The sequence below is a fragment of the Pantoea pleuroti genome (genome assembly GCF_014156615.1).
GTDB lineage: Bacteria > Pseudomonadota > Gammaproteobacteria > Enterobacterales > Enterobacteriaceae > Pantoea > Pantoea agglomerans.
Genome location: NZ_SBFD01000006.1, coordinates 113,078 through 170,226, shown reverse-complemented (window position 1 = coordinate 170,226; position 57,149 = coordinate 113,078). Strand labels below are relative to the sequence as shown.

Below are 57,149 nucleotides of genomic sequence, written 5' to 3'. Positions count from 1 at the left end.
GGCGTGACGATACGAACCAGAAAGTTATGCGCCGGGGAAACTTTATTTCCCATCGTGATTTCGTTGATATATTTGTTATAGGCGGTGACGTTCGGCGTAAAAGAAACGTCTTTGCCTGCGATGGTCATTTCAATTTTTTTATCACTCATGATTTTTTCTCTCTTAAATTAATTTCGTCAATAAGCTGGTTATGGCGCGCCGCGCAGGTTGAATAAATATCAATCCACTGAATTAATAATTCCGCTGCGGCTCTGCCGTTAGTTCCGGTTAATCGGGGAAGATTAACGGGACATTTAGTTTTTAGATTTTCCTGATAGGGTACGTTCTGCGTTTTCACTGGCGGCGTTGTACAGCCTGAAATAATCACCAGACAGGCAATCATTACTGAAAACAGGTTTCTCCAGTTCAGCGCGGATGCCTGCCGGTATCGCACCTTTTAATTCCTCCAGTTTGTTCTCAAGCTGCCTGGCGGATTCGCTTGCCACGCCCTGCAGCTGATCGCGCGTCCTGTCAGCGGCAATCCCGGCGGCACGCTCTGCGACCAGTTCCACGCTGTCGCGCTTCCACTCCGCCCCGGTCCATCCCGCCAGAAACGCCAGCCCCAGACCGGCCAGCACAAACAGCACGTCTCTGGCCATCAGCGCACACCGTTATGCTCAAGGCTGAAGTGGTTGCCGTCCGGATTCGACTTAAAACGCCCGCCCCAGCTGCCGCCCAGCGATTCCCAGTATTCACCCAGCGCCCGGTAATCTTCGGTGCGGGTTTTATACTCGCCGTTAACAAACAGGTTAAAATCCACCGCCAGCCGCTGCGTGTGCAGGCTGTTGGCGATGCCGCTGCCCTTCTTCGCATTCAGCGCGGCCTGCTCCGGCGTGCGGTAGGCTTCCCCGAACGTCAGGCGCATCCCGCGATCATTCGCCCAGGTGATCAGCTGTGCAATCAGCCCGGTAAATAACTGCTGCTTTTCCGATAGCGTCACTTTCACTTCTCCTTATCGTCACCACCCAGACGGCGGCGTAACCACATTTCGCAGAACTGATAACCCAGAATCCCCAGTCCCGCCCCGACCCCGTTTACCGCCAGCGGCGACATATCCGGGAACTGCACCAGCGCTGCGCCTGCCGCGACTGAAATGGCCGACCCCAGAATGACGCGCCCGGCAATCAGGCGCGGCGTGATTTTTTCATTACTGGCCAGCACTTTGCCCAGCGCGATAACCCCGCCGAGCAGCAGCAGCTGCATCAGTGTTTTTTCATGGTCCTGCATCGTATCCCCGTTAGCTGATCAGGCTTTCCGTTGCCGCCGCTTCCAGATACGGCACGCCGTTAATGTTCACGAACTTCGGACTGGTCACGAAGTATTTCACCTTGTGCGTGCTGATAGCGCCGCCCTTCGGATCGATATCCAGCACGTTACTCAGCACCAGTTTGCAGCCGAAGGCTTCCACCTTCGTTTCTTCGCTGCCGACCTTCGCATAAAACAGAAAGTCCAGCGTATCGATGCCGCGCCATGACCCGGCGGCACGCGCCTTCGCGGTCAGCTGCTGAAAGGTTTTGCTGCTCAGCTCAATCTCACCCTCTGCAGCGACTTCCCCGGCTACGTGTCCGTCAGGTACGCCGCGCGTGGACGCCGCCGCCGTGCTGTCCGTGATATCGAGTGAGATTTTTTCGACGTGAAGTAATTCCCCGTCGATGTTTACATCGAATGACTGACCGCTGATGCGCTGGCTCATGCTGCCCCCTCAGTGATGTCCAGGCTGGTATCCAGTAGCAGCCCCACGGTAATTTCCTTTGGTGATTCAACCGGACGCATCACGATATAAATCTCCACCTGTTTAGCGCTTTTCCAGCTGATTGAAACGTCACCGTCGCGCGGCGATTTCACCTCACCGGGGAAACGGATGCCGTTAATCTGGACTGACTGCGACATTTCACGTAGCGGCTTCGCAAAACTCTGCTGCGCGGCGGCAATGCTGCCCGGCGTGCTGTTCAGCGTGCGATCAGCAATTCGGGCGATGGCCAGCAGGCGCACGCGGCGCGCAATTTTGTCAGCAATACGCAGGTACTCGATAACCTGATAATCCCCGCCTTCCACATCCAGCGTGCGCCCGTCAGACCAGTAAAGCCCGTCATAGTCCGGATACCACATCGGCACGCTGAAACGCAGCGTTTCCAGCGCCTGCAGCGTGGCCAGCTCCAGCACTTTATCTGTGCCGTCCACCGGCAGACTGTCACTACCCAGACTTACCAGCGCCCCGGTTTTCACGCGCGCCGGGCTGTCAGCAATGGTCACGGCGCGATTACAGAGGCGGCCGGCCAGCACGCCCGGCTCATTTCCCCACAGGCGCGGAACCAGCTGCACCGCTGACGCAGAAATTCCGCTCTGCAGCTTGCTCATGCGCGTCAGATAATCCGCCCAGGCTTCGCCAGTCTCCGGACCGCCAACTGACAGAATGAACCACACCCAGCGCCCGAACTTCGCCAGCAGCGTGCTGCGAAGCGTGGCGGCAGCGTTAATCTCTTTCTTATCCGGAACATCCGCGCACAACACCACCCCTTCCATGGATGCCACCTGCTGCGCGCTCAGTACGGCATCTGCCCAGGCCGACAGCTCTGCATCTTCGGCCAGGACGTGAACGAATGCGGACCAGTTCTGACCGGCATTTTCCAGCGCGGCCATGACCTGACTTTTCAGCACCGAATCCGCCGCACCCAGCTGCGCATCAAAATCGGTCTGCGTATTAACCGCCAGCGTCTTCCCGGCGTTCGTTGCGCCGCGTCCGATAAAGAGCACGACGCGCTCAATATCCTTTGTTTCACCCTGCAGCTGATTAAGCTGATTGACCGTTACATTTGGCCAGCTCATACCCTTCCCCTGATATCCTGCGCATTAACGTCCCAGCCGTAGCCAATGGCCTGCAGCTGGCGCGCCAGCGCCTTATTGAAATCGTCGCTGCCCATCCCGAGAAACGGACGGGACGGCACATCGACAGTCCATACCGTTTTTGCCGCCCGCCCTGTCAGCTTGCGGATCAGCAGACCGGCCTGCGCATATCTCATCGTTTCGGTAATTTCCTTAAACGGCGGCTTACGCCACCGCTTCCCGCGCTTCACTTTGTAGCCCAGCTTTCGCAGCCGTTTAGCCTGCGCCAGTGTGGCCATTTTTCCCGCCGGTGCGGGGCGACCCGTTCCGCGTGCCCTGACGCTGGTTTTCATGCCTTCCTGCTGCGCATAACCCACGGTCCCGGCTGGTACTGCTTTGTCCCCGTTGCGATATCCACCGCCCTGCAGGTAAAGCCGCACGGCTTCAATTTCGGGCATTTCGCGGATGTGCAGCAGATTCGGCAGATTGCGCAGCATCTTCCCCCGGCGGCGCGTTTTTCTTGCCTGCCACGGCGTGCCGTCCGGAGACTGCTGATTTCGCACGTTGCGCTTTGCCGCCGGGATCACGCCATACTTCGCCATGCGCCAGATAAGCCGCTGGCGCTTTTTATCAGGCAGCTCCAGCTTTGCAATCTCGCGGCGCATGTCACGCAGCTGCGCGGCGTTAATCTCCGCCCCGAAAATCACTCCTCCACCTCCGTGTAAATCATCGCGCTCAGCGCCGTCCAGATTTCCGGATCGGCCAGCCGGTAACGCCCGCCCTGATAAGGAACCGGCCCGTCTTCATCCGGCACGATAATCAGCCGTTCCGCCATCGGCACCGTAACGGTCACAATTGCGGTTTCCTCGTCAATCAGCTCAATGTCCCAGTCCGGATCGGCATTCGTGATGCCGACCTGGCTGAATAAATCCCGGTCCTCTGTATCAGTCGCTTGCCACACTTCCAGCAGCGCCATAAGCAGACGCGGATCGCACTCACGGTACGGGAAGCGCTCCCAGATAAGCTCTGCGTCATAGCGGATCACCGAAAGCTGCACCTGCCCCAGCCCCATATCACGCGCGGCGGGGATGGTTTTCAGTCCCGTCATTTCGCTGGTAAATGACCGCATGGCACGCGGCGGCATTTCTGACTTAATGAAGCTGGTCAGTGATTCAAGCTGACTCTCTCTGCTCATACCTGCCTCACCGTGGCGCGTTTAAGCCCTTTAATCAGGCGGATAGTCACTGACGCCTCCGCCAGCAATCCCTTGCGCGTTTCATCGCTCTCCTGTCCCGGATGCGACTCGCGGCGGCCAACTGACGCAAACTCGCCCATAAGGTCCGCTTTTGCCCTGGCATACACCGCTTTTTTGTACTGCGCCGCCAGCTGACTGATGCCGTTCATGCTGACCCCCGGCACGTCAGCAGCGGTCTGATATCCTGCCGCCCGGTGCTTTTCCTGCACACCGGCAAGCCCACTGTTTACCTCTGCTGCCGCCGTAAGCAGCGCATTCGCCACGGTTTCCGCGTCCACGTCAGCCGGAATGCTGCGGCTGCGCTGGAAGTCTGACAGGTTCATATCCGGCCAGAATCCGTCATTGGTCAGCGGGCTGTCCTGGTATTCAATCGGCTTGCCACTGAACATAAAATCCCCCGTAAAAAGGTGGGCTGACCGGAATCCACGGCGCATTACACTGCGTGTTCTGCCCTCATCCGCGCCCACCCGGCTTGCGGTAGTCGTTATTCAGCCGTAAGCGCCCGGATACGCGCCGCAATGGTCTTGCGCATCGTGCCTACGCCTGCCTTGTGATACTTCGCCTCGGCGGCCGCCAGCAGCCGGTCAGCCTCAGACAGCGTTTCGACGCTATCTGACGCCGCCGCCCGCGCCTGTCCTGATTCATCACGCAGCAGCAGCAGCCCCGCGAATTTGAACCATTTGGCGGTGATTTCCTCGTGCAGCCGCCAGCGCTGCGTGACGTTCTCAAACGTCCGCGAGAAATAAGGCTCTAAGTCTTCACCCGCCTGGCTTGCCTGCTCTGCCCAGTTCATCATCTGATCGGCCACAAAGACCGGGAATCGTGATTTGATGTTCTCCGGCGTGGCCTGCTCCTGTGCAATGGCAATGTCTGCCCAGTCCAGCGCCTGATCGAACTCGCCTACGTCAAACAGCCAGACAACGCAGTACGCGAACACCGGATTGGCATACACGCGGCCCAGTTCGAGATAGCTTTCTACCGTGGGCATCCACTTCGGCAGCAGCACATCACGCTTCATCTCCACGCGCTCTGCCGTTGTACCGAGACTGCGTAATACCGCCACGTCTTCCATGATTTCCTGCATCTGCAGGTGAAGGCTGGCCGTGGTGTTCACTTCCTCAAGCCGCGCCTGCTGCTGCTGCATGGTCACGCGCTGGCTGTGTCGCTGTGCGGGTGAAAGACTCATGGTTAGCCCTCTGCCGGTTCGGTCACCTTGCCGATGGTCACCGCATTTTCGTCAATAGCCGCATACAGCTCCGGCTCCTCAACGGCGTAACCCTCATTGCGCAGGTACTTGTTTTCGTACTGTTTGCGGTCTTCCACAAACTCCGCCTTACGCTGACGCGTGCCGCGCTGCGTGTAGATGTGCAGGTTTGACAGTGGCGTGACCACCATGCGCTTGCCTGGCATAAACGGCGGAATAATCGCGGTGCGCCCGGCAATGGTGCTGCCCAGCATCTGCGCGGCGATTTTCTCCGTGGGCTTGTCCGCCTTCTGATAGAGGCGGTATTGCTCCGCCGCGACCAGATCGGCCCCGACCAGCACCACCAGACGCGGATCGTTACGGAACTGCGCCGGAATTTTGGCGTTAATCAGGTCAGAGGCCATCGCATCCAGCGAGTGATAATCACCGGCATCGTCCAGGGTGACCGCATCGGTCATAATCTGGTAACCGTCTTTGAAGCCTTTCATGCGCTGATGCCAGCCAATATTGACGTCTTCGCCGTTCGGGTTTTTCTCCGGATCGGTTGTCGTCGCCACCTCTTTGCCGTTAAAGCCAATGCGCAGCATGTCCAGCGCAAACGCCTGATTCGAAAACGTCTGTACCAGCTGGAAAAACTCACCTTCATCACCGGCGTTTGCCCACAGTGAAAGCAGATCCCATTTCAGCGCCGCGCAGGAATCGGTTTCGACCAGCTTGTAATCGTTGCCTTCCACACCGACTTTGCGACGGAAACGCCCGTCAGCCACACGCCCTGTGTGAAGTGCCGACGCACCTACCGAAACAACCTGGCCGCTCAGCTGGTCCACGTCTGCCACGGTGATCATGTTCAGGAACTCCACGGACTCCAGCAGCGCAGCGCGGAGGCTGGTTTCCTGCGGATCGGTGAGGCTGAATGCGCGGGCCGGATTCGTCACGCTGTAATGCTCCGCCAGTCCGGCAGAGAAAGCGTCAATGAATGCCAGTGCGCGTTTGTTTAACTTCATAAATAACCCTCTCGCAAATAATGCGACTTATAGAAACTTCCCTGACGAAGGCGAAATTAGATGAATTTAAATTTGCGGCTTTCCTGCTTATCGCCGGGCTTACGCTTCGGCAGCTGTGTAATCTTGTTATCCAGCTTTCCAAAGTTTTTAATGACTGCCCCGATATTTTCACGCAGCGTTGCAAATTCCTGCGTATCCACCACTTCGGCAATGGTATCCACATCTTCCTGCGTGGAAGCCAGCTGCGTTTCGATTGCAGACACACGGCCTTCCAGATTATTCAGGGCTTCAGCCAGCGCCTGTAATTTGTCGCTGTCTTCAGGCGCGTCAGTATTCACGTCATCTTCAGCGAATTTTTTAGGCTGAATGCCAAACAGCTTTTGCCAGTTTTTCATTTTTGTTTCCTGTTCCACTTTTCCATTCCGGCCAAACTTATAGCGATAGCAGCCGGGTTTGATTTTTTTGCGCTGGCTAAAGCGCATACGTGAAGTGCCCACGCTGGCAGGCGAGTCCGTTGCCGCCAGCCCTTCGAGATAGCTGCGCCCTGTGCCGCGAAAGTTTCCGTCTTCGGTAAGCTCTACCGAAAAATAAAGAAGCTGATCGCGTTTATTGGCTTCAATCAGGCTCATGTTCGGACTGATTTTTGCGTAAAGCCTCACCAGCCCGTCATCACCCTCCTGCCACATCACCTGTTTTACGCAGCCCCCATTTCCGTAATCGCGTTCATGCTCCGGCCAAATAAGTGCGGCGTATAATTCAGGGTCATATGTTTCAGCAGCATCAATTAACCATTCCCGTTTTAATTCGCGGCGGTCAACCGTATCTCCCTCGGTGGCAATACACAGCCAGTCAGTACATAACTGTGACATATATTTTCCTGCCCTCCGTAACAGCAGAGCCATTATTAATGAATTAACCGCCTGCCGCATCCTGACAAATTCCACTGTGTTCGGATAAAGGCAATTAGACGAACCATAAAGAATCAAACCGGGATTTTTATTTACTCTGCATCGGCATAATAGCGCTCAGGCAAATAAAGGAATGAAATTATCGGATGGCTAAATACAGTGAAGAATTACGCGGCGTTGCGCGCGCCCTGTATTTAAGGCGGTATACGCCGAAGGAAATTGCCAGTGAATTAAATCTGCCGAATGCGCGGATCATTTATTACTGGGCAGAAAAGGAAGGCTGGGCAGATATGCTGAGCCACGAAAGCACTGAAGATGCGATTGAGCGCCGCATCCAGCTGCTGACCGGACGCGACGGCAAAACAGAGCTGGAACTTAAAGAACTGGATCAGCTGATTGCCCATGCGGTAAAGCTGCGCGCGCAGCATAACAAACACAAAGAGAAGCTGGCCGCCGCGCGCCCGGCATCCACTGGCGGCAGCGATGAGGAAAGCGACCAGCCGCGCGGTAAGCGAAAATACAACAAAAATGACGTATCCGGACTGACGGAAGACGACCTGAATCTATGGGCTGAAGAACACCTGTTTGGCTACCAGAAACACCTGCGCCTGAACATCAGCCAGCAGGTGCGAAACATTCTCAAAAGCCGCCAGATCGGTGCGACCTGGTATTTTGCTTTTGAGGCGTTTGAAAACGCTGTGCTGACCGGTGATCCGCAGATTTTCCTTTCCGCTTCGCGCGCGCAGGCGGAAGTTTTCCGCTCGTATATCGTCAACATCGCACAGGAATACTTCGGCATCACCCTCACCGGCAACCCTATCCGCCTGAGCAATGGCGCAGAGCTGCGCTTTCTGTCCACAAACAAGAATACGGCGCAGTCATACAGCGGCCACCTCTACTGTGACGAATATTTCTGGGTTCCAAACTTCGCGCGGCTGAATGAAGTGGCCTCTGCGATGGCCACACACGACAAATGGCGCACCACCTACTTTTCAACGCCGTCAGCCAAAACGCACCAGGCTTACCCGTTCTGGACCGGCGAAGAATGGAAGAAAGGCAGCAAAAAACGCGCCGCCGTGGTGTTCCCCACGTTTAGCGCCATGCGCGACGGCGGACGCCTCTGCCCGGATGGCCAGTGGCGCTATGTCATCACGATGGAAGACGCCATTGCCAACGGCTTTAACCTCGCCAGCATCGACAAGCTGCGCAACCGCTACAGCAAAGACACTTTCGATATGCTGTACATGTGCGTGTTCGTTGACAGTAAAGACGCCGTATTCAGCTTTTCCGACCTGGAAAAATGCGGCACTGATATCACGTTCTGGCAGGACCACGACCCGAAAGCGCGCCGCCCGTTTGGCGATCGTCCTGTCTGGGGCGGTTATGACCCTGCCCGCTCCGGCGACCTGTCAACCTTCGTGATTATGGCCCCGCCGGTGCTGGCCGGTGAGAAGTTCCGCGTGCTGGCTATCATCAACTGGCGCGGCATGAACTTCCGATATCAGGCCAGCGAGATCAAGAAACTCTTTGCCCGGTACAACTTCACCTATCTGGGCGTAGACGTGACCGGCATCGGCCAGGGCGTTTACGACAACATCCACCCGTTTGCCATGCGCGTGCTTAAACCTATCCGCTACGACCTGAGCACTAAAAACCGTCTGGTGCTTAAGGCGGCAGACGTCATTGAAAGCGGACGCATTGAATGGGATGCGGACCTGAAAGAGGTGGCCGCGTCGTTTATGTCCATCCGGCGCGCCGTCACGAAATCAGGCAGCGCGGTGACCTTCGTCGCTGATCGCACGGCAGAAACCGGCCACGCAGAGGCAGCCTGGGCAATTATGCACGGTCTGGACAATGAGCCGCTCAACTACGAGCACAAACCTAAATCCAAATGGAAGTTTCAGAAGGCAGCATGAAAAAACGATATAAGCAACGCGCCAGCGGCGCACAGCAGGCGGCAGGTAAGCGCAAAATGTCCGTGCTGCGCTTCGGCAAGCCTGAACCAGTCCTGACCACCGGCACCGATTATCGTGATGTGTGGTATGACAACGATTTTGATCACTACAGTCTGCCGATTGACCGCCTTGCACTGGCGCAGCTGGTAAATCTCAACGGCCAGCATGGTGGCATCCTGCACGCGCGTAAAAATATGGTGCTGTCGGATTACCTGGGCGGCGGTCTGACGTTTGACAGCCTTGAGGCTGGCGCGATGGATTTGCTGACGTTCGGGGATCTGGCGCTCGTTAAAATCCGCAACGGCTGGGGTGACGTGGTTGCCCTGGAACCGATGCCCGGCCTTTATATGCGCCGCCGCAGAGACGGTGAATTTGTGGTGCTGCAGCAGGGTGAACCGCTGGTTTACGCTGAAGAGGATGTGATTTTTATCCGGATGTATGACCCGCAGCAGCAGATTTACGGCCTGCCGGATTATATCGGCGGCATTCACTCAGCCCTGCTCAACAGCGAAGCAGTGATTTTCCGCCGCCGGTATTATCACAACGGCGCACACACCGGCGGCATTCTCTACACCACAGACCCAAACATGACGGATGAGGTTGAAGAAGAGATAGAGCAGCAGCTGGCCAACAGCAAAGGGATCGGAAATTTCAGCACTATTCTGGTGAACATCCCCGGCGGCGATAAGGAAGGCGTGCAGTTTATCCAGATGGGGGATATCGGCGCGAAAGATGAATTTGCCAACGTGAAGAACATCAGCGCGCAGGACGTGCTGAACGCGCACCGCTTTCCGGCTGGCCTTTCGGGGATTATTCCGCAGAACACTTCCGGCCTGGGTGACCCGGAAAAGGTGGAAGCCACCTATAAGAAAAACGAGGTTGCTCCACTCCAGCGCCGACTGATGATGGCGGTGAACGGTGATCCGGAAGTACCGGAACACCTTCACCTGAAATTTGACCAGCAATCAAAAAACAAGGATGCGGCATGAGGCGTAATCGGATAAAATCCAGGCAAACTTACGACGCCGGAGCCGCAAATATGCGCGTGTTAAAAATTGAGTGCCCAGAGTGCAAATCAAAGGCGGTCATCCGTAAAACAAATCGCAAACATCGCGATATTGCTGATATTTATTGCTCATGTGCAGACGTTGAATGTGGACATACTTTTGTTATGAATTTGACGTTTTCCCACACAATCAGCCCTAGCGCCAAAAAAGGCGATTTACTGATTCAGCAGGTAATCAGCGGCATGTCAGCAGAACAAAAACAGCTGACTTTAAAACTTCTGCAGGCATCCTAATAAGAACGCCCCTCACTAACTGGGGCGCTTCTCCTCGCTTCGCTTTTCAGGTCAGCTAAAAGGTCTTCCGTCAGTTCACCCAGCCATTCATCAAGTAATGCGCGGCGTTTATCTTCCACCAGTGAATGAGTCATCATTTTCACTATAAAATCAATCCGTTCCACCTTAACTATCTGACTTAACGACGCAGACATTTCAACCTCCCTTACATTAAATACTGTATAACCATACAGTATAATATTCATTACGAAATATGAATCCTTTTTTGGGATTTATCTACTATAAACATGCGCTAACACCTTGAATTAGCCTGAAGACCACCCCGGCCAGCACTCGTTTTTATTGGTATCAGCAACGTCTATAAGTCGCTCCGCCTGATACTTCAAAAGACCATGCCCCCTGAAAGAGATCGCGGCCCCGCTTAAAAGCCGGTCAATTTCTTCATCACTGCCTTCAAACCCCCTGGCTTTCAGCTCCACTTCTAACCTGCGGCGCTTCGGCCCCGTACAGTTATTGACAGAACTCCAAGGGGCGGCGTTGCCGCCAGAAAAGCCAGCCTCCGCTGACGCTTCGGCCAGTTTGGCGACCTTTTCCCACTTAACCAGACGTGTTGGCACTTCCGAACCAGCAGCACGCGGACAATAAACCCCCTGAACCCGCTGAACATCTTCACCGTACTCATTACCGCATTCGGTGATTTCATAAGCCAGACGCACAACCAGATCGCACCGGGCAACGAGCGGACCGCCCTGCGCCTGCGTGTATGCAGCCCAGTCAACAGCCACGCTTGCAGATGCCAGAACCGCATCCATTTCCGGCTGCTCAATCTGCTGGTCACCGAGCCTGCGCAGTTCACGCCACACCGTCACCGGCGCACCGCCAATCTGCTGAAACTGACGGATACGCCAGCGTGATGCCCAGGCTGAAACGGCTTTTGCCATTTCACGCGCGTTACCGCCCGTTTCGCCGTCGCTTTCTTCATCAAGCGCATACCCGTCGATGTTTTTAGAGATGTATTTTGCGATGTAGCCCGTTGCGCTCCCTTTGGTGGGATCAATTGGCTCAACGTGAAAACGTGCTTTTAACGCCTTCTCTGTGTTCAGTTCCTCACTGTCAGCAATCCGCGCGTGGTAACACATAATGTCACGTACTTCTTCAACGTGTTCCGGACGCATGAAAAGCAGCATGTGCCAGTGTGGTGTTCCATCGTGATGCGGTTCCACAACGCGGAAGCCGAAAACGTGTATACCAGCACGGGACAGCGCTGCACGGATTTTTGCCCAGACAGAGCAGAGATATTTTTGAGTGTCGCGTGGGTTTGCCCCGTTCCACTGTGAAACGAATCCACCTTTGCTGTGTACGGCGTGAAAACGTGACGGCGCAGTGATCGTGTAAAAATCACCGGCATAGCCTTCATGATTGGCGATATCCTCAAACCCGCGCATACGTGCCATTAACTCACAGCGTCGAATAGCCGGATTAGCATTGCTGCGGTTGACCATATCGGCCAGCGCAATGCGATCACCCTCCTCATTAATCAGATCAAACTTTTTGAAAAATTCACGGTTACGCTTTTTCTGTTCCGCCCATTCTCCGAGTGTTCCGCGTGAAACGTAAGGACTGGCGGCCTTCTGGACCTGCCCCACAGCAATAGCCATATGCTCACGGTGCAGATCACGACGACGCTGCAGACGAACCCGCCACCATTCAGGTGACATCATGCGCAGAATCGCGCTTTCAGCGTTGCGACGTTTAATCTTGCCGGTCTTCTTAACGGACAGCCAGAAAGGCGGCGTGGTGCCGCATTTCAGTGCTTCCTGCGCCAGAAATACATAACCCTGTGCTGTGCGTTGCTTCAGCTCGTCTTCATCAGGTTTATCGTCGGGCGCGGTCATTTCTGCCCAGGAGTGGAAAGCCTCGCCTAAGTGACTGGCAATGTTATAAGCCAGATCACGCACACGGTCCCGATCATAGCCTGGCAGATCATCAAGGTTATCTTTGAAAGGTGAAGGCATGCCGGTTGAGTAATCACGCTGCCATGCTGCGTTAACAAGTTTCAGACGTGGCAATACGCTCTTACCGATAGTGTTGCGTAAGAACGTATTGGCACGGCGGCGACCGTCTTTAGGTGACTTTAGAAGTGTTTCATATCGCTGGCCAAAATATCCGGACAGGTAATCCGGAATATCATGCAGGTACTGGCTGCGCCACCCATGATCGGTGGAATCACAATGCCAGAGTTTAAGTTCCGTATGGGTGATGCCCTGCGGTGCGCCAGGCGCAAAGAACTCACGCCGCATTTTATTTACGGCGTGGTATTCACCCTGTAACAAATCAGACTGTGCTTCAGACATTGACAACCTGCTGCGCGCTCAACTTTTCAAACGCAACATCTGTCAGCTCTGTAAGACGTCGCGTTTCACTGACGAATGCGGCGAACGTATCCATATCCCCCTGAAGCACCAGCCGCCCGATAACGTCCGAAATGAGATCGCGCAGCAGCAGAATCTTACTGCTGTAAATGGCCATAGTCTGCGGCACCTGCTCCCGGATACCATCGACTTTCACCCATCCCAGTTTTTCCAGCGCAATAAGCATGTTTCCACCCAGCTGCTTAGGGCTGATCGCACGCAGGAAATAAACATCATCAATCCTGACTCTCATAGCGCTACACTCTCCACTTTTGCAGCAGGTATACCTGCGGCGGAAGTTTCCGAGGCAGTACTGTTAACCCTATAGCTCTCTTGCTCCCACTTTCCCCGGCCTGAATATTCCGGCATCATTCCCGCTGCATGAGAAAGTATTTTCATCGCATTGAACAGCACAGCAAATCCCGAATGGAAACTTAGATTTTTTAAGGAATTTTTATGAAAGACACATACCTTGATGGCGTAGAGCGCGCGACGATTGACGACAAAATTGATGCCATCGCTAAGAAAATGGCGAAGAAAGAAATGGGCGGTATGCCCATGGTGACTGCAGTTCAAAATGAAAGAGGCGAAGTCTACAGGGTAATAACAGTTGATGGTCTGAGTGCTTATATCGCACTGGTACAATCGATCGCTGGTTTGGGCCTTGAAGATGTTCATAAAGATAATTTAAATCCCGGTAAGTACGATTCATTGTTTGTTTTCAAATAGCCTTCAGGCGGCAGATGCCGCCTTTTCAGCTCACTTCGCAAAGTATTTACGGACGTAACTCTGCAATTCTGTCCTGCTTGCCAGTGCTCTGAACTCAACACTGCTTTTAAATTGATACTTCGCGATGTATTTCCCTTTGTTTTTCATTCCAGCGTTTACTGCCATAGCGCACCGCCTTTGCCGTCAATGGCTTCGGCTTCCTGCCGGATCAGTTCAACAATCTCAACAGCAGGCAGCCCTTGATTGGCTGCGTGCGTGGCCAGACGATCAAGGCGGCCCGACAGCTTAGTTGCCATATCCTTGCCACCTTCAACACGCGCCTGCTTGCACAGCTCCTGAACCAGTTCAGTGCTGCCGGCCGCTTCTTTGTTTAAATCCTGACGGGTCATTCTCATGGCGTTTTCTCCATTTCAGAGCGCACGAATCCCCGGCTATCCGATGGAAAGCCAAAAAAACGTGCGACGGGTTATTAGTGCTTAAACAGCGAATTAAGGATCGAGGAACGGAAAGGCTTCACATGCATCTGCGACTGGTTAGGTGATGACAGCGAATGTAATTCGTAAGATACGCTCCACCATGACCGGATAAGCGCCACAACGGGCGATACTCCGAGGAAGCCAGCTGCAAAGTAAATCGCGCGGATTGCGCTCAGCGCTTCAGTCTGCTGTGTGTGGGTTTCCGCCTCGCGGAATGCACGACACCAGAAAGCAGAACTTACCAGCAGCCACTGTATTTTATCGTCCAGGTGGATCGTGTCATTGAAGACGAAAGACTTAAGTGCAACCGTGCTGCCTTCGGCGTCACATTTGCTGATGAAGAACTCTGCATAATCCGGGTTAACGCCCCAGTTGCGGAAATCTTCAAGCAGCCCTTTTTTTTCAACGGTGATGATGTTCATAACATTTCCTCAGTGGGCGCGATTGTCAGCGGGTTTACGCAGTTGCTGCCGCGCCTTTATCAGCTCATGTACTGGTGTTCCCGGTACAGTGGGCACTGATCGCGCTGCGTTCAGCGCGCTCGGTGATAGTTTCTTTTCCTGTTGAAACGCCAGCGGCCCCAGCCCCTTGAACATTTCAACCATGCATTTCAGACGCTGCAGGCCGCGCTTAATCTGGTGTAATTCGTGGTCAGTGAACTGGCCCCACGAATAACGACAGTGACGCGCCTTTAAGCCTGCGGCGTGCAGAATAATTCCGCGCTGATGTTCACTAAGCCGCTCCCAGATGCTGTATGCCTGTGTGCTATGGCCAGAAACCATCTGGCGCAGCACGCCCAGCCATTTTTCATCGTTTGCATTCATGCTTTGCCTCATGATTTTTACGGGTAAAAGCAGGATTCCAGCGCTGCCCGTTTGGCAGCTGGATGGTGCCGTGGCCATACGCAGGCAGCTGCTTCGATGGCGACTGGCGCTTTAGCAGATTCACGAATACGAACATGTTCACCTCACGCAACGATGCCAGGCATTGAGGCGCTTACCACATCAACGGCAGCAGCCAACACCGGCACGGTTTGAAAACGACTTTCAACGGAATAGACGAGTAAAGACAGGCTGCGAATAGCATCACTGGCTCTGTTAAGAATCTGATTGCGGCGTGCAACGGTCATCTTTTCCGTTGAAACCGCTTCCCCAGCGATTACCCCGACACTGGCCACAGCAGTTAATGCGCAAAACTGCATGTTTTCAGGTCTGGCGTTGTTAACCGGTACAGAAGGCTGGCAATTAATCTGCCGCAGAAAACCATCCAGAATGGTTGGGTCTTCGGTTAGGTCGATGATCGCTAGCAGTTCAGGCAATGTCAGTTGGTGCGACTGGTCCGGATTCAGCTTGTTACGCAGTGTGGCCGGTTGCATTCCTACTTTTTTAGCCAGTTCTGTGACGTTATGTGCCAGCGAAAACTGGCGGCAGGCATCATCAAGATGGTTTCGTACTGAAACTTTATAATCGTACATGATTCGCACCTTACGAATTGATAGCCTGGAATTACGCGTTAAACGAAACGTTGCATTCGCTTAATGCCATGACGGTCAGAGCAGCCATGTTGACTTCAACCAAGCCTTTTTTTTGAGCACCTTTTGGCTTGATAGGCAGCTTTCCGTAAGAAATCAGGTTTTCAGCAGTACTTTTGGACATGCCAGTACGGCGGCAATATTCGTCTAAAGGGATGTAAGGATCAGGGATCACGATTGTAATGTTAGGACGCATAATGCAAACTCCATTCGTTTAATGGATACGCCAATATCCATCAGTATCAGCCAATATAGCTTAAAACTACACAACGGAGACAGGCTATCTCGTAAAAAACTACATGTCAACAGCAATGTAGCCTTACGCGATGGGGGTGCTTATGCAAAAACTACAATTTGATATGGGTGGCGACAGTGCTCCAGTTCTAGACCGAGTCATTGAGGCTTATGGTTTTAGTACAAAAATTATGCTGGCTGATCACTTGGGTATTGCTTCAAGCAGCCTGGCTGGTAGGTATAAACGTGGTGGCTTTCCTGCGGATATTGTTGTTCGTTGCATGGCAGAAACAGGTGCCAATCTGGAATGGTTAGCTACAGGTTGTGGGCCTAAGTTTAATGATGAAGCTTTGGACATCCTTAAGTTATCCCGCCGTAAAATTGTTGATGGCCAATTGTATGAAGCAGGATTTTATCTCTTGGATAAAGCTTCGTTTCTACCGGGCAGACAAGTACCTCAAGAAGCTATATGCGTTGTTGATGGGACCACTCAATACATAGTTGATCAAAAGTTTTCAGAAATTTATGACGATGAATGGTTGGTGGAGATAGAAGGAAAAGTCAGCGTCAGGACAATAACTCGAATCCCTATTAAAAAGGTTAGAGTTAGTGGTGTGGGCATGGCGTTTGATTGTTCTATTGAAGATATCAGCGTACTGGGGCGCGTTGTACTTACAATAAAATAATAGGGAATATTAAATGTTAAACTACAAAACAGCATCTAAAGAAGATTTGAAAAAAGAAATGAAAAGGCTTGCGTCTGTAGTTTCCGATGCACCTTTTGGAACTAAAAAGGAATTCTATCATCTGCCTGAAATACTTGGCGCAGATGAAACTCCTTTAGCCATTGCCAGTGGCATGATGGACAACAACACCTGGTTGATTACTTTAACCAACAAGCGTGTGATTTTTTTAGATAAAGGAATGCTTTACGGGGTTAAACAAGTGGATATCAACTTGAATAACATCGTAAGTGTTGGTGGTAAAACTGGCCTACTGCTTGGTGAAATCATGATTTCAACTAGTGGTCAGAATTATACCATCAAAAATGTTATGAAGGGTTCAGTTATACCTTTCACTAATCTAGTAAATGAAACCCGCAATAATCAGAACCAGTCACCAAAGCCAGAACAGCAACAAGCTAAAACATCATTATCGTTTGATGAACAAATGGCTAAGATCGAACGCCTTGCTGAAATGAAAGAAAATGGAATCCTCACTGATGAGGAATTTCAAGTCCAAAAACAACGTATCCTGAATGGTTAATTATGCCAGTTCGAAAGCAATCCGATGGGCAGTGGATAGCCGATTTTTATACTGTTGATCGTAGCAATGGCAAAGAAGGCAAGCGTGTCCGTAAAAAGTTCTCAACTAAAGGAGAAGCGCTTGCCTTCGAAAATTATACCCTACAAAAAATTGACGATAGCCCTTGGCTTGGGGAAACCAAGGAGCGACGTAAGTTAACGGACTTGGTGCATCTTTGGTATGAACGACATGGCATAACCTTGCAAGATGGCGATAAGCGCAAAAGCTCAATGTTATGGGCAGCTGAATGCATGGGGCATCCGTTAGCAACCGAGTTTAACGCGCAGTTGTTCACTACTTATCGAGCTAAGAGATTAGACGGTCAATTTGCCCGTACTAAGCGTATAAGCCAGGTTTCACCTCGAACAATGAACCTTGAGCACGCCTACTTTTTAGCGGTTTTTAATGAACTGAAAAGACTTGGTGAATGGAAAGCGCCGAATCCTTTAGAAAATGTTCGCCAGTTCAGAACAGAAGAAAGTGAGATGGCCTATCTAACTGGAGAGCAGATTGATAGGCTTTTAGAGGAAAGCCGCCATAGCTCTGCTAACGATTTGGAAATGATTGTCAGGATCTGCCTGTCTACTGGTGCTCGCTGGGGTGAAGCTGAGAAATTGAAGCGCAGCCAAATCGGTGCTGGGAAGGTCACATTTATAAAAACAAAAGGTAAGCGCAATCGCTCAATTCCTCTTGACCCGAAGATCATAGCAGAATTACCAAAAAAGAACGGTCCACTTTTTAGCCCATGTTATTACGCATTTAGATCTGCGTTGGAAAGAGCTGGGATAGAATTACCAGCCGGGCAGTTAACTCACGTATTGAGGCACACTTTCGCATCTTACTTTATGATGAACGGAGGAAACATCCTTGTTTTGCAGAGGATACTTGGGCACACCGACATTAAAATGACAATGCGCTATGCTCATTTTGCCCCTAATCACTTAGAAGAAGCCCTGTTGCTTAATCCTTTGGTGCTGAGAAAATGAATATCGAATTAAAAATAACTTTATGGGCTCTTGCTTGTGCATATGCAATTTTAAACTCATTTATTTATTCTTGGTCTTTCTGGTCCGCTTTCGACATCAGCATACTCCAATTTGCATCTTTCTCTGATATATTCCCATCAATCTTATACACAATAACAATCCCATGCATCGTAGCTATTATTGGCTTAGCATCAGCTGAATTCTGGGACAGGATACAAAGAAAAACTTATAGTATTCTTGGAAGAGAAATTTTAGTATTCGGTAAGCATTATAATTACATGCAAACGATAATGAATATGTTATCTGGAATAACCTTCACTGCATGTAGCTTAATATTAATAGTACTTATTTATATTTACTATAAAAAGCCAGTTTCAGTTCAAGAGTTCGTTTCGAGTGAATTTGGTCAATTTACAATACCCATATTAATATCCTTTATTGCGATTTTTATAATACTTTATAAAACTAATTTCCTAAAAGAGTTAAATTTAAAAAGACAGCTTTGCATAATAATAATTTGCTTTATCCCTAGCGTATGCTTTATATGGGGACATGTTAATTCTAGTAATATAAAAAATGGGATAGATACCTTTTTGATTGAATCTGATGGTAAATGCAAATCCCCTTCAGATGTAAAGTATCGATACATCTCATCCATTTCAGATAAAGTTTTTGCAATGTCATTATCCGATCGCTCAGTCTGTATTTTTAAATATGACTCTCTAAAGCTCACTCCAGAAAACGGGATTGCTCACATGAAGGTACTGCCAATCAACAGCATTTGAGTGTCGCAAAAATGTCGCACAAGCATAAGGATATTGGTTATTATTGGCGGATATTGGCCCTTCAACATATTGATTTTTATATAAGTTATTGTTTTTCCTTTATCTATCATAGTTCTCATAATCGCTTGGTCGCTGGTTCAAGCCCAGCAGGGGCCACCAAATTTCACTATAAAAAACATATAGATAAGCCGCTCATTGAAGCGGTTTTTTTGTATCTGGCTTTTCGAGTGGCGGTAAAGTGGCGGTGCATTTTCCTCAACAGCCTTATCATGCCGCTGCTGATTGCTTTAAGCAGGTGGAACAAAACTACTAAACAAAGCAAAAAACCTCAGAAGTATGTAAAGTAACTCGCTTATCAATAGGGAGAAGCTCTGATAGTTTTTTCCAGCCAAATAAAATTACCGTCTGTATCGTAAATCTGCCACAATCCCGGTGCCTGAAATGGTGAATAGTCGATACTCATACCTGTTCACCATCAACGATAGGCTTTATGCCATTTTGTATAAATCGTTGACGGCTTTCAAAAAATTAATCGTATGTTCATAACGGCTGAAAAGTGTAGTAGCGATCCGATTCTTCACTTGCTACCAATCTTGTAACAAGGAGCACGTCACTTTAATTCAAGATAATGAATAATATTACCAGGCTAATATAGATAGCATTCATAAACTGTTTAAAATAGAGGGACAAGTAAATGCATCATATTCTTGAAATGCTCTCAGATTTGCTTACCAATTGGCCTGTAACAGCAGGGAAGCGAGAGAAAAAGACAAGAAAAGACAGAAAGAAGATATCAACTCTTCACTACAAACCTATATGCAAGATAACGACTGATCAAAAGAGTAACGATATGCCTAAGAAAGATGAGGCCAACTAAGAAAAATATTCATATTTATAAAATCAGTCTTATTACTTGTAAAAAGTTCAGTGGATATAATTAAGATCATAATAACAGCATCTGCTGCTGACCTCTGCCTGGGTATGACGAAACATCTTTAGCATTACCAGGCAATATGATAATTTCGACATCGCCTTATGGAATTTAAAAGTGTAGCTATAAAAGGTTTAAAAATGAAAGTTCTGTGGAATACTCCTTCTCATTCAAGTACCTTATGAGACGCCGAATGAAGATACCAAGCCATTAATGAGTAGTAAGCCCCCAGCAATCCTGCACAAACTCAATGTCATAGCGAGCTATTAGTAGCGCTCATACCAATATCAACCTCTGTTATACTCAGTAGTTTTAACTACTTTCCTTTTGGCTATTTTAATTTCATATCTAATCTTTTTATTTTAAAAAATGAACACTCTTTTCTACTGCATCACATTTTAGTAAAGCCACTCCCCCGCTTCAGCTGAATTAATCAGCATCTGAACAGTCAAAGGCTCAGGTTGATGATGATCGGTGCGCAAATATTTTGGCAAGATAGCGTTCGGCAAAAAAGGGATTCCTGTAGCCGGGAAATAGAGACGAAAATAGAATCGCTTCATATCAACATTAAATAGCTCAGCATATTCTTCAAAAAAATCAAAAGCCTCTTCAGCCAAAACGCAATTTTTACCTGTACTCAGGGATGCATCATCTGGCATTTCCCAAAAGTATTTCTTTATCAGACGATGAACATCTTCAACTTTACTCATAACCAGCCTTATCCTTTTTCACCTGTAATCAGCATATATCGATGAACAACATTGCGGGTAATAATCGCAAGATCATATGCAGTTAACACAGCGCCAATCCAGGGCACCCAACGTCCAACATATGCCCCGATAATTGTTGTATATTCCCATTCACCGCGCAGCATGCTTTTCCATGTAATAGTACGGCGTTTTTTCTGAAAACGTTGGCGAATAAACATTCGGCTTGCGAGAGAAAGCGGTCTGGTTCAACGTGTATTTTTTTGGGGATCTAACTTACCATAGTCTCAGCTTTCCCGATCAAGCTTCTGCAGAGGATAATTTTATGTTTAACGCATGTACGGCCTATACATACTTTCTCCATTACGTAAGCGATGCTTTTAATCGAAGCAGTAATGATCTACGTAGCCCATGCATAATTCGTTAATAAAAATCTAACTAATGATATGCATCACTCTGACTTTGTTAGTCAGCTTTATAGTTTCATTGCTTTTTTTACAACCACAAAGAAGGCCATAATCTGTGTCACGGCCTTGTTGTTTGATAGCTTAGTTACGGATAAAAACACATACCGATCATGCTTCTCCTTTTAGCTTATCCAGCAGGTAAGCAACTAAGTAGGCCAGCATGAAGAACCCGAAGAAACCAATAATTTTCCATAGCCAGCCATCAAGTAAAAACAAAGAGAAAAATGCGGCAAATGAGCAAATACCCGTAGAAATGGCTTCAACAACATTTGTGGTTTGTATACCAATGAACTTAACGAATTTAAGAAGAAATGATTTTGCAGAGTTCATTTTGTATCCTTTCACAAATTAATCTATGGCTGTTGATATAAATCAGATAGGGTTCGAGTGGCCTCTCTACGAGGAAATAGACCATATCCAGATTCATTCGTGAAACCTTTGAATAGGTCATTGGAAATCTATTTTGCATCCGTCTTGATGCGACTGAAGCCTCTTCAATCAATCCTTGCACCATGAGAATGTTCAACGAAAGCGACGAGCCAACTCTGACAAACCGCTTAAAGGCCTCAACTGTCACGATACGAGTTAGTATTCTTTTAGCAATAAATTGGGCCAGGAAAAATTGTGAACCAATCCTTCCCCCCATTCTGCCAGCACCATAACCCAACTTACTATCGATAGCTTGTTTGCTTTCATTATCGAGCTTTGCGTAGAAATCGTTAATCACAATAGTAATCAGTTGCCGGATGGGTTCATGTCTGTCTGCAGTGGCTTTGATTAATCGCATAAACCGTTCAGTTTCTCTTTGATTTCGGTTCTTCAGATCGCTCCCGGCAAGACCGCTTCCCTCCCATGTTCTTACAACTCCCTGATACATGCCTGAAGGGATAGATGACATACCCTCCACGATTCCATAGGCAATTTGCTTTGCATCCATACTTATTCCTTGTAAGCAAATAATGTTCAAGGCTGAGAATATCTAATCTGAAGTAGTAATTCCATTAGCACTCTATTTAAGTTGTTTATGCGTCAGTCATTCTTTTGATCTACTGATTACTAGCGTTATTTATTTATTCAATTAATAAGTACATCAAATGTTCACGATCTATCCAAAAAATTCATGATTAAGGTTATTTTCAATAATAACAATAAGTTAGATTCTTTTTCAGACCATTCTTTAAGATTAAATCACTAAAACTCTTTTTAATTTTTTTAGTTTGGTTTTCCGATAAAAGCCCAATGGCGGTGCGGACTGTCGATGTAGTTTGTAGCAAAATGAAACTGAAAATTTTTATGTTCAGAATTGCACTGCGGGGAGCAATGTAGCCGCCGATTTTGTCTTCAGGACGATTATTTGCCGGTGTTGACGCGCAGTCAGTGCCAGACTATGCGGATACTCTCTTTGTGGTTATCGTGCTCGTGGTGGCCACGCATTAGCGTGGTGCTGCTTACGTTTGGTGCGCTCTGGTGATGGATAATCAAAAACCTGCAGCAATAGCGAGTTATCAGTGTGGATTATTTGCCAATCACGGGCAAATGTCTGGCATTAATTACAGCGGCCTTCTGGCCAATCCACGCAATGTCGCTGCTATTAACTGGCTGGCCGCGATCAAAGGGCTCGTCTTGCTGGCCAGCAAACTGCTGCACAAGCTCCAGGATATCGTTCATCAACTGAGCCACGCTATTCTTTGCTAAGCCAATCCATTAGCGCACTTATCTTCTGCCACGTCCCGACAATGCTCTTACTAACCTGGCCGATTTTTCAGTCAGCGCATGCCAGACCGTAATCACCGCGCTGCCGTCACTCATCTTAAGCACCTGCACGCCTTGGTGAAAATCACTCAGCCGGTTACTCCGTGGTTAGTTCCACTCAGCCAGACGAGCGATCTTGTCATCAGCTGCAATGCTGATATCCACCGCATCCAGCAGCGGTGTGGTGGTCCGGTTTGCTTCATCGGTTGCGACGGCGAGTCAGTTGATAGCTTTCAGCACTGCATTTTCAGCTTCCGGTACCTGGGCTAAGGTTACACCTCACCCTTTCCCTGATTAACCTCACACTCTCTTACCCACTATCTTCCCTGTAAAGACGCCACTCATCCCCACTCTGATAACCCGACTGATACCCCGGCGTCACTTTTTTACTCTGCAGAGGGTGTATCAGATTATTTTCATCAACCCGCTATATTTACGGATATGAACAAATACAGTCCAGACGGGCCAATTGAAATCTGCACAACGTGTGCGCTGAGGTCAGATTCACAATTATGCAGATTAATTTATTGAACAGAAGAGTATGAATAGATTAGAGGTTTATCATGAAAAGTTCATCGAGTGCTGAACTCTGCTGCCGGGTAATTCATGGAAGAACCATCATGCCGCTGAAGAACGTTGCGTTGTATCAGGTCGAATTTGAAAATGGCAGATTTGCTGTGTTACGCATTAATAACCTTCTGACGCTTCAGGAAGGCGATATTATCTCAAGAGTTAATGAAGTGTGGTCTGCAGGACCAGATATTATTCAACTTTCTCCATTCGAATTTCTCGACCAGGGTGAATCACAACGTTATTTCACCGAGTACGAAAGATAATGCAGAATTATCAACACATTGAAATTAATGTTACGGATAAATTGCTTCAATGAGGGATAAGGTTAAACAGTATGACTTGCTGCTGCCTGCTGTTCGCAACATAAAAAGACGACAGACTTTATATAACATACAATGACTTACAGTGAGGGCATAAGACTGCCTGTCCTTTATTCTTTTTAGCTACAGACTGTCTGGAAAACTTTTTACACACCGGACACTGTGTATTGGTTTCGCTGCTGTGTAGCGCGTCGAAGAGAAAGCTCAACCAGGTCATGTCGTTATCCTCTGAAATTTTGCCATCAGCGTAACACAGTGCAGGTAAATTAATTTTTTTATCTGTCGGCTCTGATGTTAAACAGGGCTAAGGTGAGGAGAAGGCAGCTGTTTATTTTTTTAACTTTATTTTATCGCCATAAAGGAACGCCAGCCGGTTAATCAGGATAGCTACGAATAACGGAAACAGGACTATAATCAATACCATCTACACCTGTTTATCACCTCCAGCCCTTCTTTTGGCTCCTTTTTTGTCATCCTTTCTTTTTTTTCCGGATCCAGTTGCTGCGTAAGCGCAAGGAAATGAGTGTGAAAATAAAACTGACGACGTGGTTCAGCCGGGAAAGTGAATTACCCGATGAGCATTTTCCTTTGTTCCCGCCTGAAGGTATTTATCAGGCCCACCGGCCAGATATTTTTTCGGCTGAACAGATGGATAACTACGGCGAAAAATTAGCGAAAACGCATATTCTGTCGGGTGGAAAATGGTCCTACCGACTGTTGCAGCAGCTGGCAGATAATGAACTGTCATTGACGCGCAGCGCAGAGATCCTGAGTGAAGGCGATAAACGCAGCCAGACACCGGCGGCCGTCTGGATACTGGATAATTTTTACATCATTGAAGAGCAGATCCGCCTGGTCCGGCACCTGTTACCGGCAAAATTCGGTAAAGGGCTGCCCATGCTGGAGGAGTCGGCTCATTACCTGCGCATCCAGGCTATCGCCGAGGAGATGATTAAGCACAGTGATGGCCGACTGGAAACCAGCGTCCTGCATCCTTTTATCGCTGCCTACCAGCGCGTTACGCCCCTGCTGCTCGGCGAACTGTGGGCCCTGCCTGCCATGTTACGTTTTGCGCTTATCAACAATCTGTCCCGGATTGCGGCTGACGTGGCCAGGGTCCATCAGGAACGTAATAAAGCGGAGCAGTGGATCAGCGATATCCTCTCCACTGCCGCCGAAGATGCGTCAAAAGTTATTCTGGTCATCGCTGCTATGGCCCGCCAGAACCCGCAGGTTTCCGGCGCTTTCGTCGCTGAACTTGAACGGCGATTAAGTGGCCAGAACAATACCCTGGCATTAACCTGGGTCGAACAACAGCTGGAGAATACCGGCCGGAAAACCTCGGAAGTCATTGAGCAGTTCAACCGGCAGCTGGCCCTGAGTCAGCTCTCTGTCAGCAACAGTATTACCGGCCTGCGGCAACTCGGTGAAATTGACTGGCAGGCCTTTGTCGAATCCGTCAGCCTGGTTGAGAAAGTCCTGCAGCAGGATCCCACCGGGACATACCCGCTGATGCATTTTGACAGTCGCGATGACTACCGCCACGTGATTGAACGTCTGGCGCGGCACAGTCGGTTTGATGAACGTGAAGTCGCCCAGGCTGTGCTGACGCTGGCAAGCCAGCCTGATCTTCCCCTGCGTCAGCAGCATGTCGGCTATTACCTGCTGGATAAAGGATTTCAGCAACTGGAACAGCAGCTTGACGTTAAAGTGACGTGGCTGAACAGGAGCCGGCAGCATCTGAGCCAGACTCCTTTGCTCTCCTGGTTAGGTAGCCTTTTACTGCTGACAACCGCGTTTACCGCCGAGATGCTCTACAGCACCCATCAGGCGGGCATGGCGTCATTACTCTGGTTGCTGGTGCTGCCCGCCATCATTGTCAGCAGCCAGCTAGCCTTGCAGTTGCTGAGCGAGTTAACCACCCGCAGCCGCCATCCGCTTCCCCTGCCCCGACTCGATTATGCTCTGGCGGTACCGGAGCATGACCGCACACTGGTAGTTATCCCCTGTTTACTCAGCAGCAATGAGGGAACAGACGCCCTGTTGCGCTCTCTGGAAATCTGCTATCTCGGTAACGCCTTAGCGAATATCAGTTTTGCGTTACTGACCGACTTTACCGATAGCGCCGAACAGGATCATCATCATGACGCCGCGCTTATCCGTTACGCCGTGCTGAAAACGGAAGCGCTGAATCGGCGTTACAGCGGGGGTAAATCGGCTATTGCGCTCTTCTCACTGTTACATCGTGACCGCACCCATAATATTTCTCAGGGCGTCTGGATGGGGTATGAACGCAAGCGCGGTAAGATCCATGCCCTGAATCACTGGCTTCAGGGTGAAGAAAACGCCTTCAGCGTCACGGTAGGTGCCACGCAGGCGCAGCTGCACAGCGTTAAATATGTGATTACTCTCGACAGCGACACAATACTGCCACGTGAGACTGCGCATAAGCTGATTGGTGTCATGGCCCACCCGCTCAATGCGCCGGTATTCGACGATGTCAAAAATCGGGTAGTTGAAGGCTATGCCATCCTGCAGCCTCGTCTGGCTGAAGAGATACCGGTTAACGGTCAGAGCCGCTATGCCCGGCTGTGCAGCAGCATTCCGGGGAATGATGCTTACTCCTCACTCTCATCCGATATTTATCAGGATCTGTTTGGTGAAGGCTCATTTGTCGGCAAGGGTATTTACGATGTCGCTGCCTTTAGCCGGGCGATACGCAATACCTGTCCGGAAAATCTGGTGCTGAGCCATGACCTGCTTGAGGGGTGCTATGCCCGCTCCGGTGTGGTCAGTAACGTCGTCCTGTATGAACAATATCCGGATAGCTACCTGAGCGACGTTGCCCGTCGATTTCGCTGGGTGCGGGGCGACTGGCAGCTCCTTAACTGGCTACGGCTGCAGGTGCGGCAGGAAGATTGCAGTCGTCAAAAAAACCCGCTCAGTGCGCTTTCCCGCTGGAAATTAACAGACAATCTGCGCCGCAGCCTGGTGGCGCCAGCCCTGCTGATGCTGGTGTTTATGCTGTGTACGATAGTACCGAACCCGGTATTCTGGGTCGGATGCATCATGCTCTTTCTGCTGCTTCCGGGGCTGCCAGCGTTGGTAATCGATGGGGTGACGAAAAGTAAAAAGCGTGCCTGGCGGCAGCATTTATCCATGCTTGTCACCGATGCCTTTAACCGCCTCTCCCGCGCTGGCCTGGCGCTGGCCGTCCTGCCTCACGAGAGTTACTGGTCGCTGAAGGCGATTATCGTAACCTTATGGCGCCTGACTATCAGCCACCGCTTTCTGAACGAGTGGAAGAGCGCTTCATCACAGAAACCTGTCGAGCCTGATGTGCGCCATTTCTACCGCCGCATGTGGATTAATCCGGTAGCAGGCGCGGTTCTGGTATTTCTGACCAGCCTGAGCATGCCGTCGATGACCCATGTCGCACTGGCGCTCGCATTATTGTGGGGCGTCGCCCCCGCGTTACTGAGCCGCATGAGCCAGCCTAAACGCGCTCAGCCAGGCAGCCTTTCAGCGGAACAGCGCCTCTTTTTGCGTCGCACCGCGCGTAAAACCTGGGCCTGGTTTAACGAATTTGCCAGCAGTGATAACAACCATTTGCCGCCGGATAATCTGCAGGAGATTCCGGAGTCGCGGGTGGCCAACCGGACCTCACCGACCAACATTGGCCTGTCGCTGCTGGCAAACCTGACGGCATGGGATTTTGGTTATATCAGCCAGAATCGGGTCATCAGCCGGACGCTCGACACCCTCGATACCCTTGATCGAATGGAGCATTTCAGAGGACATCTTTATAACTGGTATGACACCCAGACGTTAAAACCGCTGAACCCACGCTACGTCTCAACGGTAGACAGCGGTAATATGGCGGCTCACCTTGTAACCCTTCAGGCGGGCCTGGCGCAGTGGAAATACCAGCCGGTGATGTCTCTTCCCTGTATCCTGGAAGGTCTCTCCGATACCTTCTCACTGCTTAAAGACCAACTGAGCGACACCCGCAGCGACATAGTGGAAAAAATCGATGCGCAGCTAAGCCTGATGCAGCGCGCTTCGCCCGCCGATTTTCACGCCGGGATGCAGGCTCTGCTGGCATTAAACGTGGTGGCAGAACAGGCTTATCTTCCGACAACGCAGGTGAACTGGCCGGCGCTTTTCCACCAGCAGCTGGTCGATTTCACTCAGGAGTGGGCCCTCCTTTTCAGCTGGGTTACCCCGGATGCGCCACTGCCTGCCGACATTCCGTCATTGCTGTGGCTCGCTGAGTTGAACCTGAACCGCCCCGGACTCCCGGAAAAACAGGCAGAGACTGCGATATGGGCCGCCCGCGAACGGATGGCTGCCCTGCTGGAGCTGGACAGCCGCCTCAGCGATCACGTCAGTATGGACTTCCGCTTTCTCTATTATCCGGCCACGTCTTTACTCAGCGTGGGCTACAACATGGACAGCGGTCTGCTGGACGCCAGCAAATATGACCTTTTCCCTTCAGAAGTCCGCCTGACACACTACTTTGCTATTTCCACCAGTCAGCTTCCGGCCAAGAGCTGGTTTGTACTGGGTCGCTTATTTACTCAGCTTAATAACCAGCCCGCCGTGATGTCATGGAGCGGCTCAATGTTTGAATACCTGATGCCGCACCTGGTCATGCCGGTTTACCCCGACACGCTACTGGAAAAGATGGCGTTATCGGCGGTCAGGCAACAGATTGTCTCGGGTAACAGTACTGATACGCCCTGGGGTGTTTCGGAATCGGGTTACGCTGCGTTTGACGTCAATCATAACTACCAGTATCGGGCATTTGGTACGCCAGAACTGGGGCTGAAACGCGGCCTGAATGACAATCATGTTGTTGCGCCCTATGCGACGCTGCTGGCGCTGATGGTGCTTCCGCAGGATGCGACGGCTAATCTGATAAGACTTAAAAAAATGGGTGCCAGCGGTGACTACGGTTATTACGAAGCGCTGGATTTCACTGCGGATCGACTGGCTCCCGGTCAGCCATTTACGATCGTCAAATCGTATATGGCCCATCATCAGGCGATGGGATTGCTTGCGCTCTCTCACCAGCTGCTGGATGCGCCCATGGTCGCGCGCTTTATGTCCAGCGCACTGTTTCAGTCTTCGCGTTTGCTGCTGCAGGAAAAAGTGCCTGATGATATTGAGCTCTATACCCCACGCCGCAGTTTTGTCGAAAACAGTGACCCTAAACAGCAGCGCAGCATTCCCGACCAGCGTGAATTCAGTGGTTCAGATCCGCGCCAGCCACAACTTCAGCTGCTTTCCAATGCAGATTATCATCTGATGGTGACGCACGCGGGGACAGGCTACAGCCAGTGGAAGGGGCTGGCACTCACCCGCTGGCGTGCGGATAGCACCAGCAACAACTACGGAACGTTCTGCTACGTTACCGATCAGCAATCCGCCGAAGTGATTGCTCACAGCTATCAGCCGACCTGCTGCGAGCGTCCGCATTATAAAACCCGTTTCAATGATGCCGGGATTGAATTTGACGCTTCAGGCAGCACCTTCAGCATTCACACGCATATCGTGGTCTCCCCGGAAGATGATGTGGAGATCAGACGCATCACGGTCACTAACCGTTCCCGTCAGACCCGCCCGTTTGATATCACCAGCTACACCGAAGTGGTACTGGCGCCAGCAGCCAGCGATATGGCCCACCCTGCGTTCAGTAATCTGTTCGTCCAGACTGAAATCGTTGACAGGCTGGAAGCGATTCTGGCTCACCGTCGGCCACGTGAAGAGAAAGAAGTGACGGCATGGATGTTTCACGCGATGGCGATACATGGCAATACCGGCCGCCAGACCTCTTTTGAAACCGACCGGGCTCGTTTTCTCGGGCGCGGCAGGACGCCAGCCGATGCTCAGGCACTGATGCCGGGCAGTGAATTAACGGGTCAGCAGGGGGCAGTGTTAGATCCCGTGTTATCAATTCGCCAGTCAGTGACGTTAAAAGCGGGAGAGGCCGTAACCATCGATATGCTTTACGGTGTGACACTTCAGCGTGACACCACTATTGCGCTGATTGAGAAGTACCGTAACCACATCAGCGCCGATCGGGTGTTTGAACTGGCGTGGTCCCACAGTCAGGTCGCCTTGCGTCAGTTGAATATCCGCACCGAAGATACCAGCCTGTTTAATCAGCTGGCCAGTGCCGTACTGTTTTCCAGCGCCGAAATGCGTGGCGAATCAGACGCGCTGATGCAGAACCGGCTGGGCCAGGAGTCATTGTGGCGCCATGCCATTTCAGGTGATCTGCCAATTCTTCTGGTTCGGATAGAAAACGATAATCAGCTCGACCTGGTCACCACGCTCATTCAGGCGCACCAGTACTGGCGACAAAAAGGGCTGACGGTCGATCTGCTCATCCTGAACAGCGACCAGGGCGGCTACCAGCAGAACCTGTTCAATCAGCTCACGACCCTGATCCCCGCCGGAGATGAACGGCAGCAGGCGGACAAACCTGGCGGCATATTTATCCGCAAAAGCGAAAGTTTTTCCGCTGACGATCTGCAACTGTTGCTGAGCGTCGCGGCGGTCGTGCTGGAAGGCCGGAACGGCAGCCTCGCCGATCAGCTCAGCACGCTGTTAAAACCGGTGCGCACCCCGCCTGCTTTTGCGTTTCCATCGGTCAGTAAGACGCCGCCGCCTGCAGCCGTCACCATTTCGCCGGAGCGGTTGCAGTTTTTCAATGGTACCGGTGGCTTCAACGAGGACGGTAGCGAATATCACATCATTCTTTCCGGCCAGCAGCAGACGCCTGCGCCGTGGTGCAATGTGCTGGCCAACAGCCAGTTGGGCACCGTCATTTCCGAGAGTGGCCAGGGCTATAGCTGGTATGAAAACGCGCATGAATATCGTCTGACGCCCTGGCACAACGATCCCGTCAGTGACAGCTCTGGCGAAGCGCTTTATCTGCGTGATGAAGAGACGGGTGATGTCTGGTCGCCGACGCCGCTTCCGGTTCGCGGCAAGGGGGATTATCTGACCGGTCATGGCTTCGGTTACAGCACGTTTGAACACACGGAGTATGGCATCAGCAGCACGCTAACGGTGTTCGTGGCAGAGGAGGCGCCGGTCAGACTTTCCCTGCTGACGCTGAGTAACCTCTCTGGCAAAACGCGTAATCTGTCGATTACCGGATACGTCGAATGGGTTCTGGGTGAGCTGGCGAGCCGCTCCGCAAGGCATGTGGTGACCTCCCCTGCCGCTATCGCCACAGGCAGCGCGGTTCTGGCCAGAAACTTTTATAACAGCACGGGCTCTGCGCGGACCGCTTTTTTTGCCGTCACAGGTACCCGGATTGCGTACAGCGGCAACCGGCTTGAGTGTCTGGGTCGTAACGGCACCACACGGCAGCCCGCGATGATGAATGTTCGTGGTCTTTCGGGTAACACCGGGGCAGGAATGGATCCCTGCGCCGCGCTGCAGACGCTGACGACACTGATTGACGGCGACAGCCGCAGCTTTGTTTTTGCCCTCGGCGTGGGGGAGGATGAGCGTGCAGTGACCGCACTAATGCAACAGTTCCTCTCCACCGGGGAAGCTCAGAACGAGCTGACCAGGGTTAAACAGCACTGGCACCAGCTACTGACTAAAGTGCAAATCCAGACACCGGCAGCGGAGGTCGATTTACTGGCAAACGGCTGGCTGCTGTACCAGACGCTGGCCAGCCGTTTGCTGGCGCGCAGCGGATATTACCAATCCGGTGGTGCCTTTGGTTTCCGCGATCAGTTGCAGGATACGCTGGCGCTGACCCACGCTGCCCCGCAGCGGCTGCGCGATCAGCTGTTGTTGTGTGCATCCCGCCAGTTTATCGAGGGAGATGTACAGCACTGGTGGCATCCGCCTGCTGGCCGTGGCGTCAGAACCCGCTGCTCCGACGACTACCTGTGGCTGCCCTATGCGCTGTGCCGCTATGTGCAGGCAACCGATGATATGGCGCTGCTGTCACAGCCCGTCAGCTACCTTGAAGGTCGCCTGCTGGCAGAGGACGAAGAGTCTGTCTATGAGCTTCCGGGCGTCAGTAAGATTAATGAAACGCTATGGCAGCACTGCGTTCGCGCGGTTAACCACGCCCTTAATTTCGGCCAGCACGGCCTCCCGCTGATGGGCTCCGGGGACTGGAACGATGGTATGAGTACCGTCGGGATTGCCGGCAAGGGTGAAAGCGTCTGGCTCGGCTTCTTCCTCTATACGGTTCTGGACCGCTTTGCCGCGCTGGCTGTGCGGTTCAGCGATACCGATACCGCCCGCCACTGCCAGGAGCACGCGCAGACGCTCAAAACCGCGCTTAACCATGCGGCCTGGGATGGCGAATGGTATCTGCGCGGCTTTTTTGACAGTGGCCAGACGCTCGGCTCACATGCTGACAGTGAGTGCCGGATAGACGCCATTGCCCAGAGCTGGTCGGTACTCTCTGGCGCAGGCGAGGACGCCAGATGCCGGTCAGCGATGGCGGCGCTTTATCAGCATCTGGTTGATAAGGACAACCGGCTGATTAAATTGCTCACTCCGCCTTTCGATGGCGCAGGGCCAAATCCGGGCTACATTCGCGGTTATTTACCGGGCGTCCGGGAAAATGGCGGTCAGTACACCCATGGGGCTCTGTGGGCGATTATGGCCTTTGCGGCGATGGGGGAGACAGAGCGCGCCTGGTCCCTGCTCTCGATGATTAATCCGGTTAATCATAGTGGCAATCAACAGGATATGGCGATCTACAAAGCGGAACCTTATGTGATGGCTGCGGATGTGTATGCGGCTGAAGGCCACAGCGGGCGAGGCGGCTGGACCTGGTATACCGGTTCATCAGGCTGGGCCTATCAGCTTATCAGTGAGAGTCTGCTTGGGATAAGCCGGCGCGGCAACGCGCTGTCTCTTCGCCCACAGCTGCCCGCTGACTGGTCAGAGATAAAAATTGTCTACCGTGAGGGGGAAGGGATCTACAACATCCGGGTTACTCGCGGTGACAGCACCTATCAGCTGTGGCTGGATGGCAAACGGTATGACGGTGACGAAATAGCGCTGGAAAGCCATAGCCAGGAACATCAGGTTGAAGTCTGGCTGGGCTCTGCGTCAGATTAAGTTAAACCTGACACTCCGCCTGCATCAGGTGAAAGAGGAGATTCAGTGACCTTTGCGAGCGAGCCGTTGAGCTGCCACCGGCGTCAGCACGGGCAGTTCAACGGCAGCGTTCTGGTGAATGGCGAGGGTTAATCACCTGCCCACAATTATCTGTCGCCCTGCCCTGTTTTCCCGCGCGAAGCCCATGCTATCTTGTTGTTTTGATTTTTTCAGTGGGCAAAATTGATGACAAAGTTGCGGGTAGGGATCGTGTTTGGCGGGAAATCGGCTGAGCATGAGGTGTCGTTACAGTCGGCCAAAAATATCCTTGAGGCGATCGACAAAACCAGGTTTGACGTGGTGTTGCTTGGCATCGATAAGCAGGGACACTGGCGTCTTAACGATGCTTCAAACTTCTTACTGAACGCTGAAAATCCGGCGCTGATCGCGCTGAATCACGCCGCTGAAGATGTGGCGCTGGTGCCTGGTACGACTCAGCAGCAGATCATCACCCGTCATAACGCCCATCCGCTGTCGCAGATCGACGTTATCTTCCCGATCGTGCACGGTACGCTGGGTGAAGATGGCTCCCTGCAGGGCCTGTTGCGTATGGCCTCGTTACCTTTTGTCGGTTCCGACGTGCTGGGTTCTGCGGTCAGCATGGATAAAGATTTTACCAAACGCCTGCTGCGCGACGCCGGCCTCAACGTCGCGCCGTGGGTGAGCGTCACCCAGGCCCAGCGCGCACAGCTGGATGCCAGCGCAGTCATTGCCCGCTTTGGCCTGCCGCTGTTTATCAAACCCGCCAACCAGGGTTCATCAGTGGGCGTCAGCAAAGTGGACAGCATTGAAGAGTTTGATGCCGCGCTGGCGCTGGCCTTCTCCTTTGACCGCAAAGTGCTGATTGAGCAGGGTATCAAAGGCCGCGAGATCGAGTGTGCGGTGCTGGGCAACGATGCTCCCGAAGCCAGTCCCTGCGGTGAAGTGGTGGTGCATGACGCCTTCTACTCGTATGACACCAAATATATCTCCGAGAGCGGTGCGCAGACGGTGGTCCCGGCGGCTATTACACCGGAAACCAGCGATGCGATTCGTGAGGTCGCCATCAAGGCCTTTACCGCGCTGGAGTGCTTTGGCATGGCGCGCGTCGATGTGTTTTTGACTGAAGACGGCGAAATTATCGTCAACGAAGTGAATACCCTGCCCGGCTTCACCAATATCAGCATGTACCCGAAACTGTGGCAGGCGGCCGGACTCAGCTATCAGGATCTGATCAGTCGCCTGATCGACCTGGCGCTTGAACGCCACTAGCAGGCCAGTACCCTGAAAAGCAGCGTCAGCTGACAGAACCCGGCGGCGTGGCGTTATGCCACGTCGCTGGTGATGGCACGATAGTTAACCGGCGAGGTCTGATTGCGGCCATTGCGTTTCGACAGATAGAGGTTTTTATCGGCTGCGGAGATCAGCCGGTTGATCACGCGGTGCCACTCCGGCGCCTCACCGGCACTGCCATGCGCCAGCCCCAGACTGACAGTGACCGTGGCCGTACTGCCCTGCAGCCAGAACTTCTCTTTCGCCATCTTCTGCCGGATGCTCTCAGCAAGAAAGTAGAGCTTTTCCGGATTCTGGTCGAACAGCACCACCACAAACTCTTCGCCGCCAAAACGGCAGATGCGCCCCTCTTTACCCACGACGCGCTGCATACGGCGGGCGATCTCTTCCAGCACACTGTCACCCGCATCATGACCAAAATTGTCGTTAATCGCTTTGAAGTAGTCGACATCCAGCAGGATCACGCCCGCCCGGCGGTCCGGGAAGATCGGCTCAGCACGCAGACTTTCATAGAGGCCGGAACGCGACAGCAGCCGGGTCAGGAAGTCATAGTTGGCGCGCAACGCCAGACGCTGGTTGAGCTGGCGAATCGCATCCATGCTCACCGCCACAATCAGCGGGCTGATCGCAATGGTCGCCACGCCCAGCCGTGCCGAGGTCAGATGGGTGATCGGCAGCATATTGTCATCGCCCTGGATATTCATCACGCCATGCGAAACCAGAATGATTTCGCTAATGCCGGTGAGCAAAATCACCAGGCTGGTGAGCGGCATCGGCAGCACGATGGCGCACCAGACCAGCGCCGGAACCGGGAACGTCAGGCTGCCTGCGCCGCCCATCATCGCGCCAATCATCAGCGAAAAAATCACGGCGACAACCGGTGCCAGTTTGCGCATCTGCATAAACTGCCGGGGCGACAGCGACGCCCAGTCGCGCGTCAGCAAAAAGGGCAGCAGCATCAGTCCGGTTGAGAACTGTTCGCTGAACCATTCGCCCCAGGCCGTCACCAGCCCGCTGTTGAAATCGGCCTGCTGCGCCAGTGCCCCCCAGCTGGCGCAGGCCAGTCCGGCCAGCAGACAGGCCGGAAAAATGCGCAGCACGCTGGTTATACGCTCGCTGCCGGAGTCGTGCTGAAGATGTTTTACCAGCAGCGTCACCGCCACCAGCACAAACAGAAGATTCGCCATGTTGAGGGTAAAAGCAGAGAGCGCCCAGCCTGAAAAAACGATGTCGTTAAACACCATCGCAGCAAAGGTGGCCAGGTAATAGCGGGTCTGATGCAGAAAAGGATTCCGGACGATCACGCCAGTGACGATCGCGTTGACCGGCCAGAACAGCGACAGCTCCTGTGGAAAGCGCAGGTGTCCGCCGATAAAGCAAAACAGCAACGTGATTAAAAACAGTGAAAATGCGTTCTTCTTAACGTTGTGCTCTTCAAACAGCTGTATGCGCATACATCCGGACCTTGTCACAGAGAGGCTGGCTGTCCACGCCAGCCTGGGCAGGCGCGTGGTGTCAGAATGATTAAATCCTGAATATCCTCAATGTCATCCGGCGATAAAACCTCGTTTCATGGGCTAACTCAGAAAAGTTACCGTTTTGAGGCTAAACCCATCAGATGACAGCAGAAACTGGGGCTCTATTATGCATCGCAAATAAAAAAATCGGATATCCGAGATATCCGATTTTTGCTGTTCTGACGACGTTACCGTTGCGCTAACGCTATTTTACGGCAACCGGCCACTGACTCAGACGAATGCCGCGTTTGTCGGCGTTATCGCCAAAATCTTTCAGCACCGCTTTGACGTCGGGATCGATATATTCCGCATTGTCATTATCAACGATGACTACGCTGTTCTCCGGGATCTCATCCAGCAATCCCTGAAGCTTTGGATTGTGCATAAAAGTCAGGTTCTGCTGAAAGCGCAGCACGTAGTGGTCGTCATAGCGGGTAAGCTGCAACGCGTTGCGATGGCTTTTATAGATGCTATAGAGGATCTGCGTGGCGATGCCGATACCAATCCCGACCAGCATGCCCAGCGTGATAATACCGACGATGGTGGCCAGAAACGGCACGTACTGCTGGGCGCCCATCCGGAACTGCTCAATAAACAGTTTGGGTGTCGCCAGCTTGTAGCCGGTATAGAGCAGCACGGCAGCGAGGCTGGCCAGCGGAATGGCGTTCAGCATCTCACTGAACCACATACCGCAAATCAGCAGCAGCACACCGTGAATGAAGATCGACAGTTTGGTCTGCGCGCCCGCACTGACGTTAACCGAACTGCGCACGATCACCGCCGTGATCGGCATCGCGCCAAGAAAACCGGCCGCCAGGTTACCGATGCCCTGCGCGAACATCTCTTTGTTAGGCGATGGCGCGGGCGTCTGAGGACGCAGTTTTTTCAGCGCTTCCTGACTCAGCAGCGTTTCCAGACTGGCGACCAGGGCTAAGGTCACCGCAACGACCCAGACCTGCGGATTCTGCCAGGCCATCCAGTCGGGCGTTTCCAGCTCTGCCACCAGCGCGGAAATGCTGTCAAAAGCGGGCAACGAAATGCGCGCCAGACCGCTGGTCATCTCCGGGAACAGCCGTCCACCCACCACGGTAGCAAGGCAACCTATCAGCACGGCAATCAGCGGCCCAGGGATCCAGGCCAGCGCTTTGATCCGTTTCACCGGTGCGGTGGTCCAGAGACATAAAATGGCCAGCCCGACACCCGCTACCAGAATTGCGGGCAGCGAGAAGGTCATCTCACCGGTCACCAGTGAAACCAGCTCCGCATCGCCCGCGGCACCCAGCGCCACCGGGATCTGCTGCATGATGAGCAGCAAACCGATCGCCGCCAGCATCCCTTTAATGACGCTGCCCGGCACCAGCGAAATAAATCGTCCGGCACGCAGCAGGCCAAACAGACATTGCAGTGCTCCGGCGATAATCAGCGCGGTGAGAAAGGCGGAAAAGCTGCCCAGTGATGCCATTGAGGCGACGACGATGGTGACCAGGCCTGCCGCCGGGCCGCTGACGGCAAACCGGGACGGACTCAGTGATGTGACCACCAGGCCGCCAATCACACCGGTCAGCAGACCGGCAAACGGCGGTAATCCGCTGGCCTGTGCGATGCCAAGACAGAGCGGTAAGGCGACCAGAAACACCACCAGACCCGCAGGAATGTCGCGACGCAGGGTATCGAGGTTCATAATGAAGGTTCCTCTGCAGATTGATGAATCAGCTCTTTAAGATGGCCGGAGCGCAGGTCATAAACACAACCAAACACCTCCAGTTCCTGGCCCGATTGCCAGATTTGCCGGACCGGTTCAGATTTCACCAGTCTGGCGAATTGCGCCTTAACGTTGGCCTCAACCAGCCGATCGAGCTGTTCACCCGGCTCCGCGTCTGAAGGGGGGCTTTCCGCCAGGCCATGCTGAATATCATGACGCAGCGTCTGAATGCGTCTCGCCAGCGCGCTCTCCTGCCCGTCCAGCACGCTACCCGGCAGATTCTGCGCGGCTTCCACTCCACCGCAGCCATAGTGGCCGCTTAATACAATGCGTTTTACACCGAGAAAAAAGAGCGCGTATTGCAGCACGCTCAGTAAATTGTCATCGTCCTCAATCACCATGTTGGCGATATTACGATGCACAAAGAGTTCGCCAGGATGGGAGCCGGTTAAGACTTCTGCCGGAACGCGACTATCAGAACAACCTATCCAGAGTGAGTGTGGCTTTTGCTGATGAAGGAATTTTTTAAAGTAGTCTGGATTACGCTGGCGGCGCTGTAATGCCCAACTGCGATTTTTCGCTAATAAGGGTTTAAGTGTCGTCACAATCATCTTCTCTCTACTACCGGGATGTCGCATCCTGGCTAACCACAAAGTGTATCGGCTCACAAATAAAGCGTGAGCCGCCAGGTAAATAAGAACTGAGTCACAGAAAAAGGTTATAGCCGCTAACCATTACCAATGCACGAGCAATATTTCACAGCACTTTAACATCATGCTATTTGTCAATCCGGCGTCAGTAAGAGTCAGGGTTAAGTAAATTTAATTAAGCAGAAGAGAAGTGGAATAATTAGCGGTAATCATTTTAAAGCTAACAATATCAATACATTAAAATATAAAAGATAATAAACTAAAGTTACTGCTGACAAAAAAATACAATCATTAAACAAGGGGATATTCACTGCCATACCAAACGCCCTGCTTTTTACCAGGAATACTCTTAATTAAAAAATTAACCATTAGCACGATCAACCGGCTTAGTTGCTGATAGCCAGTCAGATATGCCTGATTTCAGATAAGAATGAAGCAAGAGATAATTAATTTAATTTGCAGCAAAATAGTGACGGGAGAAAGTAAATCAGGACCACGATTTAACAGAGCCTGACCCGGTCAGGCTCTTTTTCTTGACGAATTATTTACCGTTCCAGCTTTGAAGGCGCGATTCCCGCACTGACAGCTGCTGTTCCGGTGTCAGTTTATTGTAGTTTTCCGCCATTCCGCTCTCCCAGTCGCCGTAGAGCGGATTCGGCAGCACGATGAACTGCGTTCCAAACTGCTGATGGTTAAGATTCACAAAATCACGACGCGTCTGATTGCCCTGATGCCAGGTCGCGCCACCAAAATCGTTGAGGTTATCGCCTACGTAGAGCACCACGTTATAGCCGGCATTTTTAATGGCATCGAAACGCGCCTGCTTATTGGAGCTGTCAGTATTCAGACGTACCGTTTTATCGCTGACGTTGGGGAAGCCGAGCTGCTGCATGTTAGCGACCGTGGCCGCGTAATCTTTCTGATCGCGGTTCGACACATAGAACAGCGTGCCGCCATTCTGTGTGACATGACGCGCAAACTCTATCGCGCCCGGCACCGCTTTCGCCTGCCGCGCCTGCGTCCAGGCTGACCAGGTTTTGCTGCTGAACGGCTGGCCGTTCTTCGCCTGCCACGCGCTGTAGGCGCTGTTATCCAGCATCGTTTCATCCAGATCGACAATCACCGCTTTGGGTTTGCCGGTCAGCGAGGGGGCCTGATCAAACGCCATACGCGCGGTATTAAATGCCTGCCAGGTCAGCGCCTGATATTCACCAGACTGCTGGAACCAGTTTACCGCCAGCACCGATTGCTGGCCGAGTTGCTGTTGCGCGGTCTGATGTGACGACGAGGCGCAGCCGGTAAGCAGCAGCGCGACCAGTCCGGATGCAGCCAGTTTTGCGGAGGTTTTCATCATTTCATCCTTAAGGTGAGAAAGGTCTGAGGAGAAGCTTCAAAAATGTAGCAGTTAACGTAAGCTGTGGGCAGCCCAACGCACGCTGTTATAACAGGAGATTCCTATGGCCGTGATCCCGCGCTCGCCATTGCTCGATTCGCTGGAGTGGCTCGAATATGCGTTTCAGCCAGCCGGAGAGCCACCACCCGCTGAGGCCGCCTATGGACATCAGCGCCACAGCGCGACCGTGGTCACCGATATCGAGAACATCCCACCCAAAAGCTGCGAGTCTGATGGCGTGATCGGCAGCGGGACGCGCCCGGTGGCGGTCTACACCGCCGACTGCCTGCCAGTGCTGTTCGCCGATCGCCAGCAGCGGATCGTGGCCGCGGTTCATGCCGGACTCAAAGGTACGCTGGCGGGTGTGCTGACCCGCGCGGTTGAAAAACTCTGCGAACAGGGCTGCGAGCCTCAGAACCTGATGGTGGCGATCGGTCCGGCGATGGGCCCCTGCTGTTATGAACTGGCCGAACCGCAACTGGCGGAGATTGCGCAGAACCCGGCATTGGCCAGCGGGCTGCGCTGGCACCAGAACCAGCCGGTTAATCCTCTGGCGCAACGTCCACAGGCCGCTGCCCGCCAGCAGGGTGTCTGGTTCGATCTGCCTGCGCTGGCAACGCAGATGCTGGTGCAGGCGGGTGTGCCGGCTACGCAGATCGATAACGTCAATGTCTGCACCTACTGTATGGCCGAGAGCGGTTCAAGCTACCGCTTCAATACTCACCACGGCAGCGGCTATCGCTCACGCTATTCGTGGATCCGTCGACGTTAATGGGTTTTCTGGCACCGCGCTGACAGCAGATAGCGGAACCTGAACTGAGACGGGCGCTGACGCCTGTCGCAAAGTCACGCGGGCCATGGATGGCGGTCTTCACCTCTTTGCGCCAGGCACGGGCTAGCTCCGCCCACTCTTTGTCACTCACCTCACTCGCCTGCCGTTGTTTATGATTTCACTCACACCCTGACATTCTTTCACTTTTTTTTAACGCAGAAGTGGCTAGAGTGAACTCATCCGACCACTTTACCGTGAGTGATTATCATGTCCGTCAATCCTGACTATCCTGCGCTGTTTACGCCGCTGGACCTTGGCTTTACCCGACTGAAAAACCGCTTTCTGATGGGGTCGATGCACACCGGACTGGAAGAACATCCGGATGGTGCAGCCCGGCTGGCGGCTTTTTACGGCGAGCGGGCGCGTGAAGGTGTCGCGCTAATCGTCACCGGCGGCATCGCCCCCAATGCCCAGGGTGTCACCACCGCGCATGGCGCGATGCTCACCGACGAGACGCAATGTGACTGGCACCGGCAGATCACGGAGGCGGTGCATCAGCACCAGGGCAAAATCGCCCTGCAGATCCTGCATACCGGCCGTTACAGCTACCAGCCCGATCTGGTTGCGCCCTCGGCACGCCAGGCGCCGATTAACCCGTTTACGCCACAGGCGATGAGCGAGGCGGCGATTGAACAGACCATTGATGACTTTGCCCGCTGCGCCCGACTGGCACAGCAGGCGGGCTACGATGGCGTGGAAATCATGGGTTCCGAAGGCTACCTGATTAATCAGTTTCTGGTTAAGCACACCAATCAGCGCACCGACCGCTGGGGTGGCGACTTCCGGCAGCGGATGCAGTTTGCGCTGGCGATTACCCGCGCCGTTCGCGCCGCGACCGGCGACGCCTTTATCATCATCTTCCGGTTGTCGATGCTCGACCTGATCGAAGAGGGCAGCACGCTGGAGGAGACGCTGTTACTGGCGGGCGAGCTGGAGCAGTGCGGCGTCACGCTGTTCAATACCGGTATTGGCTGGCATGAGGCGCGCATCCCGACCATCGCCACCTGCGTGCCGCGTGCGGCCTTTGCGTGGGTGACGCAGCGCCTGCGTGAACAGGTGAAGGTGCCGGTCATCGCTACTAATCGCATCAACCATCCCGCCGTCGCCGAGCAGCTGTTGCAGTCGGGCTGCGCCGATATGGTATCGATGGCCCGCCCTTTTCTCGCCGATCCCGCCTTTGTCACTAAAGCCCAGCGCGGTGAACCGGACAGCATCAACACCTGCATTGCCTGTAATCAGGCCTGCCTCGATCAGGTGTTCGCCGGTAAAATCACCTCCTGTCTGGTCAATCCGCGCGCCTGCCACGAGTCGCTGATGCCGGTCATCGCCAGCACCGCCCCGCGCAGGCTGGCCGTAGTGGGTGCCGGTCCGGCCGGCATGGCGTTTGCGCTGCAGGCGGCCCAGCGCGGCCATCAGGTAACACTCTATGAGGCCGCGCCGGAGATAGGCGGCCAGTTCAATCTTGCCCGGCTGATCCCCGGCAAATCGGAGTTCAGCGAAACGCTGCGCTATTTCCGGCATGAGCTGGCGGCCGCAGGCGTGACGGTTCAGACGGGCAGTCGGGTGACGGCGGATCAGCTGAGTGACGCCGATGAAGTGGTACTGGCGACCGGCATTCAGCCGCGTACGCCTGACATTCCGGGCATCGACCACCCCAGCGTGCTGAGCTACCTGGAGGTGCTGCGCGATAAGCGCCCGGTGGGTAAACGGGTAGCGATTATCGGCGCCGGTGGTATTGGCTTCGATGTGGCGGAGTATCTGTCACAGCCATCCCATGACGAAGATCTGGCGGCGTTTTATGCCGAATGGGGCATCGACCACAGCCTGACGCAGCGTGGCGGTGTGATGAAACCCGAGCCGCCTGCCGCGCTACGGCAAATCTGGCTGCTGCAACGCCGATCGGGAAAACCGGGTGCCGGGCTGGCAAAAACCACCGGCTGGATCCATCGCGCCAGTCTGCAGGCGCAGGGCGTTGAGATGTGGGGCAGCGTTGAGTATCTGGCGATTGATGACAGCGGCCTGCATCTGCGGCGCAACGGCGAAACGCTGTTGCTGGAGGTCGATAACGTGATTATCTGTGCCGGACAGGAGCCGCAGCGCGAACTGGAAGCCGCGCTGCGTGCAAAAGGACAGAGGGTGACAGTCATCGGCGGTGCGGATGTGGCGCAGGAGCTGGATGCGCGCCGTGCGATTGCGCAGGCGACGCAACTGGCATTAACCGTCTGACTAGCGCATTTTCACCGCGCGCAGCACCACAAACTTCTGGTTAGAGGCGATCAGCGTACAGTTACCAAACAGCTTCTTCAGCTTGTGGTGATAATCGAGGTGGCGGTTGCCGACAATGCGCAACTCGCCGCCATACTGAAGGCAGCGTTTGGCATCGCGGAACATCTGCCATGCCAGGTGATCGGTCACCGCGTGCTGCTGGTGGAACGGCGGGTTGCACAGCACCGCGTGCAGCCGATCCGACGGATAGCCACTCAGCACGTTGTTCACCAGGAACTGACAGCGTGACAGATCCTCAGGACGGTTCACTTCCACATTAAGCTTGCTGGAAGCGACCGCCATGTAAGACTCATCAAGGAAATGCACCTCGGCCTGCGGGTTCTGCTCCAGCGCCACCAGTCCCACCACGCCGTTACCACAGCCGAGATCGACAATCTCGCCCTCAATGTTTTCCGGCAGATGCTGCACAAAGAGCCGTGCACCGATATCCAGCGAAGCGCGCGAGAAGACGTTGGCGTAGTTGTGAATCTGATAAGGGGTACCATCCAGCGGCCAGACCAGCGTCGGCGTGGCCTCACGCAGTTCAGGCTTGCTGAACTGGCTGTAGATCAGACGCGCTTTTTTCCACGCCAGTGAGGTTTTGGTTTCACCAATGATCTGTTCGAACAGCTGCAGGGTAGAGTTATGGATCTCTTTGGCGCGCGCCGCCGCCAGAATCACCGTATCAGGCGTGACGACTTCGCGAATGGCGCGCAGCTGGTGCTCCAGCAGCGCCAGGGTTTTAGGCACCTTGATCAGCACAGCCGCAGGTGAAGCAGGCAGTTCAGCCAGGCTATCAACAAAGTGAACGTCGCTGTCATCCAGCCCATTAAAGGTCAGATTCTGACGGGCGGCCTGCTGGCTCAGCCAGGAGTCGCTGACGTGCCAGACGGTACGCGGATTCAGGGCGCAGGTTAATGCCCCGAAACTGTCGTTGAAGACCAGCACCGGCCCCTCTGGCAGCGCCTGCTGTAACAGATATTCATCAGCCGCATCCCAGGCTTGTAATGGACTTTCGTCACGCATCTGCGGGAAGCGATGCAGGATCAGTGTGCGATCGTTCAGTTCAAGTTGGCTCATGAATTCTCCGGCGTGGTACACTTTGGTTGATTTTTCGCCCCAAAATCGGGGGCGCAGTATACTGTCTTTCGCCTGGAATCCCTAATGTCCTCACTGATCTACCTTCAGGGTTATCCTGCCCCCCTTCTTGAGCAGGTTCAGTCGCTGATCGCCCATCAGCGCTTAGGTGCGTTTTTGCAGGAACGTTATCCCGACACACACGACGTGATGAGTGATAAAGCGCTGTATGACTACACGCAGGCGCTGAAAAATCGCTATATGCGCAATGCGCCGCCGATCAGCAAAGTGATGTGGGATAACAAGATTAAGGTGATGAAGCATGCACTCGGACTGCACACAGCCATCTCACGGATTCAGGGCGGTAAGCTTAAGGCGAAAGCGGAAATTCGTATCTCGACCTTTTTCCGCCTCGCGCCAGAGCCGTTTCTGCGGATGATCGTGGTGCATGAGCTGGCACACCTTAAAGAGAAAGATCACGATAAGGCGTTCTACCAGCTCTGCTGCCATATGGAGCCGGATTATCACCAGCTCGAATTTGATGCGCGACTGTGGATGACGGACCAGGCGATGCGCGGCAACGCAGCTTAAAGAAACTCCTGCGCTTTCTGAATCAGGCTGGTTTTGGTCAGCGCGCCCAGAAAGCGCCGTTCCTGCGGATTGTTGAGCACCGGCAACCGCTCCAGCGTCACCGCCGCAAAGGCTTCCCATCCCTCACGCATACTCTGATTCTGATACACCACCGGGAAATCCTGATCCATCACGCACTGCACCGGTGAGTCGAGGGTGATCTCCTGTGCCAGCACCCGGCGCGAAATTTCATGAATCGAGACCACACCGAGGAAAGCGCCCGCGGCGTTGATCACATAAACATAGCGTTCACGCTTCAGGGAGCTGACCGCCAGCGCCTGCCCCACCGACTCCTCCGGCTGCAACGCCGCACCCGCAATAATCAGCTCGGCAATGCGCATGTTATCGAAATCATATTTCGCTTCTGAACGGCTGAAGTGATGACTCACGATCGGATAGGTACTGGCGGATTGCAGGCGATAGACCACCATCGACGCCAGCACGGTAGCGATCATCAGCGGAAACAGCAGGCTGCTGTTGAGCGTCATCTCCAGCACCATCAGCATCGCCATCAACGGCGCCTGACTGACCGCCGCCAGCACCGCCGCCATACCAATCGCGGCATAGAGCAGCACATTGCCAAGCGGCAGATGCAGCGCCGCCCCCACCGTCGCGATGATCACCCCCAGCAGCGCGCCAATCAGCAGCGAAGGGGTAAAGAGTCCGCCGACGGCGTTCGAGCCTACCGACAGGCTGGTAGCAAGGGTTTTCAGCACCAGCAACAGCAGCAGACCCGGCAGCAGGTAGTGCCCTGCCATCACTTTGACGATCACCTCGTAGCCGTTGCCGAGGATATCAGTGGAGATCAGCGCCAGTAAGCCGACCGCAAAGCCGCCCGCCCCGAGGCGCAGCGGCAGGGAGGCGACCCGGCTGAACAGCACTTTGCTGCGGGCGATGCATTTAATCACGATCCAGCCCGCCAGCCCGGCGCACAGACCAATCACTACCGTCATCAGCAGACTGCTGAGATCCATAGCGAAGGTCGCGTCTGCCAGCGGATAGAGCGCGCTGCGAAAACCCAGCGTCCACATGGTCATCACCGCCGTGGCGGCTGCGATGATCAGGGGGATCAGCCGCTGCAACGCAGAAATGCCGAAGGCGATTTCCGCCACAAAAATCGCCGACGCCAGCGGCGCATGGTAAACCGACGCGAGGCCCGCCGCCGCCGCCATCGCCACCACGTCACTGTTTTTCAGGTTAAGTGAGGCCGGTAACAGGCGACCAATCGCACTGCCGCACAGTGCCGAGAGCTGCACCATCGGCCCCTCTTTACCTATCGACGCGCCGCTGCCAATACTGGCAATCGACGATAAGGCGCGGAACAGTGAGGTCCGGGTCGGCACCGCATCGAGCCGGGCGTTGATCACTTCAAGGTAATCCGTTTTCACCGTCTGCTGCTGCTCAATGGCAACGGCATAACGCAGAAAATAGCCTGCCAGAACGCCGCCCGCCCCCACCAGCAGGGGCCAGAAGATCCACGGCCAGAGATGCAGGGATTCGGTTATTTCGCCACTGCGGGCAAACAGCAGATGGTTGATCAGTTCAATCACGCCGCGGAAAGCCAGCGTCACCAGCGACGCCGCACACCCGACCGGAATGGCGATCAGAAGTGTGGTCCAGTTTAATGCGTGCTTACTTGCTTTCACCTGCGCTCCCTGGTTGGTACATAAACATCATCGCTTCCGCATATTATTGGAATGCGGATCGCAGGATCAATCCCTGCCCGCCCGGCACCATTGCACAGCGTGGGTGAGATGTTACTCTGCCGCTTTACAGTTGCCGGAGAGATGACGTGATTCGTTTTGCCATTGTGGGAACAAACTGGATTACACGCCAGTTTATTGATGCCGCTCATGAAACCGGAGCGATGAAGCTCTGTGCGGTCTATTCACGCAGTCAGCAGCAGGCTGAGGCCTTTATCGCCGATTATCCCTGCAAACAGACCTTTACCTCACTGGAAGCGCTGGCCGCCAGCCCGGAGATCGATGCGGTCTATCTGGCCAGCCCCAACGCACTGCACTGCCAGCAGGCTCTGCTGTTTATGTCGCACGGCAAGCATGTGATTTGCGAAAAACCGCTGGCCTCTAACCTGGCAGAAGTGGAGCAGATGATCGCCTGCGCCCGTGAGCATCAGGTGGTGCTGTTTGAGGCATTTAAAACTGCCAGCCTGCCGAATTTCCTGCGGCTGCAGCAGGCACTGCCTGACGTGGGTAAACTGCGAAAAGCGCTGCTGAATTACTGCCAGTACTCCTCACGTTACCCACGCTATCTCAACGGCGAGAACCCCAATACCTTTGATCCGCGCTGGTCGAATGGCTCAATTATGGATATCGGTTATTACTGCCTGGCCTCGGCGGTGACGCTGTGGGGCGAGCCAGATCGCGTGCAGGCCAGCGCGACTTTGCTTGCAAGCGGCGTGGACGCGCACGGCGTGGTGGTGCTGAGTTACGGTGATTTCGACGTGACGATTCTGCATTCGAAGGTGAGTGATTCCAGCCTCCCCAGCGAGATTCAGGGTGAAGCGGGCGCGCTGGTCATCGAAAAGCTATCGGAGTGCCAGCAGCTGACGTTTGTACCGCGGGGCGCGGAAAAGCAGACGCTGAACCAGCCGCAGCATATCAATACCATGCTGTATGAGGCCGCCGCTTTTGCCCGGCTGGTTGAGCAGCGCCAGGTGGACCACCCTTCGCTTGAGGTTTCGCGGATTACTGCATCGCTGCTGACTGAGATACGCCGCCAGACCGGCGTGATCTTCCCGGCCGACCAGGCTGCTGTGTAAATATTTCTAAATATGTCTGAGAGGTGTTGCTTCCTGTGCAGCTAAACCGTAACTTACCTTCCTGCAAAGGGGAGTAACTTGTAAGCTGATTGATCGTCATTACGATGCGAAAGCATCCGGTCATCAGGCAACCCGGAATCAATTTCTGTGTTGTAAGTGAGACCTTGCCGGAAGGCGAGGTTTGCTTACACAAAAATAAGCGGCTGACGTCTTCTGACTTCAGCCGTTTTTTTTTATTTTTCGGACAGGATACGAATATGCAAACTGTGGGTACGCCTTTACTGTGGGGCAGCTTTGCGGTTGTGGTGCTTATCATGCTGGCTATCGACCTGCTGTTGCAGGGACGCCGTGGCGCGCAGACCATGTCTTTCAAGCAGGCGGCTATCTGGTCGCTGATCTGGGTTTCAGTCTCACTGCTGTTCAGCGGCGCCTTCTGGTGGTATCTGGAGGGCAGCGCAGGACGTGAAGTTGCTAACACGCAGACGCTCGCCTTCCTGACCGGTTACGTGCTGGAAAAAGCGCTGGCGGTGGATAACGTCTTCGTCTGGCTGATGCTGTTCAGTTACTTCTCTATTCCGGCCAATCTGCAGCGCCGGGTGCTGATCTATGGGGTATTAGGCGCTATCGTGCTGCGTACCATCATGATCTTCGCCGGTAGCTGGCTGGTCACGCAGTTCAGCTGGATCCTCTATGTGTTCGGTGCCTTCCTGCTGTTCACCGGTGTGAAAATGGCGCTGGCGAAAGAGGATGACGGCGCGGTGGGCGAAAAACCTGTGGTGCGCTGGCTGCGTAAGCATCTGCGCATGACTGACGATCTCGACGGCGAGAAGTTCTTCACCCGCAAAAACGGCGTGCTGTTTGCGACGCCACTGCTGCTGGTGCTGATCATGGTGGAAATCAGCGACGTGATCTTTGCGGTCGACAGTATCCCGGCGATCTTCGCCGTGACAACCGACCCGTTTATTGTGCTGACCTCAAACCTGTTCGCTATCCTGGGTTTGCGTGCCATGTACTTCCTGCTGGCAAACGTGGCGGAACGGTTCTCAATGCTGAAGTATGGCCTGGCGATTGTGCTGGTGTTCATCGGCTTTAAGATGCTGATTGTCGACCTCTACCATATCCCGGTCGGTATCTCGCTGGGTGTGGTCGGTGCCATTCTGGCATCAACTCTGCTGATTAATGCCTGGGTTAACCGCAAAAGAGACCAGAAAAAGCTCGCACCATAATTACCTGCAGGGGCAGCGGATGCCCCTGTTTTATTTTGTGGCAGCCTGTCACGCCATTTCATCCCTCTGTCACACTTCCACTATCCAGCATAATAAAAATCTGACCTGCTCCACAGTGACAGAACTTTCTCTTTTCTCGTCCGATCTTTTCCTTATACTCCGCCGGGCAAACCGTTTTAGCCGATGCAAAACATCGCGTCTGAAACTACATCCGCGACAAAATATAGAAAATATTATGCAGAAAACTCTCTCCGCACGTCTGGGTACGCTGCTCGCCGGTAGCCTGGTGAAGCAAATCATGATTGGGCTGATCGCCGGTGTGGCGCTCGCCTGGATTTCACACGATGCCGCGATCGCGGTCGGTCTGCTGGGTGAACTGTTTGTCAGTGCGCTGAAAGCGGTCGCGCCATTGCTGGTACTGATGCTGGTAATCGCCTCGATTGCCAACCACCAGCAGGGCCAGAAGAGCAATATCCGGCCGATTATTATGCTTTATCTGCTGAGCACCTTTTTCGCGGCGGTCGTCGCGGTGGTCTTCAGCCATCTGATCCCGCAGACGCTGACGCTGGCGGTGGGTACCACGGAAATCACACCACCATCCGGCATTACCGAAGTATTACGCGGACTGCTGATGAGCATGGTGTCGAATCCGATCACGGCCCTGATGAACGCCAACTACATCGGCATTCTGGTGTGGGCAATTGGTCTCGGGCTGGCGTTCCGTCATAGCAGTGACAGCACCCGCGCCTTTCTCAATGATGCCTCTCATGCGGTGACCTGGCTGGTACGCTGCGTGATTCGCTGCGCACCGGTCGGTATTTTCGGTCTGGTGGCCTCGATCCTCGCGTCTACCGGCTTTGGCGCGCTGTGGCAATATGCCCATCTGCTGACGTTACTGATCGGCTGTATGCTGCTGATGGCGCTGGTGGTGAACCCGCTACTGGTGTTCTATAAAATCCGTCGCAACCCCTACCCACTGGTCTTCACCTGCCTGCGCGAAAGCGGCGTGACCGCCTTCTTTACCCGCAGTTCTGCCGCCAACATTCCGGTAAATATGGCACTGGCGAAACGTCTGGATCTGGATGAGGATACCTATTCGGTGTCGATTCCGCTGGGCGCAACCATCAGTATGGCGGGGGCATCGATTACCATTACCGTGCTGACGCTGGCGGCGGTGCATACGCTGGGGATCAGCATTGATGTGCCGACGGCGATTCTGCTGAGTCTGGTGGCATCACTCTGTGCCTGTGGTGCATCTGGCGTGGCGGGCGGTTCGCTGCTGCTGATCCCGGTGGCCTGTAACATGTTCGGCATTCCGAATGATCTGGCAATGCAGGTAGTGGCGGTCGGCTTTATTATCGGTGTCTTGCAGGATTCGGCGGAAACCGCGCTGAACTCCTCAACCGATATTCTGTTTACCGCAGCCGTCTGTCAGGCTGAAGCAGATCGCAAAACCAGCCGGGCCTGATTCAGTTAACATAAAAAAGGCGACCCGTATGAATAATTACGGATCGCTTAAGGCTGCTGCCATGCCCACATCAGGGTTAATCCAGCCGCAACGGATAAACTCAACGCGCAGGGAACACGGGCAGAAGAGGAAAGCGTCCCGCGCCAGGGATGGCGCGGGCCGAGCGTGTCATGGATGACGGCCTTTGCGACTTTCCGATCTGACCGTGTTCCCTTCGCAGGCTCGGTCTCACCGCCACAGAGCCGGACTTTATCAACGATCTCAAGCGACCCGCACTTTAGCGGGTCGTTTTGTTTAAAGCGTCACACCGCTTTTGAAAATCGCCAGCTCGCGGAAATCGTTCTTCTCGTTGTTGGTCGGCTGACCGCTGGCAATCGCCACAATGCTGTCGACAAAGTCTTCCAGCATCGCGTCCATGCTCATCCCCTCGATCAACCGTCCGGCATTAAAGTCGATCCAGTGCGGCTTCTTCTCCGCCAGCGGTGTGTTGGTGGCCAGCTTAACCGTCGGCACAAAACCGCCATAAGGCGTGCCGCGTCCGGTACTGAACAGCACCATGTGGCAACCGGCACCTGCCAGCGCACTGGTGGCGACCGCATCATTACCCGGCGCACTCAGCAGATTCAGCCCCGGCGTTTTTAACCGTTCGCCATACTTCAGCACATCAACCACCTGGCTCTGCCCCGCTTTCTGGGTACAGCCCAGCGACTTCTCCTCCAGCGTGGTGATACCGCCCGCTTTGTTGCCTGGTGACGGGTTTTCGTAGATCGGCTGCTGGTGATCGATAAAATACTGTTTGAAGTCGTTGATCATCGCCACCGTTTTGCTGAAGGTCTCCTCGTCGCGACAGCGACTCATCAGAATTCGTTCTGCGCCAAACATTTCCGGTACTTCGGTCAGTACAGTCGTGCCGCCATTAGCGATCATCTGGTCCGAGAAACGTCCCAGCAACGGATTGGCGGTGATGCCAGACAAACCATCTGAACCGCCGCACTCCAGACCAAACTTCAGCTCGCTGAGTTTGCCCGGCTCGCGCTGGTCGTGACGCATTTTTTCATACAATGCGTGCAGCCGCTCCAGCCCGGCTTCCACCTCATCGTCATGCTGCTGGCACACCATAAACTCGACCCGGTCGCTTTCAAACGCGCCGAGGGTGTCACGGAAAGCATCAACCTGATTGTTTTCGCAGCCGAGACCAATCACCAGCACCGCGCCAGCATTAGGATGGCGCACCATATTCTGCAGCATGGTGCGGGTGTTTTCGTGATCCTGCCCCAGCTGCGAACAACCGAAGGTATGGCTGAACAGGAACGCGCCATCGATATCTTCTGCATCCTGCGTCTCCTTCAGAAAGCGCTGCAGGATCTGACGCGCAATGCCGTTGACGCAGCCGACGGTCGGCAGGATCCACAGCTCATTGCGGATGCCAACCTCGCCGTTAGCACGACGGTAGATCTGCACCTCACGGTCACCCGGCTGCGGCGGCAGCGTCACAAACTCGGGCTGATACGCATATTGATCCAGATCGCTGAGATTGGTGCGGGCGTTCTGCGAATGGATTAACTCACCGGCGGCCACAGGCTGCGTGGCATGGGCAATCGGCAGCCCATATTTGATCACCAGCTCATCCTGCGCGATAGGCTGCAGGGCAAATTTATGCCCGCGTCCGACCGCCTGTTGCACCGCCACACGCAGTGGCGGCAGCTCTATCGTGGCGCCCGCGTCTAAATCACGTAACGCCACGGCGACATTGTCGCGGGGATCAATTTTAATTGCGTCTTGCATAGCGTTATCTCAGTTGGCTCAGCGCCTCACGCATTCCGTGGGCGATGATATTTTGCAGGTGTTGGGTGACAGCCGCAGCCAGTCCGGGCTGACGGGTTAAATCTTCACCCCAGTGTTGCGCGTCGCTGAGTACGCCGTTCACCAGCTGTTGCGGTGACAGCTGATCCGCATCAAGTGCTTTCCAGGCGTCGGCGTAGCGCTGTAACCACTGCGGCTCGTCCTGCAATGGCCAGCTCTTGCCGGCTGACTCGCCGCGATAAAAAGCGATCAGTGCGGCCAGCGCAAAGGTGATGTGTGTCGGCCACTCGCCGGTTTGCTGATGCGCGGCAAGGAGTGGCGTCAGCAGACGGGTGCGGAATTTAGTCATGCCATTAAGGGCAATCGACAGCAGCGCATGGCGAATAAACGGATTGCGGAAACGACGCTGTACCGCATCGGCAAACGCGTGCAGTTCATCGGCAGGGAGATCCAGCGTCGGGATCACTTCGTGACGCAGCAGGTTATCCACAAATCCGGCGATAGCCGGATCGGCCATCGCCTCTCCCACACTCTCAATACCGGCCAGAAACGCGACCGGCACCATTGCAGTGTGCGCGCCATTGAGGATGGCCACTTTCTGCGCTTTATAGGGCGCAATGTCATCCACATGCCGAACCTGCGGCGACAGTGCCGCCAGCTTCAGTTCATTAAACAGCGCCGACGGCCCCTGAATCACAAACTGATAGTAGACTTCGCCCGCCACCAGATAGCGATCTTCATAACCCAGCTCGCGTTGCAGCTGCTCGCTTTCCGCCGGAAAGCCGGTGACGATGCGGTCGACCAGAGTGTTATAGAACGCGCAGTGCTGATGAACCCAGGTTTTAAATTCTGAGGGCAGATGCCACTGATCGGCGTAGCGCAGCACCAGATCGCGCAGCGTATCGCCGTTATGGTCAATCAGCTCGCACGGCACCACCAGCCAGCCCCGGTCGCTGGCGCCATTGAAGTGGGAATAGCGCGCCCACAGCAGCTGCGTCAGTTTGCCAGGGAAACTGCTGGCGGGCTGATCGGTAAGCTGATCCTTGCCGACAAAGGCGATGCCCGCTTCGGTGGTATTGGAGAAGACCATGCGCAGATCAGGATTACGGGCCAGCGCCATAAATTCGCCGAACTGCTGCCAGGGCTGGATTTCACGGTTGAGGCTGCGGATCAGCCGGGTTTCGCTGACCTGCTCGCCCTGATCGTTCAGCCCGCGGATCAGCGTGGTATAGAGACCATCCTGCTGATTCAGGCTGTCGCTGACTTCACGGTTGCGCGGCCGCACCACCACGATCCCGGCATCGGTGCCCTGATGCTCATTCAGCCAGTCGATCTGCCAGTCAATAAAGGCGCGCAGGAAGTTGCCTTCGCCGAACTGGATCACCCGGTCGCGATAGACTGCGCCCGGAAAGTCGTGACGGTTTAGCCTTTTCATTATCAGGCTCCCAGCTCGATGCCGAAGTAATCGCGGGCATTGTTGAAGCAGATGTTCTGTACCATCTGGCCTAACAGTGCTTCATCGGCTGGCGCTTCACCCTGCTCCACCCAGCGGCCCATCATCTGGCACAGCAGGCGGCGGAAATATTCGTGGCGGGTGTAGGAGAGGAAGCTGCGGCTGTCGGTCAGCATGCCGACGAAACGGCTCAACAGACCAATCTGCGCCAGCTGAGTCATCTGACGCTGCATACCATCCAGCTGGTCGTTGAACCACCAGGCTGAACCGAACTGCATCTTGCCCGCCTGACCTTCGCCCTGGAAGTTGCCCGCCATGGTGGCCAGCACTTCGTTGTCGCGCGGGTTCAGGCAGTAGAGAATGGTTTTAGGCAGCGCATTATTGAGATTCTGCGCGCCCAGCAGGCGTGCCAGCGGTTCGGCCAGCGGCTGGTCGTTGATTGAATCGAAGCCGACATCAGGCCCCAGCAGCTGGTACTGGCGCGGATTGGTATTGCGGAGTGCGCCAATGTGATACTGCTGCACCCAGCCACGGCGGGCATATTCGCTGCCCAGCCAGACCAGCACCGCCGTTTTAAACTGTGCCGTTTCCTGCGGGTTGGGCGCGGCACCGCTGCGACGACGCGCCAGAATCGCATCCAGCGTAGCGTCATCCGCCTCGGCGTAGCAGACCACATCCAGCGCGTGATCGGAGACTTTACAGCCGTGCGCCGCGAAGTGATCCAGCCGCTGATGCAGTGCGCTGCGCAGATCGTCAAAACGCTGCACGCTGATGTCCGTCAGCTGCTCCAGCGTCTCGATCCACGGCAGGAAGGTTTCCGCTTCGATATTAAACGCTTTGTCCGGACGCCAGCTCGGCAGCACTTTAACGCTGAAGCTGGCATCGTCTGCCAGCGCGCGGTGATGGCGCAGGTCATCCAGCGGATCGTCAGTGGTGCCCACCATCTTCACCTTCATCTGCTGCATGATGCCGCGCGTGGTAAAGCTATCCTGCGCCAGCAGTTCATTGCAGCGATGCCAGATGCTGTCAGCCGTTTTCTCAGAAAGCAGCGTATCGGTGATACCGAAAGGCCGGCGTAACTCCAGGTGGGTCCAGTGATAGAGCGGGTTGCCGATAGTGTGCGGCACGGTGCGCGCCCAGGCGTCAAATTTTTCACGATCGCTGGCGTTACCGGTACAGAACGCCTCAGCCACACCGTTGGCGCGCATGGCCCGCCACTTATAGTGATCGCCCTTCAGCCAGATGTCATAAAGGTTGGCGAAGCGATAATTTTCGGCAATCTGCTGCGGCGGCAAGTGGCAGTGATAGTCGAAAATCGGCTGATCCTTTGCATAGTCGTGATAGAGACGACGGGCGAATTCGGTATCCAGCAAAAAATCTTCGGTCATGAAACGTGACATACATGCTTCCTCATCGACTGAACCACTGATGGCCCAAAGTTATCATACCAATTTTAGTCCGTTACGGATTTATTTGCGATCCTGCTCACATAAACAGCGGTAGCTGGCTGCCGTTATGGACGTTTTTGTCGCCCGTATCGCGCTAAATGGCTGTCATTACGCAGGTTTCCAGTATCCCACAGTGCAGAAAGGGTTTTTGTGATGGCTCTCAACTTTTAAAGTTGTATAACAAGTTAGGCTCTCGCCCCATCGTGAGGTCGTTAGCGACTCACAAATGGCAAGGTCATAACAGGGTTGCTTTTACAGAACCTGCGGGCGTGAGCAGAGCTGCATCACGTGCTGTCCCGCTCCAGATAACAACAGCGGCAAGACCGCATACAGAACTGGAAGAGGTAGAGGATGCGTAAGATCAAAGGGTTACGCTGGTACATGATTGGACTGGTGACGCTCGGTACGGTGTTGGGGTATCTGACCCGTAACACCATTGCCGTGGCGGCCCCGACATTAATGTCAGAGCTGCATATCACCACGCAGCAGTACTCCTACATAATTGCGGCCTATTCAGCCTGCTATACGCTGATGCAACCGGTGGCAGGTTATGTACTGGATCTGCTCGGCACCAAGGTCGGCTACGCGGTGTTTGCTATTATGTGGGCGATTTTCTGTGCCGCTACGGCGATGGCGGGCAGCTGGGGCGGACTGGCGCTGGCACGAGGCGCAGTCGGTGCGGCTGAAGCGGCGATGATCCCGGCCGGGCTGAAAGCGAGCAGCGAATGGTTCCCGGCTAAAGAGCGTTCGGTCGCCGTGGGCTACTTTAACGTGGGTTCGTCTATCGGTGCGATGCTGGCTCCGCCGCTGGTGGTCTGGGCGATCGTGGCGCACAGCTGGCAGATGGCATTTATCATGACCGGTGTGCTGAGCATGGCCTGGGCACTCAGCTGGCTGGTGTTTTACAAACACCCGAAACAGCAGAAGAAGCTGAGCGATGAAGAGCGCGACTATATTATCTCCGGTCAGGAAGCGCAGCATCAGACCGGCAACACCCGCAAAATGTCAGCACTGGAGATTATCCGTAACCGCCAGTTCTGGGGTATTGCCCTGCCGCGTTTTCTGGCAGAACCGGCGTGGGGAACGTTCAACGCCTGGATTCCGCTGTTTATGTTTAAGGTTTACGGCTTCAATCTGAAAGAGATTGCGATGTTCGCCTGGATGCCGATGCTGTTCGCGGACTTCGGCTGCATCCTTGGTGGCTATCTGCCGCCGCTGTTTCAGCGCTGGTTCGGCGTTAACCTGATCGTCTCCCGCAAGATGGTCGTGACGATGGGTGCGGTGTTAATGATTGCGCCGGGCACCATCGGCCTGTTCACCAGCCCCTACATAGCCATTGGTCTGCTGTGCATCGGCGGGTTTGCGCATCAGGCCCTCTCTGGCGCGCTGATCACCCTCTCCTCAGACGTTTTCGGCCGCAATGAAGTCGCTACGGCTAATGGCCTGACCGGCATGGCAGCCTGGACCGCCAGTACCATGTTTGCGCTGGTGGTAGGCGCACTGGCCGATACGCTGGGCTTCAGCCCGCTGTTTGCCGCGCTGGCGGTGTTTGATCTGCTGGGTGCCGTCGTTATCTGGACGGTTCTGAAAAATAAACCCATTTCAGAGCTGAATGCCGAAGCCGTTATTCCGCAGGCCAGCGCCGTTCGCAGTTAATCTGCCGGGCTGGCGCAGGCCAGCCCATTTCCTCGCACCTCCTGAAGTGGTATAACAACTTATCTGTCTGCTACCAGGATTGTGCTATGGACTTCACTGAATCCCGTCGACTTTATCAACAGCTGGCCAGCGAGCTGAAAAGCCGCATTGAAACCGGGATCTATCCGGTGGGTGACAAACTGCCTGCTGAGCGCCTGATTGCCGAAGAGATGGAAGTGAGTCGCACCGTCGTACGCGAAGCGATCATCATGCTGGAAGTTGAAGGCTATGTTGAGGTCCGCAAAGGCTCGGGCATCCACGTCATTGCCAGCCAGCAGCAGAACCGCATCGCCTCCACCAGCAGTCAGCTGGAGTTCGCCACGTTTGGCCCCTTCGAACTGCTCCAGGCTCGTCAGCTGATTGAGAGTAATGTGGCCGAGTTCGCTGCAACTCAGGTAACGCGCCAGGACATTATCGACCTGATGGCGATTCAGGAAAAAGCCCGACAGGAGGATCACTTCCGCGACTCCGAGTGGGATATGCAGTTTCATGTACGTATCGCGCAATCCACCCAGAACAGTGCCTTAGCCGCCATCGTTGAAAAAATGTGGCTGCATCGCCTGCACAATCCCTACTGGCTCAAACTTCACGAACACATCGACCAGCGCAGCATTCTCAGCTGGTGTGACGACCACGATCAGATTCTTAAAGCCCTGATGCGCAAAGATCCCGCCGCCAGCAAACTGGCGATGTGGCAACATCTGGAAAATACTAAACAGATGCTGTTTAACGCGACGGCGGATGATTTTGAATTTAACGTTGATCGTTACATGTTTGGTGAGAATCCGGTCATCCTGCCTGATGGGTCCAATAACGCCCGCTAAAAGTGCCTGAAAATGCCCTGAGACGGTCAGTTAATCTGCAATAGTGTCAGGTCATGTAAAGCTCCTTTTTACACGCCGTTTCACAAGGTAAAACTCCTGTTCGCCAGAGAGTTTTCCTGTCTCAGACAGGCGATTTTTGTTACAGTTATCGCCCTTTTATTACCCTTTGCGACTGGGGGTTATAAAGTCGCTGATTTAACAATCAATTCTGGAAGGATCCGGAAAATCCCGCCCAGGCTGCGCTCCTAAAATTTATAACGAAATGCCGGT

The 57,149-nt window shown here is 53.7% G+C and carries 55 protein-coding genes and 1 pseudogene (1 of these 56 cut by a window edge); 20 read left to right on the top strand and 36 right to left on the bottom strand.

Annotation, left to right across the window (positions count from 1 at the left end; translation table 11 throughout):
• From EPG66_RS15490 to EPG66_RS15435, 13 genes are all read right to left on the bottom strand, one after another.
• A protein-coding gene (locus EPG66_RS15490; RefSeq protein ID WP_182687453.1) for a putative phage tail assembly chaperone crosses the window boundary here: on the bottom strand, positions 1-149 show its 5' portion. The gene continues 115 nt to the left of window position 1, outside the view; only the first 149 of its 264 coding nucleotides appear in the window; the start codon lies at positions 147-149; its stop codon lies off the left edge, out of view.
• Positions 146-367, bottom strand: a complete 222-nt coding sequence (gene lysC / locus EPG66_RS23075; protein ID WP_425010178.1) for an Rz1-like lysis system protein LysC — start codon at positions 365-367, stop codon at positions 146-148. The genes EPG66_RS15490 and lysC overlap by 4 nt, the downstream gene beginning before the upstream one ends.
• On the bottom strand, positions 294-638 hold the full coding sequence (locus EPG66_RS15485) for a hypothetical protein (RefSeq protein ID WP_137241214.1): 345 nt from the start codon (positions 636-638) through the stop codon (positions 294-296). The genes lysC and EPG66_RS15485 overlap by 74 nt, the downstream gene beginning before the upstream one ends.
• Positions 638-979 carry a M15 family metallopeptidase gene (locus EPG66_RS15480; protein ID WP_182687451.1) on the bottom strand — a complete coding sequence of 114 codons (342 nt, stop codon included), beginning with the start codon at positions 977-979 and terminating at the stop codon, positions 638-640. The genes EPG66_RS15485 and EPG66_RS15480 overlap by 1 nt, the downstream gene beginning before the upstream one ends.
• A gap of 2 nt (positions 980-981) precedes the next feature.
• Complete coding sequence (locus tag EPG66_RS15475; RefSeq protein ID WP_182687449.1) at positions 982-1,266, bottom strand: phage holin family protein; 285 nt, start codon at positions 1,264-1,266, stop codon at positions 982-984.
• Positions 1,267-1,276: 10 nt separating this feature from the next.
• On the bottom strand, positions 1,277-1,732 hold the full coding sequence (locus EPG66_RS15470) for a phage protein (protein ID WP_137241211.1): 456 nt from the start codon (positions 1,730-1,732) through the stop codon (positions 1,277-1,279).
• Positions 1,729-2,865 (bottom strand): DUF2586 domain-containing protein, encoded by a 1,137-nt coding sequence (locus EPG66_RS15465; RefSeq protein WP_182687448.1) that lies wholly within the window; start codon positions 2,863-2,865, stop codon positions 1,729-1,731. Before EPG66_RS15465 ends, EPG66_RS15470 begins: the two co-directional genes overlap by 4 nt.
• Positions 2,862-3,569 carry a phage virion morphogenesis protein gene (locus EPG66_RS15460; protein ID WP_182687446.1) on the bottom strand — a complete coding sequence of 236 codons (708 nt, stop codon included), beginning with the start codon at positions 3,567-3,569 and terminating at the stop codon, positions 2,862-2,864. The genes EPG66_RS15465 and EPG66_RS15460 overlap by 4 nt, the downstream gene beginning before the upstream one ends.
• The gene (locus tag EPG66_RS15455) at positions 3,566-4,057 is read right to left on the bottom strand and encodes a phage tail protein (RefSeq protein WP_182687444.1); all 492 of its coding nucleotides are present in this window, start codon (positions 4,055-4,057) and stop codon (positions 3,566-3,568) included. The genes EPG66_RS15460 and EPG66_RS15455 overlap by 4 nt, the downstream gene beginning before the upstream one ends.
• Positions 4,054-4,506, bottom strand: a complete 453-nt coding sequence (locus tag EPG66_RS15450; RefSeq protein ID WP_182687442.1) for a head completion/stabilization protein — start codon at positions 4,504-4,506, stop codon at positions 4,054-4,056. Before EPG66_RS15450 ends, EPG66_RS15455 begins: the two co-directional genes overlap by 4 nt.
• Before the next feature lie 95 nt (positions 4,507-4,601).
• Entirely contained in the window at positions 4,602-5,303 is a 702-nt protein-coding gene (gpM, locus tag EPG66_RS15445) for a phage terminase small subunit (protein WP_182687440.1), read from the bottom strand.
• Between the two features lie 2 nt (positions 5,304-5,305).
• Positions 5,306-6,325 carry a phage major capsid protein, P2 family gene (locus EPG66_RS15440; protein WP_182687438.1) on the bottom strand — a complete coding sequence of 340 codons (1,020 nt, stop codon included), beginning with the start codon at positions 6,323-6,325 and terminating at the stop codon, positions 5,306-5,308.
• A 56-nt stretch (positions 6,326-6,381) separates the two neighbouring features.
• The gene (locus EPG66_RS15435) at positions 6,382-7,194 is read right to left on the bottom strand and encodes a GPO family capsid scaffolding protein (protein ID WP_182687532.1); all 813 of its coding nucleotides are present in this window, start codon (positions 7,192-7,194) and stop codon (positions 6,382-6,384) included.
• Between the two features lie 185 nt (positions 7,195-7,379).
• On the opposite strand from EPG66_RS15435, the gene EPG66_RS15430 reads away from it, so the two are divergent.
• Genes EPG66_RS15430 through EPG66_RS15420 form a run of 3 tightly spaced genes read left to right on the top strand, consistent with a single transcriptional unit; the run spans position 7,380 to position 10,488 of the window.
• A complete protein-coding gene (locus EPG66_RS15430) occupies positions 7,380-9,149 on the top strand; it encodes a terminase large subunit domain-containing protein (RefSeq protein ID WP_182687436.1) in 1,770 nt (589 codons plus the stop codon).
• Positions 9,146-10,177 (top strand): phage portal protein, encoded by a 1,032-nt coding sequence (locus tag EPG66_RS15425; protein ID WP_246379402.1) that lies wholly within the window; start codon positions 9,146-9,148, stop codon positions 10,175-10,177. Before EPG66_RS15430 ends, EPG66_RS15425 begins: the two co-directional genes overlap by 4 nt.
• The gene (locus tag EPG66_RS15420; protein WP_182687432.1) at positions 10,174-10,488 is read left to right on the top strand and encodes an Ogr/Delta-like zinc finger protein; all 315 of its coding nucleotides are present in this window, start codon (positions 10,174-10,176) and stop codon (positions 10,486-10,488) included. The genes EPG66_RS15425 and EPG66_RS15420 overlap by 4 nt, the downstream gene beginning before the upstream one ends.
• On the opposite strand, the gene EPG66_RS15415 is transcribed toward EPG66_RS15420, so the two are convergent.
• From EPG66_RS15415 to EPG66_RS15405, 3 genes are read right to left on the bottom strand one after another with little or no spacing between them, the layout of a single operon-like run.
• The gene (locus tag EPG66_RS15415; RefSeq protein ID WP_182687430.1) at positions 10,485-10,733 is read right to left on the bottom strand and encodes a hypothetical protein; all 249 of its coding nucleotides are present in this window, start codon (positions 10,731-10,733) and stop codon (positions 10,485-10,487) included. The two genes, EPG66_RS15420 and EPG66_RS15415, sit on opposite strands and share 4 nt — an antisense overlap.
• Positions 10,734-10,793: 60 nt before the next feature.
• The gene (locus EPG66_RS15410; protein WP_182687428.1) at positions 10,794-12,842 is read right to left on the bottom strand and encodes a replication endonuclease; all 2,049 of its coding nucleotides are present in this window, start codon (positions 12,840-12,842) and stop codon (positions 10,794-10,796) included.
• The gene (locus EPG66_RS15405; protein WP_182687426.1) at positions 12,835-13,152 is read right to left on the bottom strand and encodes a DUF5405 family protein; all 318 of its coding nucleotides are present in this window, start codon (positions 13,150-13,152) and stop codon (positions 12,835-12,837) included. The genes EPG66_RS15410 and EPG66_RS15405 overlap by 8 nt, the downstream gene beginning before the upstream one ends.
• A gap of 203 nt (positions 13,153-13,355) precedes the next feature.
• Here EPG66_RS15405 and EPG66_RS15400 point away from each other — a divergent pair, with 203 nt between their 5' ends.
• On the top strand, positions 13,356-13,628 hold the full coding sequence (locus EPG66_RS15400) for a hypothetical protein (protein ID WP_137241198.1): 273 nt from the start codon (positions 13,356-13,358) through the stop codon (positions 13,626-13,628).
• Between the two features lie 155 nt (positions 13,629-13,783).
• Here EPG66_RS15400 and EPG66_RS15395 read toward each other — a convergent pair whose 3' ends face one another.
• The 6 genes from EPG66_RS15395 to EPG66_RS15370 form a co-directional block, all read right to left on the bottom strand.
• Positions 13,784-14,023 (bottom strand): DUF2732 family protein, encoded by a 240-nt coding sequence (locus EPG66_RS15395; protein ID WP_182687424.1) that lies wholly within the window; start codon positions 14,021-14,023, stop codon positions 13,784-13,786.
• 74 nt (positions 14,024-14,097) lie between these two features.
• The gene (locus tag EPG66_RS15390; RefSeq protein ID WP_182687422.1) at positions 14,098-14,526 is read right to left on the bottom strand and encodes a hypothetical protein; all 429 of its coding nucleotides are present in this window, start codon (positions 14,524-14,526) and stop codon (positions 14,098-14,100) included.
• A 9-nt stretch (positions 14,527-14,535) separates the two neighbouring features.
• Complete coding sequence (locus tag EPG66_RS15385) at positions 14,536-14,928, bottom strand: hypothetical protein (protein WP_182687420.1); 393 nt, start codon at positions 14,926-14,928, stop codon at positions 14,536-14,538.
• Positions 14,912-15,064, bottom strand: coding sequence for a phage filamentation protein Fil family protein (locus EPG66_RS15380; RefSeq protein WP_182687419.1), 153 nt, complete (start codon positions 15,062-15,064; stop codon positions 14,912-14,914). Before EPG66_RS15380 ends, EPG66_RS15385 begins: the two co-directional genes overlap by 17 nt.
• Before the next feature lie 7 nt (positions 15,065-15,071).
• The gene (locus EPG66_RS15375; protein WP_182687417.1) at positions 15,072-15,578 is read right to left on the bottom strand and encodes a phage regulatory CII family protein; all 507 of its coding nucleotides are present in this window, start codon (positions 15,576-15,578) and stop codon (positions 15,072-15,074) included.
• A gap of 31 nt (positions 15,579-15,609) precedes the next feature.
• Positions 15,610-15,831, bottom strand: a complete 222-nt coding sequence (locus EPG66_RS15370; RefSeq protein WP_182687415.1) for a helix-turn-helix transcriptional regulator — start codon at positions 15,829-15,831, stop codon at positions 15,610-15,612.
• A gap of 142 nt (positions 15,832-15,973) precedes the next feature.
• On the opposite strand from EPG66_RS15370, the gene EPG66_RS15365 reads away from it, so the two are divergent.
• The 4 genes from EPG66_RS15365 to EPG66_RS15350 are packed head-to-tail and all read left to right on the top strand — an operon-like array spanning position 15,974 to position 18,945.
• On the top strand, positions 15,974-16,555 hold the full coding sequence (locus EPG66_RS15365) for a phage repressor protein CI (protein ID WP_182687414.1): 582 nt from the start codon (positions 15,974-15,976) through the stop codon (positions 16,553-16,555).
• A 13-nt stretch (positions 16,556-16,568) separates the two neighbouring features.
• Positions 16,569-17,135: a PH domain-containing protein gene (locus EPG66_RS15360; RefSeq protein ID WP_182687412.1), complete on the top strand. Its 567-nt coding sequence runs from the start codon at positions 16,569-16,571 to the stop codon at positions 17,133-17,135.
• Between the two features lie 2 nt (positions 17,136-17,137).
• Entirely contained in the window at positions 17,138-18,160 is a 1,023-nt protein-coding gene (locus EPG66_RS15355) for a phage integrase (RefSeq protein ID WP_182687410.1), read from the top strand.
• Complete coding sequence (locus tag EPG66_RS15350; RefSeq protein WP_182687401.1) at positions 18,157-18,945, top strand: hypothetical protein; 789 nt, start codon at positions 18,157-18,159, stop codon at positions 18,943-18,945. Before EPG66_RS15355 ends, EPG66_RS15350 begins: the two co-directional genes overlap by 4 nt.
• Positions 18,946-20,274: 1,329 nt before the next feature.
• On the opposite strand, the gene EPG66_RS15345 is transcribed toward EPG66_RS15350, so the two are convergent.
• The 4 genes and pseudogenes from EPG66_RS15345 to EPG66_RS15330 form a co-directional block, all read right to left on the bottom strand.
• Positions 20,275-20,586 (bottom strand): DUF1493 family protein, encoded by a 312-nt coding sequence (locus EPG66_RS15345; protein WP_115758046.1) that lies wholly within the window; start codon positions 20,584-20,586, stop codon positions 20,275-20,277.
• Positions 20,587-20,594: 8 nt separating this feature from the next.
• Positions 20,595-20,831, bottom strand: a pseudogene (locus EPG66_RS15340) (STM2901 family protein); the annotation flags it as partial.
• Positions 20,832-21,158: 327 nt separating this feature from the next.
• A complete protein-coding gene (locus EPG66_RS15335) occupies positions 21,159-21,380 on the bottom strand; it encodes a hypothetical protein (protein WP_050541948.1) in 222 nt (73 codons plus the stop codon).
• Positions 21,352-21,987 (bottom strand): hypothetical protein, encoded by a 636-nt coding sequence (locus EPG66_RS15330; protein WP_163799464.1) that lies wholly within the window; start codon positions 21,985-21,987, stop codon positions 21,352-21,354. Before EPG66_RS15330 ends, EPG66_RS15335 begins: the two co-directional genes overlap by 29 nt.
• Before the next feature lie 530 nt (positions 21,988-22,517).
• Between EPG66_RS15330 and EPG66_RS15325 the strand changes: the two genes are divergently transcribed.
• Positions 22,518-22,745, top strand: coding sequence for a hypothetical protein (locus tag EPG66_RS15325; protein ID WP_182687397.1), 228 nt, complete (start codon positions 22,518-22,520; stop codon positions 22,743-22,745).
• 620 nt (positions 22,746-23,365) lie between these two features.
• The gene (locus EPG66_RS15320) at positions 23,366-23,638 is read left to right on the top strand and encodes a hypothetical protein (RefSeq protein ID WP_227024345.1); all 273 of its coding nucleotides are present in this window, start codon (positions 23,366-23,368) and stop codon (positions 23,636-23,638) included.
• Positions 23,639-23,756: 118 nt separating this feature from the next.
• Here the strand turns inward: EPG66_RS15320 and EPG66_RS22875 are convergent, their stop codons facing one another.
• Positions 23,757-23,912 (bottom strand): YnfU family zinc-binding protein, encoded by a 156-nt coding sequence (locus tag EPG66_RS22875; RefSeq protein ID WP_216844881.1) that lies wholly within the window; start codon positions 23,910-23,912, stop codon positions 23,757-23,759.
• Between the two features lie 308 nt (positions 23,913-24,220).
• Here EPG66_RS22875 and EPG66_RS15315 point away from each other — a divergent pair, with 308 nt between their 5' ends.
• Positions 24,221-32,806 (top strand): GH36-type glycosyl hydrolase domain-containing protein, encoded by an 8,586-nt coding sequence (locus tag EPG66_RS15315; RefSeq protein ID WP_182687395.1) that lies wholly within the window; start codon positions 24,221-24,223, stop codon positions 32,804-32,806.
• A 225-nt stretch (positions 32,807-33,031) separates the two neighbouring features.
• A complete protein-coding gene (gene ddlA / locus EPG66_RS15310) occupies positions 33,032-34,096 on the top strand; it encodes a D-alanine--D-alanine ligase (RefSeq protein WP_182687393.1) in 1,065 nt (354 codons plus the stop codon).
• 53 nt (positions 34,097-34,149) lie between these two features.
• On the opposite strand, the gene EPG66_RS15305 is transcribed toward ddlA, so the two are convergent.
• The 4 genes from EPG66_RS15305 to EPG66_RS15290 form a co-directional block, all read right to left on the bottom strand.
• The gene (locus EPG66_RS15305; RefSeq protein ID WP_031590917.1) at positions 34,150-35,571 is read right to left on the bottom strand and encodes a GGDEF domain-containing protein; all 1,422 of its coding nucleotides are present in this window, start codon (positions 35,569-35,571) and stop codon (positions 34,150-34,152) included.
• 268 nt (positions 35,572-35,839) lie between these two features.
• Positions 35,840-37,315 (bottom strand): SulP family inorganic anion transporter, encoded by a 1,476-nt coding sequence (locus EPG66_RS15300; protein ID WP_031590918.1) that lies wholly within the window; start codon positions 37,313-37,315, stop codon positions 35,840-35,842.
• Positions 37,312-37,947, bottom strand: coding sequence for a carbonic anhydrase (locus EPG66_RS15295; RefSeq protein ID WP_029519418.1), 636 nt, complete (start codon positions 37,945-37,947; stop codon positions 37,312-37,314). The genes EPG66_RS15300 and EPG66_RS15295 overlap by 4 nt, the downstream gene beginning before the upstream one ends.
• Positions 37,948-38,527: 580 nt before the next feature.
• Positions 38,528-39,337, bottom strand: a complete 810-nt coding sequence (locus EPG66_RS15290; RefSeq protein ID WP_010256579.1) for a 5'-nucleotidase, lipoprotein e(P4) family — start codon at positions 39,335-39,337, stop codon at positions 38,528-38,530.
• 106 nt (positions 39,338-39,443) lie between these two features.
• On the opposite strand from EPG66_RS15290, the gene EPG66_RS15285 reads away from it, so the two are divergent.
• Positions 39,444-40,151: a purine nucleoside phosphorylase YfiH/LACC1 family protein gene (locus EPG66_RS15285; protein ID WP_143789727.1), complete on the top strand. Its 708-nt coding sequence runs from the start codon at positions 39,444-39,446 to the stop codon at positions 40,149-40,151.
• Positions 40,152-40,418: 267 nt separating this feature from the next.
• Positions 40,419-42,437 carry an NADPH-dependent 2,4-dienoyl-CoA reductase gene (locus EPG66_RS15280; protein ID WP_033772681.1) on the top strand — a complete coding sequence of 673 codons (2,019 nt, stop codon included), beginning with the start codon at positions 40,419-40,421 and terminating at the stop codon, positions 42,435-42,437.
• On the opposite strand, the gene rlmG is transcribed toward EPG66_RS15280, so the two are convergent.
• Positions 42,438-43,556, bottom strand: coding sequence for a 23S rRNA (guanine(1835)-N(2))-methyltransferase RlmG (gene rlmG / locus EPG66_RS15275; RefSeq protein ID WP_033772684.1), 1,119 nt, complete (start codon positions 43,554-43,556; stop codon positions 42,438-42,440).
• An 84-nt stretch (positions 43,557-43,640) separates the two neighbouring features.
• Here rlmG and EPG66_RS15270 point away from each other — a divergent pair, with 84 nt between their 5' ends.
• The gene (locus EPG66_RS15270) at positions 43,641-44,144 is read left to right on the top strand and encodes a M48 metallopeptidase family protein (protein WP_010256568.1); all 504 of its coding nucleotides are present in this window, start codon (positions 43,641-43,643) and stop codon (positions 44,142-44,144) included.
• On the opposite strand, the gene EPG66_RS15265 is transcribed toward EPG66_RS15270, so the two are convergent.
• Positions 44,141-45,829 (bottom strand): chloride channel protein, encoded by a 1,689-nt coding sequence (locus tag EPG66_RS15265; RefSeq protein ID WP_134161576.1) that lies wholly within the window; start codon positions 45,827-45,829, stop codon positions 44,141-44,143. The genes EPG66_RS15270 and EPG66_RS15265 overlap by 4 nt on opposite strands.
• Before the next feature lie 146 nt (positions 45,830-45,975).
• Here EPG66_RS15265 and EPG66_RS15260 point away from each other — a divergent pair, with 146 nt between their 5' ends.
• The 3 genes from EPG66_RS15260 (at position 45,976) to sstT (ending at position 49,656) form a co-directional block, all read left to right on the top strand.
• Positions 45,976-46,962, top strand: coding sequence for a Gfo/Idh/MocA family protein (locus tag EPG66_RS15260; RefSeq protein ID WP_039390598.1), 987 nt, complete (start codon positions 45,976-45,978; stop codon positions 46,960-46,962).
• Positions 46,963-47,219: 257 nt separating this feature from the next.
• Positions 47,220-48,188 (top strand): TerC family protein, encoded by a 969-nt coding sequence (locus EPG66_RS15255; RefSeq protein WP_182687391.1) that lies wholly within the window; start codon positions 47,220-47,222, stop codon positions 48,186-48,188.
• 235 nt (positions 48,189-48,423) lie between these two features.
• The gene (gene sstT / locus EPG66_RS15250) at positions 48,424-49,656 is read left to right on the top strand and encodes a serine/threonine transporter SstT (protein ID WP_182687389.1); all 1,233 of its coding nucleotides are present in this window, start codon (positions 48,424-48,426) and stop codon (positions 49,654-49,656) included.
• 294 nt (positions 49,657-49,950) lie between these two features.
• On the opposite strand, the gene EPG66_RS15245 is transcribed toward sstT, so the two are convergent.
• The 3 genes from EPG66_RS15245 to uxaC are packed head-to-tail and all read right to left on the bottom strand — an operon-like array spanning position 49,951 to position 54,312.
• On the bottom strand, positions 49,951-51,441 hold the full coding sequence (locus tag EPG66_RS15245; protein WP_031590941.1) for a UxaA family hydrolase: 1,491 nt from the start codon (positions 51,439-51,441) through the stop codon (positions 49,951-49,953).
• Positions 51,442-51,445: 4 nt separating this feature from the next.
• Positions 51,446-52,894: a tagaturonate reductase gene (locus EPG66_RS15240; RefSeq protein ID WP_031590943.1), complete on the bottom strand. Its 1,449-nt coding sequence runs from the start codon at positions 52,892-52,894 to the stop codon at positions 51,446-51,448.
• A gap of 2 nt (positions 52,895-52,896) precedes the next feature.
• Entirely contained in the window at positions 52,897-54,312 is a 1,416-nt protein-coding gene (gene uxaC, locus EPG66_RS15235) for a glucuronate isomerase (RefSeq protein WP_033780649.1), read from the bottom strand.
• A gap of 399 nt (positions 54,313-54,711) precedes the next feature.
• On the opposite strand from uxaC, the gene EPG66_RS15230 reads away from it, so the two are divergent.
• Positions 54,712-56,016 carry an MFS transporter gene (locus tag EPG66_RS15230; protein ID WP_031590946.1) on the top strand — a complete coding sequence of 435 codons (1,305 nt, stop codon included), beginning with the start codon at positions 54,712-54,714 and terminating at the stop codon, positions 56,014-56,016.
• 86 nt (positions 56,017-56,102) lie between these two features.
• Entirely contained in the window at positions 56,103-56,879 is a 777-nt protein-coding gene (gene exuR, locus EPG66_RS15225) for a transcriptional regulator ExuR (protein WP_022623920.1), read from the top strand.
• Positions 56,880-57,149: the final 270 nt, after the last annotated feature.

Coding starts and splice junctions, on each gene's coding strand:
- EPG66_RS15485 (WP_137241214.1), bottom strand. CDS start 638: ATGGCCAGAGACGTGCTGTTTGTGCTGGCCGGTCTGGGGCTGGCGTTT.
- EPG66_RS15475 (WP_182687449.1), bottom strand. CDS start 1,266: ATGCAGGACCATGAAAAAACACTGATGCAGCTGCTGCTGCTCGGCGGG.
- EPG66_RS15470 (WP_137241211.1), bottom strand. CDS start 1,732: ATGAGCCAGCGCATCAGCGGTCAGTCATTCGATGTAAACATCGACGGG.
- EPG66_RS15465 (WP_182687448.1), bottom strand. CDS start 2,865: ATGAGCTGGCCAAATGTAACGGTCAATCAGCTTAATCAGCTGCAGGGT.
- EPG66_RS15455 (WP_182687444.1), bottom strand. CDS start 4,057: ATGAGCAGAGAGAGTCAGCTTGAATCACTGACCAGCTTCATTAAGTCA.
- EPG66_RS15450 (WP_182687442.1), bottom strand. CDS start 4,506: ATGTTCAGTGGCAAGCCGATTGAATACCAGGACAGCCCGCTGACCAAT.
- gpM (WP_182687440.1), bottom strand. CDS start 5,303: ATGAGTCTTTCACCCGCACAGCGACACAGCCAGCGCGTGACCATGCAG.
- EPG66_RS15440 (WP_182687438.1), bottom strand. CDS start 6,325: ATGAAGTTAAACAAACGCGCACTGGCATTCATTGACGCTTTCTCTGCC.
- EPG66_RS15435 (WP_182687532.1), bottom strand. CDS start 7,194: ATGTCACAGTTATGTACTGACTGGCTGTGTATTGCCACCGAGGGAGAT.
- EPG66_RS15430 (WP_182687436.1), top strand. CDS start 7,380: ATGGCTAAATACAGTGAAGAATTACGCGGCGTTGCGCGCGCCCTGTAT.
- EPG66_RS15425 (WP_246379402.1), top strand. CDS start 9,146: ATGAAAAAACGATATAAGCAACGCGCCAGCGGCGCACAGCAGGCGGCA.
- EPG66_RS15420 (WP_182687432.1), top strand. CDS start 10,174: ATGAGGCGTAATCGGATAAAATCCAGGCAAACTTACGACGCCGGAGCC.
- EPG66_RS15415 (WP_182687430.1), bottom strand. CDS start 10,733: ATGAATATTATACTGTATGGTTATACAGTATTTAATGTAAGGGAGGTT.
- EPG66_RS15410 (WP_182687428.1), bottom strand. CDS start 12,842: ATGTCTGAAGCACAGTCTGATTTGTTACAGGGTGAATACCACGCCGTA.
- EPG66_RS15405 (WP_182687426.1), bottom strand. CDS start 13,152: ATGAGAGTCAGGATTGATGATGTTTATTTCCTGCGTGCGATCAGCCCT.
- EPG66_RS15400 (WP_137241198.1), top strand. CDS start 13,356: ATGAAAGACACATACCTTGATGGCGTAGAGCGCGCGACGATTGACGAC.
- EPG66_RS15395 (WP_182687424.1), bottom strand. CDS start 14,023: ATGAGAATGACCCGTCAGGATTTAAACAAAGAAGCGGCCGGCAGCACT.
- EPG66_RS15390 (WP_182687422.1), bottom strand. CDS start 14,526: ATGAACATCATCACCGTTGAAAAAAAAGGGCTGCTTGAAGATTTCCGC.
- EPG66_RS15385 (WP_182687420.1), bottom strand. CDS start 14,928: ATGAATGCAAACGATGAAAAATGGCTGGGCGTGCTGCGCCAGATGGTT.
- EPG66_RS15380 (WP_182687419.1), bottom strand. CDS start 15,064: ATGTTCGTATTCGTGAATCTGCTAAAGCGCCAGTCGCCATCGAAGCAG.
- EPG66_RS15375 (WP_182687417.1), bottom strand. CDS start 15,578: ATGTACGATTATAAAGTTTCAGTACGAAACCATCTTGATGATGCCTGC.
- EPG66_RS15370 (WP_182687415.1), bottom strand. CDS start 15,831: ATGCGTCCTAACATTACAATCGTGATCCCTGATCCTTACATCCCTTTA.
- EPG66_RS15365 (WP_182687414.1), top strand. CDS start 15,974: ATGCAAAAACTACAATTTGATATGGGTGGCGACAGTGCTCCAGTTCTA.
- EPG66_RS15360 (WP_182687412.1), top strand. CDS start 16,569: ATGTTAAACTACAAAACAGCATCTAAAGAAGATTTGAAAAAAGAAATG.
- EPG66_RS15355 (WP_182687410.1), top strand. CDS start 17,138: ATGCCAGTTCGAAAGCAATCCGATGGGCAGTGGATAGCCGATTTTTAT.
- EPG66_RS15350 (WP_182687401.1), top strand. CDS start 18,157: ATGAATATCGAATTAAAAATAACTTTATGGGCTCTTGCTTGTGCATAT.
- EPG66_RS15345 (WP_115758046.1), bottom strand. CDS start 20,586: ATGAGTAAAGTTGAAGATGTTCATCGTCTGATAAAGAAATACTTTTGG.
- EPG66_RS15335 (WP_050541948.1), bottom strand. CDS start 21,380: ATGAACTCTGCAAAATCATTTCTTCTTAAATTCGTTAAGTTCATTGGT.
- EPG66_RS15330 (WP_163799464.1), bottom strand. CDS start 21,987: ATGGATGCAAAGCAAATTGCCTATGGAATCGTGGAGGGTATGTCATCT.
- EPG66_RS15320 (WP_227024345.1), top strand. CDS start 23,366: ATGAAAAGTTCATCGAGTGCTGAACTCTGCTGCCGGGTAATTCATGGA.
- EPG66_RS22875 (WP_216844881.1), bottom strand. CDS start 23,912: ATGACCTGGTTGAGCTTTCTCTTCGACGCGCTACACAGCAGCGAAACC.
- ddlA (WP_182687393.1), top strand. CDS start 33,032: ATGACAAAGTTGCGGGTAGGGATCGTGTTTGGCGGGAAATCGGCTGAG.
- EPG66_RS15305 (WP_031590917.1), bottom strand. CDS start 35,571: ATGCGCATACAGCTGTTTGAAGAGCACAACGTTAAGAAGAACGCATTT.
- EPG66_RS15300 (WP_031590918.1), bottom strand. CDS start 37,315: ATGAACCTCGATACCCTGCGTCGCGACATTCCTGCGGGTCTGGTGGTG.
- EPG66_RS15295 (WP_029519418.1), bottom strand. CDS start 37,947: ATGATTGTGACGACACTTAAACCCTTATTAGCGAAAAATCGCAGTTGG.
- EPG66_RS15290 (WP_010256579.1), bottom strand. CDS start 39,337: ATGAAAACCTCCGCAAAACTGGCTGCATCCGGACTGGTCGCGCTGCTG.
- EPG66_RS15285 (WP_143789727.1), top strand. CDS start 39,444: ATGGCCGTGATCCCGCGCTCGCCATTGCTCGATTCGCTGGAGTGGCTC.
- EPG66_RS15280 (WP_033772681.1), top strand. CDS start 40,419: ATGTCCGTCAATCCTGACTATCCTGCGCTGTTTACGCCGCTGGACCTT.
- rlmG (WP_033772684.1), bottom strand. CDS start 43,556: ATGAGCCAACTTGAACTGAACGATCGCACACTGATCCTGCATCGCTTC.
- EPG66_RS15270 (WP_010256568.1), top strand. CDS start 43,641: ATGTCCTCACTGATCTACCTTCAGGGTTATCCTGCCCCCCTTCTTGAG.
- EPG66_RS15255 (WP_182687391.1), top strand. CDS start 47,220: ATGCAAACTGTGGGTACGCCTTTACTGTGGGGCAGCTTTGCGGTTGTG.
- sstT (WP_182687389.1), top strand. CDS start 48,424: ATGCAGAAAACTCTCTCCGCACGTCTGGGTACGCTGCTCGCCGGTAGC.
- EPG66_RS15245 (WP_031590941.1), bottom strand. CDS start 51,441: ATGCAAGACGCAATTAAAATTGATCCCCGCGACAATGTCGCCGTGGCG.
- EPG66_RS15240 (WP_031590943.1), bottom strand. CDS start 52,894: ATGAAAAGGCTAAACCGTCACGACTTTCCGGGCGCAGTCTATCGCGAC.
- uxaC (WP_033780649.1), bottom strand. CDS start 54,312: ATGTCACGTTTCATGACCGAAGATTTTTTGCTGGATACCGAATTCGCC.
- EPG66_RS15230 (WP_031590946.1), top strand. CDS start 54,712: ATGCGTAAGATCAAAGGGTTACGCTGGTACATGATTGGACTGGTGACG.
- exuR (WP_022623920.1), top strand. CDS start 56,103: ATGGACTTCACTGAATCCCGTCGACTTTATCAACAGCTGGCCAGCGAG.